This window comes from Alcaligenes sp. (assembly GCF_050255915.1).
Taxonomy (GTDB): domain Bacteria; phylum Pseudomonadota; class Gammaproteobacteria; order Burkholderiales; family Burkholderiaceae_B; genus Alcaligenes; species Alcaligenes aquatilis.
Genome location: NZ_JBFWIQ010000016.1, coordinates 1 through 56,773 on the forward strand (window position 1 = coordinate 1; position 56,773 = coordinate 56,773).

The 56,773-nt window shown below is 57.3% G+C and carries 51 protein-coding genes (1 of these 51 cut by a window edge); 28 read left to right on the plus strand and 23 right to left on the minus strand.

Annotated features, from left to right (window positions below; translation table 11 throughout):
- The first annotated feature begins 143 nt into the window (after nt 1-143).
- From trbF to AB7E06_RS16900, 4 genes are read left to right on the plus strand one after another with little or no spacing between them, the layout of a single operon-like run.
- A complete protein-coding gene (gene trbF, locus AB7E06_RS16885) occupies nt 144-848 on the plus strand; it encodes a conjugal transfer protein TrbF (RefSeq protein WP_395029278.1) in 705 nt (234 codons plus the stop codon).
- On the plus strand, nt 845-1,849 hold the full coding sequence (gene trbG / locus AB7E06_RS16890; RefSeq protein ID WP_395029279.1) for a P-type conjugative transfer protein TrbG: 1,005 nt from the start codon (nt 845-847) through the stop codon (nt 1,847-1,849). The genes trbF and trbG overlap by 4 nt, the downstream gene beginning before the upstream one ends.
- A gap of 2 nt (nt 1,850-1,851) precedes the next feature.
- A complete protein-coding gene (locus AB7E06_RS16895) occupies nt 1,852-3,129 on the plus strand; it encodes a TrbI/VirB10 family protein (protein ID WP_395029280.1) in 1,278 nt (425 codons plus the stop codon).
- Complete coding sequence (locus AB7E06_RS16900) at nt 3,126-3,350, plus strand: DUF2274 domain-containing protein (RefSeq protein ID WP_395029282.1); 225 nt, start codon at nt 3,126-3,128, stop codon at nt 3,348-3,350. The genes AB7E06_RS16895 and AB7E06_RS16900 overlap by 4 nt, the downstream gene beginning before the upstream one ends.
- Before the next feature lie 5 nt (nt 3,351-3,355).
- On the opposite strand, the gene AB7E06_RS16905 is transcribed toward AB7E06_RS16900, so the two are convergent.
- The 4 genes from AB7E06_RS16905 to AB7E06_RS16920 all read right to left on the minus strand — a co-directional run bounded on the left by AB7E06_RS16905 (nt 3,356) and on the right by AB7E06_RS16920 (nt 6,757).
- Nucleotides 3,356-3,805: a hypothetical protein gene (locus tag AB7E06_RS16905; protein WP_395029283.1), complete on the minus strand. Its 450-nt coding sequence runs from the start codon at nt 3,803-3,805 to the stop codon at nt 3,356-3,358.
- A 50-nt stretch (nt 3,806-3,855) separates the two neighbouring features.
- A complete protein-coding gene (locus AB7E06_RS16910) occupies nt 3,856-4,104 on the minus strand; it encodes a hypothetical protein (RefSeq protein ID WP_395029284.1) in 249 nt (82 codons plus the stop codon).
- A 616-nt stretch (nt 4,105-4,720) separates the two neighbouring features.
- A complete protein-coding gene (locus AB7E06_RS16915) occupies nt 4,721-6,082 on the minus strand; it encodes an ATP-binding protein (RefSeq protein WP_094196198.1) in 1,362 nt (453 codons plus the stop codon).
- 12 nt (nt 6,083-6,094) lie between these two features.
- Nucleotides 6,095-6,757, minus strand: coding sequence for a response regulator (locus tag AB7E06_RS16920; RefSeq protein WP_427957819.1), 663 nt, complete (start codon nt 6,755-6,757; stop codon nt 6,095-6,097).
- A 253-nt stretch (nt 6,758-7,010) separates the two neighbouring features.
- Between AB7E06_RS16920 and AB7E06_RS16925 the strand changes: the two genes are divergently transcribed.
- The 4 genes from AB7E06_RS16925 to AB7E06_RS16940 are packed head-to-tail and all read left to right on the plus strand — an operon-like array spanning nt 7,011 to nt 11,187.
- Complete coding sequence (locus AB7E06_RS16925; RefSeq protein ID WP_094196200.1) at nt 7,011-8,606, plus strand: cbb3-type cytochrome c oxidase subunit I; 1,596 nt, start codon at nt 7,011-7,013, stop codon at nt 8,604-8,606.
- The gene (locus AB7E06_RS16930; protein ID WP_094196201.1) at nt 8,603-9,253 is read left to right on the plus strand and encodes a cbb3-type cytochrome c oxidase subunit II; all 651 of its coding nucleotides are present in this window, start codon (nt 8,603-8,605) and stop codon (nt 9,251-9,253) included. Before AB7E06_RS16925 ends, AB7E06_RS16930 begins: the two co-directional genes overlap by 4 nt.
- 8 nt (nt 9,254-9,261) lie before the next feature.
- Entirely contained in the window at nt 9,262-10,077 is an 816-nt protein-coding gene (locus tag AB7E06_RS16935; protein ID WP_264672644.1) for a c-type cytochrome, read from the plus strand.
- A 21-nt stretch (nt 10,078-10,098) separates the two neighbouring features.
- The gene (locus AB7E06_RS16940; protein WP_249461797.1) at nt 10,099-11,187 is read left to right on the plus strand and encodes a c-type cytochrome; all 1,089 of its coding nucleotides are present in this window, start codon (nt 10,099-10,101) and stop codon (nt 11,185-11,187) included.
- A gap of 394 nt (nt 11,188-11,581) precedes the next feature.
- Here the strand turns inward: AB7E06_RS16940 and AB7E06_RS16945 are convergent, their stop codons facing one another.
- The 4 genes from AB7E06_RS16945 to AB7E06_RS16960 form a co-directional block, all read right to left on the minus strand.
- Nucleotides 11,582-12,250 carry a metallophosphoesterase gene (locus AB7E06_RS16945; protein WP_108727232.1) on the minus strand — a complete coding sequence of 223 codons (669 nt, stop codon included), beginning with the start codon at nt 12,248-12,250 and terminating at the stop codon, nt 11,582-11,584.
- A 145-nt stretch (nt 12,251-12,395) separates the two neighbouring features.
- The gene (locus AB7E06_RS16950) at nt 12,396-14,657 is read right to left on the minus strand and encodes a TonB-dependent siderophore receptor (RefSeq protein ID WP_427957868.1); all 2,262 of its coding nucleotides are present in this window, start codon (nt 14,655-14,657) and stop codon (nt 12,396-12,398) included.
- A gap of 258 nt (nt 14,658-14,915) precedes the next feature.
- Complete coding sequence (locus AB7E06_RS16955; protein WP_427957822.1) at nt 14,916-15,902, minus strand: FecR family protein; 987 nt, start codon at nt 15,900-15,902, stop codon at nt 14,916-14,918.
- Nucleotides 15,903-15,929: 27 nt separating this feature from the next.
- Entirely contained in the window at nt 15,930-16,436 is a 507-nt protein-coding gene (locus AB7E06_RS16960) for an RNA polymerase sigma factor (protein ID WP_230018663.1), read from the minus strand.
- 195 nt (nt 16,437-16,631) lie between these two features.
- On the opposite strand from AB7E06_RS16960, the gene AB7E06_RS16965 reads away from it, so the two are divergent.
- Nucleotides 16,632-17,765, plus strand: coding sequence for an aminotransferase class V-fold PLP-dependent enzyme (locus AB7E06_RS16965; protein ID WP_108727236.1), 1,134 nt, complete (start codon nt 16,632-16,634; stop codon nt 17,763-17,765).
- Nucleotides 17,766-18,047: 282 nt separating this feature from the next.
- On the opposite strand, the gene AB7E06_RS16970 is transcribed toward AB7E06_RS16965, so the two are convergent.
- From AB7E06_RS16970 to AB7E06_RS16980, 3 genes are read right to left on the minus strand one after another with little or no spacing between them, the layout of a single operon-like run.
- On the minus strand, nt 18,048-19,484 hold the full coding sequence (locus tag AB7E06_RS16970) for a TolC family protein (protein ID WP_346548792.1): 1,437 nt from the start codon (nt 19,482-19,484) through the stop codon (nt 18,048-18,050).
- Between the two features lie 49 nt (nt 19,485-19,533).
- Nucleotides 19,534-20,220, minus strand: coding sequence for a MarC family NAAT transporter (locus tag AB7E06_RS16975; protein ID WP_108727238.1), 687 nt, complete (start codon nt 20,218-20,220; stop codon nt 19,534-19,536).
- A 22-nt stretch (nt 20,221-20,242) separates the two neighbouring features.
- Nucleotides 20,243-21,715 (minus strand): amidohydrolase family protein, encoded by a 1,473-nt coding sequence (locus AB7E06_RS16980; RefSeq protein ID WP_427957826.1) that lies wholly within the window; start codon nt 21,713-21,715, stop codon nt 20,243-20,245.
- Between the two features lie 356 nt (nt 21,716-22,071).
- Between AB7E06_RS16980 and AB7E06_RS16985 the strand changes: the two genes are divergently transcribed.
- The 5 genes from AB7E06_RS16985 to AB7E06_RS17005 all read left to right on the plus strand — a co-directional run bounded on the left by AB7E06_RS16985 (nt 22,072) and on the right by AB7E06_RS17005 (nt 27,502).
- Nucleotides 22,072-22,326: a YtcA family lipoprotein gene (locus tag AB7E06_RS16985; RefSeq protein ID WP_249461813.1), complete on the plus strand. Its 255-nt coding sequence runs from the start codon at nt 22,072-22,074 to the stop codon at nt 22,324-22,326.
- A 7-nt stretch (nt 22,327-22,333) separates the two neighbouring features.
- A complete protein-coding gene (gene mdtN, locus AB7E06_RS16990; protein ID WP_094196213.1) occupies nt 22,334-23,383 on the plus strand; it encodes a multidrug transporter subunit MdtN in 1,050 nt (349 codons plus the stop codon).
- Nucleotides 23,370-25,121, plus strand: a complete 1,752-nt coding sequence (locus AB7E06_RS16995; protein WP_427957828.1) for an FUSC family protein — start codon at nt 23,370-23,372, stop codon at nt 25,119-25,121. Before mdtN ends, AB7E06_RS16995 begins: the two co-directional genes overlap by 14 nt.
- Nucleotides 25,122-25,438: 317 nt before the next feature.
- Nucleotides 25,439-26,818 (plus strand): NCS2 family permease, encoded by a 1,380-nt coding sequence (locus tag AB7E06_RS17000; protein ID WP_094196215.1) that lies wholly within the window; start codon nt 25,439-25,441, stop codon nt 26,816-26,818.
- A gap of 69 nt (nt 26,819-26,887) precedes the next feature.
- The gene (locus tag AB7E06_RS17005; RefSeq protein ID WP_108727241.1) at nt 26,888-27,502 is read left to right on the plus strand and encodes an HAD-IB family hydrolase; all 615 of its coding nucleotides are present in this window, start codon (nt 26,888-26,890) and stop codon (nt 27,500-27,502) included.
- 254 nt (nt 27,503-27,756) lie between these two features.
- Here the strand turns inward: AB7E06_RS17005 and AB7E06_RS17010 are convergent, their stop codons facing one another.
- The 4 genes from AB7E06_RS17010 to AB7E06_RS17025 form a co-directional block, all read right to left on the minus strand.
- Entirely contained in the window at nt 27,757-28,326 is a 570-nt protein-coding gene (locus AB7E06_RS17010) for an HdeD family acid-resistance protein (protein WP_264672650.1), read from the minus strand.
- A gap of 327 nt (nt 28,327-28,653) precedes the next feature.
- The gene (locus AB7E06_RS17015) at nt 28,654-29,133 is read right to left on the minus strand and encodes a copper chaperone PCu(A)C (RefSeq protein ID WP_094196218.1); all 480 of its coding nucleotides are present in this window, start codon (nt 29,131-29,133) and stop codon (nt 28,654-28,656) included.
- Nucleotides 29,134-29,153: 20 nt separating this feature from the next.
- Nucleotides 29,154-29,771: an SCO family protein gene (locus AB7E06_RS17020; protein WP_094196219.1), complete on the minus strand. Its 618-nt coding sequence runs from the start codon at nt 29,769-29,771 to the stop codon at nt 29,154-29,156.
- Nucleotides 29,772-29,827: 56 nt separating this feature from the next.
- Nucleotides 29,828-30,241, minus strand: a complete 414-nt coding sequence (locus AB7E06_RS17025) for a hypothetical protein (protein ID WP_159086108.1) — start codon at nt 30,239-30,241, stop codon at nt 29,828-29,830.
- A gap of 82 nt (nt 30,242-30,323) precedes the next feature.
- On the opposite strand from AB7E06_RS17025, the gene AB7E06_RS17030 reads away from it, so the two are divergent.
- Entirely contained in the window at nt 30,324-30,488 is a 165-nt protein-coding gene (locus tag AB7E06_RS17030) for a hypothetical protein (protein WP_159063903.1), read from the plus strand.
- Nucleotides 30,489-30,510: 22 nt separating this feature from the next.
- Here AB7E06_RS17030 and AB7E06_RS17035 read toward each other — a convergent pair whose 3' ends face one another.
- Entirely contained in the window at nt 30,511-32,217 is a 1,707-nt protein-coding gene (locus tag AB7E06_RS17035; protein ID WP_427957833.1) for an FMN-binding glutamate synthase family protein, read from the minus strand.
- A gap of 264 nt (nt 32,218-32,481) precedes the next feature.
- Between AB7E06_RS17035 and AB7E06_RS17040 the strand changes: the two genes are divergently transcribed.
- The 3 genes from AB7E06_RS17040 (at nt 32,482) to AB7E06_RS17050 (ending at nt 35,520) form a co-directional block, all read left to right on the plus strand.
- Entirely contained in the window at nt 32,482-34,401 is a 1,920-nt protein-coding gene (locus AB7E06_RS17040) for an FUSC family protein (RefSeq protein ID WP_427957835.1), read from the plus strand.
- Nucleotides 34,401-34,865, plus strand: a complete 465-nt coding sequence (locus AB7E06_RS17045; RefSeq protein ID WP_094196223.1) for a MarR family winged helix-turn-helix transcriptional regulator — start codon at nt 34,401-34,403, stop codon at nt 34,863-34,865. The genes AB7E06_RS17040 and AB7E06_RS17045 overlap by 1 nt, the downstream gene beginning before the upstream one ends.
- A gap of 124 nt (nt 34,866-34,989) precedes the next feature.
- Entirely contained in the window at nt 34,990-35,520 is a 531-nt protein-coding gene (locus tag AB7E06_RS17050; protein ID WP_094196224.1) for a CinA family protein, read from the plus strand.
- 38 nt (nt 35,521-35,558) lie between these two features.
- Here AB7E06_RS17050 and acnA read toward each other — a convergent pair whose 3' ends face one another.
- The gene (gene acnA, locus AB7E06_RS17055; RefSeq protein ID WP_094196225.1) at nt 35,559-38,213 is read right to left on the minus strand and encodes an aconitate hydratase AcnA; all 2,655 of its coding nucleotides are present in this window, start codon (nt 38,211-38,213) and stop codon (nt 35,559-35,561) included.
- Nucleotides 38,214-38,447: 234 nt separating this feature from the next.
- On the opposite strand from acnA, the gene AB7E06_RS17060 reads away from it, so the two are divergent.
- Nucleotides 38,448-39,455, plus strand: a complete 1,008-nt coding sequence (locus tag AB7E06_RS17060) for a GntR family transcriptional regulator (RefSeq protein WP_094196226.1) — start codon at nt 38,448-38,450, stop codon at nt 39,453-39,455.
- A 4-nt stretch (nt 39,456-39,459) separates the two neighbouring features.
- The gene (locus tag AB7E06_RS17065) at nt 39,460-40,620 is read left to right on the plus strand and encodes a 2-methylaconitate cis-trans isomerase PrpF family protein (RefSeq protein WP_094196227.1); all 1,161 of its coding nucleotides are present in this window, start codon (nt 39,460-39,462) and stop codon (nt 40,618-40,620) included.
- Here the strand turns inward: AB7E06_RS17065 and AB7E06_RS17070 are convergent.
- On the minus strand, nt 40,617-41,603 hold the full coding sequence (locus AB7E06_RS17070) for a helix-turn-helix domain-containing protein (protein ID WP_094196228.1): 987 nt from the start codon (nt 41,601-41,603) through the stop codon (nt 40,617-40,619). The two genes, AB7E06_RS17065 and AB7E06_RS17070, sit on opposite strands and share 4 nt — an antisense overlap.
- A gap of 305 nt (nt 41,604-41,908) precedes the next feature.
- On the opposite strand from AB7E06_RS17070, the gene AB7E06_RS17075 reads away from it, so the two are divergent.
- The 6 genes from AB7E06_RS17075 (at nt 41,909) to AB7E06_RS17100 (ending at nt 48,231) form a co-directional block, all read left to right on the plus strand.
- Nucleotides 41,909-43,090: an ABC transporter substrate-binding protein gene (locus tag AB7E06_RS17075; RefSeq protein WP_427957839.1), complete on the plus strand. Its 1,182-nt coding sequence runs from the start codon at nt 41,909-41,911 to the stop codon at nt 43,088-43,090.
- Nucleotides 43,091-43,128: 38 nt separating this feature from the next.
- Nucleotides 43,129-44,520, plus strand: coding sequence for an aromatic ring-hydroxylating dioxygenase subunit alpha (locus tag AB7E06_RS17080; protein ID WP_094196230.1), 1,392 nt, complete (start codon nt 43,129-43,131; stop codon nt 44,518-44,520).
- A gap of 32 nt (nt 44,521-44,552) precedes the next feature.
- On the plus strand, nt 44,553-45,089 hold the full coding sequence (locus AB7E06_RS17085; RefSeq protein WP_094196231.1) for an aromatic-ring-hydroxylating dioxygenase subunit beta: 537 nt from the start codon (nt 44,553-44,555) through the stop codon (nt 45,087-45,089).
- Nucleotides 45,089-45,697, plus strand: coding sequence for a cysteine hydrolase family protein (locus AB7E06_RS17090; protein WP_094196232.1), 609 nt, complete (start codon nt 45,089-45,091; stop codon nt 45,695-45,697). Before AB7E06_RS17085 ends, AB7E06_RS17090 begins: the two co-directional genes overlap by 1 nt.
- Before the next feature lie 9 nt (nt 45,698-45,706).
- Entirely contained in the window at nt 45,707-46,534 is an 828-nt protein-coding gene (locus tag AB7E06_RS17095; protein ID WP_042488955.1) for an SDR family oxidoreductase, read from the plus strand.
- Nucleotides 46,535-46,638: 104 nt separating this feature from the next.
- Nucleotides 46,639-48,231, plus strand: a complete 1,593-nt coding sequence (locus AB7E06_RS17100; protein ID WP_427957842.1) for a phytoene desaturase family protein — start codon at nt 46,639-46,641, stop codon at nt 48,229-48,231.
- A gap of 156 nt (nt 48,232-48,387) precedes the next feature.
- On the opposite strand, the gene AB7E06_RS17105 is transcribed toward AB7E06_RS17100, so the two are convergent.
- The 5 genes from AB7E06_RS17105 to AB7E06_RS17125 are packed head-to-tail and all read right to left on the minus strand — an operon-like array spanning nt 48,388 to nt 53,076.
- On the minus strand, nt 48,388-49,722 hold the full coding sequence (locus AB7E06_RS17105) for an aldehyde dehydrogenase family protein (protein ID WP_094196235.1): 1,335 nt from the start codon (nt 49,720-49,722) through the stop codon (nt 48,388-48,390).
- Nucleotides 49,723-49,754: 32 nt separating this feature from the next.
- On the minus strand, nt 49,755-50,492 hold the full coding sequence (locus tag AB7E06_RS17110; protein ID WP_094196236.1) for an SDR family oxidoreductase: 738 nt from the start codon (nt 50,490-50,492) through the stop codon (nt 49,755-49,757).
- Between the two features lie 12 nt (nt 50,493-50,504).
- On the minus strand, nt 50,505-52,079 hold the full coding sequence (locus AB7E06_RS17115) for a class I adenylate-forming enzyme family protein (protein ID WP_395029300.1): 1,575 nt from the start codon (nt 52,077-52,079) through the stop codon (nt 50,505-50,507).
- A 34-nt stretch (nt 52,080-52,113) separates the two neighbouring features.
- Nucleotides 52,114-52,560, minus strand: coding sequence for a carboxymuconolactone decarboxylase family protein (locus tag AB7E06_RS17120; RefSeq protein ID WP_108727249.1), 447 nt, complete (start codon nt 52,558-52,560; stop codon nt 52,114-52,116).
- 54 nt (nt 52,561-52,614) lie between these two features.
- Complete coding sequence (locus AB7E06_RS17125) at nt 52,615-53,076, minus strand: DoxX family protein (protein ID WP_395029301.1); 462 nt, start codon at nt 53,074-53,076, stop codon at nt 52,615-52,617.
- 535 nt (nt 53,077-53,611) lie between these two features.
- Here AB7E06_RS17125 and AB7E06_RS17130 point away from each other — a divergent pair.
- Both AB7E06_RS17130 and AB7E06_RS17135 read left to right on the plus strand, forming a co-directional pair.
- Complete coding sequence (locus tag AB7E06_RS17130; RefSeq protein WP_395029302.1) at nt 53,612-56,053, plus strand: DUF3772 domain-containing protein; 2,442 nt, start codon at nt 53,612-53,614, stop codon at nt 56,051-56,053.
- Nucleotides 56,054-56,096: 43 nt separating this feature from the next.
- Nucleotides 56,097-56,773, plus strand: partial view of a mechanosensitive ion channel family protein gene (locus AB7E06_RS17135; RefSeq protein WP_427957845.1) — the 5' portion only. It continues 1,723 nt past the right edge of the window; the window shows 677 of its 2,400 coding nt (coding positions 1-677); it begins with the start codon at nt 56,097-56,099; the stop codon falls past the right edge of the window.

Sequence of the window (56,773 nt, forward strand, 5' to 3'; positions counted from 1 at the left end):
GGGCCAAGCGGATGCACCGCCGCCAGCAGATCACCCATGCCGCGACCACCGCCGCCCACACGCTGCGCGGTGGCGACGGCGGCGGCTCGGGGCAAGGCCCGAGCCTGCGCGATTCCGATACCTGACCCTCAAGGAGAACACCCATGCGATTCAAACGCCCGCAGGTGCGCTATGCCGATACGCCGCAACCTGCAACCCCTTACCAGTCTGCCGCTCAGGTGTGGGACGACCGTATCGGCTCGGCCCGCGTCCAGGCCAAGAACTGGCGATTCATGGCTTTCGGCTGCCTCACGCTCGCGCTGCTGATGGCCGGCGGCCTGGTATGGCGCTCGGCGCAGTCCATCGTCACCCCCTATGTCATCGAGGTCGATCAGTCGGGGCAGGTGCGCGCCGTCGGCGAAGCCGCCACGCCGTACCGCCCCGCCGATGCGCAAATCGCGCAACACTTGGCGCGCTTCGTGACGCTGGTGCGCTCGCTGTCCATCGACCCCATCGTGGTGCGGCAGAACTGGCTGGATGCCTACGACTACACCATCGACCGCGGCGCGGCCGTGCTCAACGACTACGCCCGCACCAACGATCCGTTCGCCCGCATCGGCCGTGAGTCGGTGACGGTGCAGATCACCAGCGTCGTGCGCGCCAGCGACACGTCTTTCAACGTGCGATGGACGGAGCAGCGATTCGTCAACGGCGCACCCGCTGGCACCGAGCGGTGGAACGCTGTGCTTTCCACCGTCCTGCAAACCCCGCGCACTGAACAGCGCCTGCGCAAGAACCCGCTGGGTATCTACGTCAATGGCCTGTCGTGGAGCCGCGAACTGGATTCTTCCGAAGGAGCCAAGCTATGAATGCACTTTTCCGTAAATCCGTCTTGCTGTTGATCCTGCTGGCCTCAACTGTTCTGTTCTCGGGCTGCGCCTCACAGGGCAAGCCGCCGCCGTCCATCTCGCTTGATGAGCCAGTGCAGGCGCAGGCGTTGCCGGAGCCGCCCGCGCCGGCGGAAGTGATTGCCGTACCCGAACCGCTGGCACTCCCCGTGCAGTTGAAGCCGCTGCCCGAGGTGGACACCGCCCCGACCGTGCCGGAACCTGCCGACGAGAAGGTGCGTGTCTCGCGTGCGAACGCCGAGGCGCGCATCGCGCCCACGCGCGAGGGCTACGTCAATGCGATTCAGGTGTGGCCCTTCACGGATGGCGCGCTCTATCAGGTCTATGCCGCGCCGGGGCGCGTGACCGTGGTTTCCTTACAGCCGGGCGAGGAACTGGTGACGGTGGCCGCAGGCGATACCGTCCGGTGGATTGTGGGCGACACGTCCAGCGGTAGAGGCGATGCGCTACGCGTCAATGTGCTGGTGAAGCCCATCCGTTCGGGCCTCAAGACGAACTTGGTCATCACCACCAGCCGCAGGACGTATCTGCTGGAGCTGACTTCGACGGAAAAGGCATGGATGGCGTCGGTGTCCTGGGACTACCCGAAAGACCGGATGCTGGCCTTGCAGCGCCAGGCGCAGGCGGCCAACGCCGCCGCGCCGGTCGATACCGGCCTGTCGCTGGAGAAGATCCGCTTCCGCTACGCGGTCAGCGGCAGCAATCCGCCGTGGAAGCCGCTGCGCGCCTTCGATGACGGCGAGAAGGTCTATATCCAGTTCCCGCCGGGCATCGCGCAAGGCGAGCTGCCGCCGCTGTTCGTGATCGGCGCGCAGGGCGACAGGCAATTGGTGAACTACCGATTCCGCTCGCCGTACTACATCGTGGATCGGCTGTTCGGCGCAGCCGAACTGCGCCTGGGCGGTGATGGCGGCGACGTGGTGCGGATCGAACGCACGGATGGCGTGGCGCGGAGGAACTGACCATGAGCCAGGACGACACTCCCGACCTCGCCACGTCACAGGCGGGCAAAGTCACGCCCGAGGCGGTGGCGCTGCGCGCCCAGCCGCGCCCGGTCACGCGCCTGAACCGGCGCACGCTGGCCATCCTCGCAGGCACCCTGTCGGTCGCCGTGCTCGGCGCGCTGATGTGGTCGCTGCAACCGCAGCGACGCGGCGCAGGCGAGCAGACCGAGCTTTACAACGTCGATCGCGTCTCGAAGTCCGAAGGGCTGGATGCGCTGCCGGCGGACTACTCGAAGCTGCCGCCCCCTTTGCCGGCATCCGTGCCGGAGCTGGGGCCGCCGCTGCCTGGCGATCTTGGCCCCGCCATCATGAAGTCGCAGCAGCCGGTGACGGCCGCCTATGCGGCCCCCGGCCACGACCCCAACGATGCGCTGCGCAAGGAAGCCGAAGCGGCGGCGGCATCGTCGGTGTTCTTCCGCTCAGGGTCGCAGGCCGCGCCGGTGGCACAGACGCAGGTGGCCGCCGCGCCGGGCTTCGCCGCCAATACGGCCTTCGACCCGCTGGCGGCTGGCCCGGCCTCAACGGCCGCCCAGCCTGCCGACCCGACCGCCGTGCAGAACCGGCAAGACCAGAAAGAGGCGTTCCAGAAAGCCGGAACCACGGAAACCCGTAATTCCGGCAACCTGACGCTGCCGACCTCGCCGTATCAGGTCATGGCCGGAACCGTGGTCGCCGGGGCGCTGGTGACGGGCATCAAGTCGGACTTGCCGGGCGACGTGATCGCCACGGTGACGGAGCCAGTCTATGACACCGCCACGGGCAAGTTCCTGCTGATCCCGCAGGGGTCGCGCATCCTGGGCAAATACAACAGCCAGGTCAGCTACGGGCAGAGCCGCGTGCAGGTGGTGTGGAACCGGATCATCCTGCCCGACACGTCTTCGCTCACGCTCGACAATCTGGCCGGCACCGATCCGGCCGGCTATGCCGGCCTGGAAGACGATGTGGATTGGCATTGGGATCGCATCTTTGCCGGCGCGGCGCTGACCACGCTGTTGGGCATCGGTGCCGAGCTGGCCGCACCGGAGAACCGGCAGGACGGTGATCGCGTCATCATCGCCGGGCGCGACAGCGCGCAGGACAGCATCAATCAGGTCGGCCAGGAGATGACCCGGCGCAACCTCAGCATCCAGCCCACGCTGACGATCCGACCCGGAATGCCGGTGCGTATCGTGATTGGCCGCGATCTGGTGCTGCGACCCTACCAGCCACTTTTCTACAACAAGGGGACTTCCCGATGAACACGCCCAAGAAGTTACGGCTTGGCCCTCTACCGCGCCATGACTTGACAAAACTGACCTTTGCCTGCCCGGCGAGCCTGAAAGCCGACCTTGACCGCTACGCGCAGCTTCATTCGCAGACCTATGGTGAGGCGGTCGATGCGGTGACGCTGATCCCGCACATGCTGGAAGCCTTCATGGCGGGGGATAGGGGGTTCAGGAGCAAGCGCCCCCCGGCTTGATAGGCCTAGTCCGTCCGTTCCTGGGCCTTGAGCACATCATCAAGCGCAGCTTCTTCGTTGTCTTCATCGTTTTCGTAGCCGTAGATGTCGCCAAGCGAAGGGAGTTCGTCTTCGTCGTCCTCGACTTCATCTTGGGCGGAGTCTTCTTCGGCAGAAACTACTTCCGGCGCATGTGTGGTACGAGGTGTGGAGGCCGTTTCCAGGATAGCTGCAACCGCAGCAGCAGCCAGAGAATCTGCCGTTTGACGTTCAGCAAGAATGTCCATCTGCGAGTTGACGGCAGCCGTGTTGAGACGGTGCCATGCACCGACTTCGTCAGTCGTCACATGTACGTTGTGACGGGCAAGACTTTTCTGTGTAAGTGCATTGGCAACTTCAGGCGAATAATCCTCGCGTAGCTGATCGTACGCAGTGAATTGGCGGAGGATGTTGGCGGTTCCAGTAGGGTCGGACATGTTTTTTTCCCCATGCAGAAGCAAGAACAATGTGTGAACAGCGGCGGCGGTTACTGCAAAACGTCGAAGGTTTGCCGGTGTTCGATCAACCCTTGTGCTTGGAGGCCCTGGGCGATAAGACGAACTTCGGCAAGCTCTTGCTTGAGACTGTGAATTTCCGCCCTGAATCTCATCTCCTTGAGCCAAAGGCTGATAGTCGGCTCAGATACGTTGAGAACCTTGGCAATGTTCACTTGCTTGGCATTGAATTCATTCCACAGCACATACGCCAGCATCTTGGCTTTTTCACGGGGGTCCATTTTTAAACCTTTTAAAGATTTCGAAGGTGGCAGTGTATCTGAAACGTCTGATCCCGGCAACGGGAGGCTGTGACCCTCCCTGTTGTCGGCGATCCGTATTCTGGAGCGGGGTCGATGGAGTGGGCTATGATGACCGAAGAAGCCTGCCAGCCCTTGGCAATCTCCATCGCTACAACGCGACTCGGCTTGCTTTCTCTAGGCTCTCATGTGGCTCCCAGCCCACAACACCGCATTCCCTGCAAGCGGCACGGAACAGAGCTAACCTATTGCCCCATATATGGTTTCAGGCCTCACGTGATTTGCACGAATAGCTTGACACTGGCCCTTTTTTGTCGCCGGGCCGCCCCAAGGCAAAAGCTCCCCCTCGGGGGGCAGCAAGCCGAAGGCGCAGCGTGGGGGCTTTTTTTGTCGCTTGACTCGGTTTCAGCCGGTGTGTTCGATGATGTCTGACTAGGCTAGAACGGGCGTTGTGCCCGTAGACTGCTCGGCAATCAGCAATCAGCAATCAGCAATCAGCAATCAGCAATCAGCAATCAGCAATCAGCAATCAGCAATCAGCAATCAGCGTTTCGTGCTTCACAAGTAATAGGCCAGATGCTGGGGAGCAACAGCGACGTTAGTTATAGAGCGGCCTTGGCGCACCGATTGGCACGGTCAGACGCGCTTCCAGCCCTCCGCCTTGACGATTCAGCAGTTCCAGCGTGCCGCCATGCTGGGTAGCGATGGCGTTCACGATGGATAAGCCCAGCCCATACCCCGCCTGCTGCTGCGAACCGCGCCAAAAACGGTTCATGGCCATATCCCGCTCGCTGTCGCTCAAGCCGGGGCCATGATCCAGCACGCTGATACGCAAGTAACCCGGTTCTCCCGCTTCAATCCGCAGACTGATGGACTGCTGCGCTTTGGTGTAGCGCAAGGCATTGTCGATCAGGTTCTGTACGGCCACTGTCAGCAGGGATTTTTCAATTTGCACCGGGCCTGGTTTGCTGCGTATATCCAGCGTGATTTGGTCTATGGTGTCGCCGTAAATGGCTTTAAGCGCATGCAAGGCAGCATACACGGCCTCGTCCGCCTGGCTGCTTTCCTGACTGGCGCCCTGACCGTCCAGTCGAGCCAGCTCCAGCAGTCGCTGCAAAATGTTCTGTAGCTGCTGCACGCCTTGGTCGGCCTGACTCAAGGCCGTATCCAGCGTGTTGCGCTCTCCAGGGCGTTGGGCGGCCAGATGAGCAACTTGAATATGGGTTTTGATGCCTGTTAACGGGGTGCGTAGCTCGTGGGCGGCGCTGTCGGTAAAGCGGCGCTCGCGCATGATGGCGGCTTGTTGTCGCTCCAGCAGTTCTTCAATGGTTCGCAGCAAGGGTTGCAGCTCAATCGGGGCTTTGACTTTGGGTAGCGGGCTGTCGTCACCTGGGCGGCGGCGCGACAGCAAATCCCGAATCCGCTCCAGTGGGGCCAAGCCGTGACCGATACCAATCCATAACAGCAGCAGGCTGCCAAACAAGGCCACCACAAAGGGCAGACCGGCCGAGAGCATGATTTCCCGCACTAGCGATTCGCGTATCTCGATACTGTCGGCGGCGGCAATCTGGATATGGCCTTCACGCAATACAAAAGTGCGCCAGCGCTTGCCGCCATGCACGTGTGTACCAAAACCCAAAGCCACTTGCGACATGTCGGGGCTGCCTGCAGTACGGCTGACAGCCTGGATTTCCACTTCGCTGCGCACCACGCTGATCTCGCAGGCGACCCCGTCACGGGCAATGATGTCCAAAGGTTGCTGTGCCGATTGGGCCAGCTCCTGCAAATTCGGGAACTGGGCGACCAGTCCGGCCACCATGCGGGCCGATGCGGCCAGTCGGCTATCCAGCGCCTCTCGCAAAGAGTGACGCGCATCCATCAGCATCCAGGTGGCGACTGCGCTCCAGAGTACGGTCAGGGAAATGCCGATAATCAGCAGCAATCTAAGGCGTAAGCTCATGGCGTCCAATACCTAGCCGGCAGGCCCCAGTTTGTAGCCCAGGCCGCGCACGGTCTGGACAATATGGCTGCCCAGCTTGCGGCGCAAATGGTAGATATGCACATTGATGGCATTGCTTTCCAGATCCTGGTCATAGCCATAGATGCTGTTGCATAGCTGTTCGGCACTCAGGATGGTGTGGGGCTTATTGAGCAAGGCGCGCAGCAAGGACAGTTCGCGGCGCGCCAGGTTGACCGGCCTGCCATCCAGTGTGACGTGGCCGGTGGAGGCACAGAAACTGAGCCGTCCATATTCAATGCAATCGGTTTCATGGCCAGCGACTCGTCGTGTCAAGACATGCAGACGGGCCAGCAATTCGTCCAGGTCAAAAGGTTTGATGACGTAATCATCGCCCCCGCCCAGCAGTCCTTCGACCCGATGATGCAGGGCATCGCGGGCCGTCAGAATCAGAATGGGCAATTTGCGGCCTTGGTCGCGCCAGCGGCGCAGCAGCGTCAGCCCGTCCTGATCGGGCAAGCCCAGATCCAGAATACAGACATCAAAGTGCGAAGACAGCAAGGCGGTGTCGGCCAGGCTGGCTGTGTCCACGTGGTCCACGGTCAGTCCGTGCAGTCGCAGGCCCGCCACAATTCCGCTGGCGACAAGCGCATCATCTTCAACAAGTAAAACGTGCATTCTCTCCCCCTGTAGCGAATGCGGCTTGTGCAGGTAAAGCCTGATTTTTATTACATTTCGGCGTTCATGTTAGCAGTCTTGAAGGTAGGGGCGAGAGGAGAAATTCTCTTAATTTGGCCTTAATCCTGATCCTCTACTGTGAAGGAGATTGCATTGCATTTGTATCTCGGTACTTACTTTTTTAATAAAACCGGCTTGGGCAATGACGTTTCTTTAGGCTTAGCCGCATGACAGATATCGGGTATTAACTCACATGACTCCTATATTAGGAATATTACTGGCGACCAGTTTTGTCGCCTCTTTGGTGGCACTGGGCATTCTTGTCTGGGCCGTAGCAAACAAGCTGATTTTCGTTGGGAAGAACGAAGCCGAGACCATCTTCATGAAAGGTGAGCTTGGGCAGCCGGATGATAGTGCTTCCTTTGGGGGGGAGAACGAAGCACAGACGCATCGCTTTGACGTTTTACGCGCGGGTATTGACCGCAGTGGTCGGGGGCCGGTTCTGCTGCTGGTTACCGTCGGGATTACCTGGCTGCTGATCGGTTCGGTGTTTGGTGTGATGGCGTCGTTGAAACTGCATTGGCCCGACTGGTTGGCCGATGTGGCCCAAGTGACCTTTGGCCGTGCGCGGACCTTGCACCTGAACATCGTGGCCTATGGCTGGCTGTCGGTGACCGGGATTGGTGTGGCCCTGTGGCTGTTGCCGCGTATTTTTCATACGCCTTTGCGTCGCCCCAATATGGTGTATTTTGGCGCCGCGCTGTGGACCCTGGGCGTATTGGGTGGCACGATTGCCGTGGCCAATGGTTGGTCTGACGGGATCGAGTGGCTGGAATTTCCCTGGCAGATCGACATTTTGCTGGCGGTAGGGGGCTTTTTCCTGGCCTGGCCTGCGATTGAGACCGCAGCGAACCGCAAGTCGCGTCACATCTACGTGTCAGGCTGGTACTTCCTGGCCGGCATGGTCTGGTTTCCCTTTCTGTTTCTGGTGTCCAACATCCCTGGTCTGCATATCGGTGCCCAGCAGGCAACGGTGAACTGGTGGTTTGCTCACAACGTGTTGGGTCTGTGGTTGACGCCTATGGGTGTGGGCGCGGCTTACTACATCATCCCCAAAATCATCGGCAAACCCGTGTATTCCTACAACGTGTCCTTGCTGGGTTTCTGGAGTCTGGCGCTGTTCTATAGCCAGGTCGGTATTCACCACTTGATGGGCGGACCGGTGCCAACCTGGGCTGTTACCTTGTCCGTAGTACACAGCATCATGATGTTTGTGCCGGTGATTGCCGTGGCGATTAACCAGCACGTGACCGTTGCGCAGAACCTGTGGGCCTTCAAGCAATCCATGGCCCTGCGTTTCGTGTGGATTGGTGCGCTGATGTACACCTTGTCCTCCTTCCAGGGTTCGCTGGAAGCGATTCGCTCGGTGAATTCGGTCACGCACTTTACGCATTACACCGTCGGTCACGCCCACCTGGGTGCCTACGGCTTTGTGTCCATGGTGATGTTCGGCACGCTGTATTACATGATGCCGCACATTCTGGGACGTCGCTGGCCCTTTCCGGCCCTGATCAAAACCCATTTCTGGCTGGTGACCGCAGGCTTCACGATTTACGTGCTGGCCCTGAGCATTGCCGGTGTGGTGCAGGGCATGGGCTTGATGGACCCTGGTTCAAGCTTTGGCGAGATCACTCGCAAGATGGTTCCGTATCTGGAAGCCCGCTCCATTGGCGGCACCATGATGACCTTGGGCCACTTCATTTTTGCGGCTCACTTTGCCTTGCTCTTGTTGCGCAAAGACTCCGCTGTTAATGCGACTCCTACTCTTGCTCAGGCAGATGCGTCATGAATCGACTCTTACCTTTACTGATCGGGGCCATTGGCGTGTTGCTGTTGGCGACCTTGATGCTGGTGATTCTGCCAGCCTGGCAACTGCGTACCTCGGAACCACCCGAGCCGCTGAAACCTTATACCGCTCAGCAGTTGTTGGGACGTGAGGCGTACGTGGCCAACGGCTGTTTGTACTGCCACAGCCAGCAGCCACGCTCCACGGGTCAAACTTTGTTTGACACCTCACATGGCTGGGGCCGTGCGTCCACTCCGGGCGATTACTTCTACGACTCGCCTCACTTGCTGGGCACCATGCGTACTGGTCCGGACCTGTTCAACGTGGGGGCGCGCATGAAAAGCCGTGACTGGCATTTGACCCATTTGTATCAGCCACGTGCGATTTTTGACTGGAGCCTGATGCCGTCCTACCCCTATATGTTCGAGCTGAAAGATCAACTGGCTGAAGGTGACGTGGTCGTGCGTTTACCGGAATCCTTGCAGCCTGCGGGCAAACACGTGGTTGCCCGTAAGGAGGCCCTGGATTTGGTGGCGTATCTGTTGGCGCTGGATCGCACCTATGCGACCACGGCTCAGGAACTGGATAAACGCGATCGAGGCTACGATCGTCGCCCCGCTGAAGTCTCGACGGACTCGGGCGCTAAATAGGACAAGTCATGACAATGAAAAAAGTTTCTAGTTCGCCTCAGGTCGAGAACATCGACCCCACTTTCGAGCCCTGGGAGCCGCCTCGCCCCATTCCGATTTTTCTGCTGGCTGTGCTGTTTGCCTTGGCTTTGGCAGGTGTGGGCCTGTACCTGCACGATCTGGCGCCGCATGCTGCGCCCGATGAACCGACCGCCCCCCTTGTTGTTTCCAACACGGGCGGGACTGCCGTGGTACCCGCTATTGCCGCTTTGAAGGATGCCCCTGTGCTGGTGCATTCCGGGCAGGGCAGTGTGTGGAGTTGTGCTTCCTGCCACGGCGAGGCGGGTGAAGGTGCGGGCATCACGCCACGTTTGGCCGGTATGCCAGAAGCGTATCTGCTCAAGCAACTGGAGGATTTTGCCAACGGGACACGCCTGAACGAGTCCATGCAGTATGTGGCTCGTGGCTTGAAGCCGGACGATATGAAAGAGCTGGCTAGCTATTACGCCACACTGCCTGCACCTCTCATTAATGTGCCTAGTTCGGATGCGAACCTGGCCCGTGGCGAAGTCCTGTTTCATCAAGGGGACTGGAAGCAGAACGTGCCAGCCTGCATTAGTTGCCACGGTAGTCAGGGTGAAGGTGTGGGCGCTTCTTTCCCTCCTTTGGCCGCGCAACAAGCCGAGTATTTGTTCAGCCAGTTGTCGGCCTGGAAGGGCGGGCATCGCCACAACTCGCCGCAAAACCTGATGGACGATATTGCCTCGCGTTTGTCCTACGAGGACTTGTATGCGGTTTCCTACTATGCCGCCTCGCTGCCCGCCGATGGCAAGCAGGCGAAATAAGATCAGAACAGAGAGCTTTTCATGAAAGACACTCAACACAATGGTCGCAGCAAATCCGCTATGTCGGGTGGACGCAGGCTGGCCTGGGGGGCCGGCATTGGTGTGCTGCTTTTTGCAATTGGCTATGGCTTGAATGCCAAGGGCTGGCTGTCGTTTTCGCTGGGATCGCCCGATGAGGGAACCTCTCAACTGGGTGAGGCTACCTATAGTCGTGCGGCGATGGAAGCGGATCGCAAGACCCAAAGCAAGGATAAGTTAGCGGTGACCGCCGGGCTGCCGGTGGGGGCAGATGGGTATTACCTGCCCCCTGCAGAGAGCAGCATTCCGGATACCCCTTATGGTGAAGCGGTTCGTCGCGGTCGCACTATTTTTATGGAAACCTCCACGACCGTGTCGGATCACGTGGGCAACACCCTGGCCTGTGTGAACTGCCACCTGGATGCGGGACGCCGTGAGCACTCGGCACCCATGTGGGGCGCGTATATTCGTTACCCGGCGTATCGCTCCAAGACCAAGGCCATCAGTACCCTGGAAGATCGCATCATGGGCTGTTTCACGTATTCGATGAACGCCCAAGCTTCGCCTTCGGGTGTTGCGCCGCCCGCTGGCAGTGATGTGTATCGTGACCTGATGACTTATATGTACTGGATGTCCGATGGGGCGCCGACGGGGCAGAAGCTGCCGGGTGCTGGTTTTCCCAAACTTAAAAAGACCGAGCTGGGCTATGACGTCGCGCGGGGTAAAGAGGTTTACACCAACAACTGTGTGTTGTGTCACGCGGTGGACGGTCAGGGACAGAAGGATGCCGAAAGTGGTGTGGTGTTCCCGCCCTTGTGGGGGGCCAACTCCTACAACTGGGGAGCGGGGATGGCACGGATTGATACGGCTGCCGGTTTTATCAAGGCCAATATGCCTTTGGGTAAACCGTTCTCCTTGTCCGATCAGGATGCGTGGGACGTAGCGGCGTATATCAATAGTCATGAGCGTCCCAAGGATGCCCGTCAGAAGGGGACGGTTGAGCAAGCGCGTGCAGAGTTTCACGATGGCGAGGAAAGTTACTACGGCAAGGAAGTGAACGGCGTGATTTTGGGTGGAGGCGTGGAGAAGTAAGCCTTTGGCCTGTTGGCTGTTTGTCTGACGGTGAGACCGCCTCAGTTTCTTTTGGGAACTGAGGCGGTTTTGTTTTGGCTTCTTCTTCTTCTTCTTCTTCTTCTTCTTCTTCTTCTTCTTCTTCTTCTTCGGTTTCTTGGTTGCTGGGGGCCAGACTGTTTGTGTGTTGAGCTGGAGGTTTGCTGTGTATGGAGACAAAAAACGTAGAGGCTGCTTGTTTAGATAGTGCTTCGTGAAAACGCCAGTCTGGACCGAGGGGCCGTCCTCTGGGCTTGGCTCCTTGCCGGTGCGTAGCGCCGGCCAGTGCTCAGCCCCGACACCTCAGCAGGACCGAAACAGCGTTTCCCCAGAGACTAATCTTGCACTCACAATCCGTAATCGAAAACAAAAGCACCTACAAAGCCACCAAACGCTTCAAATCCAGCAAGGTGAAATGCCCATGATCCAGCCACCCGCCGGTATCAATGAAAAACACATTCCCCAATTGCCGCATCTTGTGCGTTGTCTGGTGTCCATGTACTAAGGCCCGGAGGCCATTGACCATGCCATCGTAGCCAGTCACATAGCGGTCCCTGGACCACATACAGACATGGCGGTCATGGGCATCAAAACTCTCGGTATGGATGTGTTGCCAATCATCGTAGGGAAAGTCGGCATGGACCATCCCCACCAAACCCAATGGCGTTTCAATTTCCATTGCTAAAGGCAGGGCTTGCAGACGCTGCGCAATAATGGATTGTTCGTCCGGAGTGCAATCATCCAGCCAGAGCCCGCCATGCACACGGTGATCAACCTCTTGAATAGCTTGCCCAACCGCGCGCCGCCAGGTCAGTTGTTCGTGATTGCCACAAATTGCATGAAACCAGGGCAGGTCCAACCACCCCAGAACATGGTGCGACTCCGGGCCGCGATCCACCAGATCTCCCACCGAAAAAAGCCGATCCTTGGACGGATCAAAGCGAATCCGCTTTAAAGAGGCGTGCAGCTTGGTGAAGCAACCGTGAATATCGCCAACCGCAATATCGCGTCCCAGGGTGTTCTGACTAAAGCGTGCTACCTGCATGATGATGAGACCCAGACTAGGTGAAACGTGCTCATCACGGTACTCAGAGTGGCAGACCGAGTCAAGAAAGACGCGGCCTGCCGCTGCTCTTAGTCAGAGCAAGTCGTGCTTGCCAGGCAAGACAGGCCCATGTCCAGCAACAGCCTTACCAATACAGATTCATGTTCAACATCACCTCGCGCTCCATGCCCCGGAACTGGCCGGTGTAGTACTTCTTGTTGAATACATTGTTGACGTTCAAGGCCACCCGATAGCGGGAGGTCTCATAGGCCACCGCCATATCTGCCAAGGTGAAAGAGGGGTTGTCGTTCAGACTGCCATCGGGCCGTACATCATTGGGCGACTTGCCCCGATACCGTACACCCGCCCCTACCATCAAACCCTGAATCTGCTGGGGCCGATAGTCCAACCACAGGCTGGCGGTCTGACGTGCGGTCTGTAATGTCTGCCGATCAATCTCCGCCGGACGCTCGCTTTTCGTGGTCCGTGGGTCCAGATAGGTATAGCCTGCCATCAGGTTTAGCTCAGACGTAATGGGCAGTTTGGCTTCCAGTTCAATCCCCGTGGATCGTACTTCGCCTGTCTGTACGCTAAAGCGCGGGAAGTTCGGATCGGGTGTGGTGACATTGGTCTGGCGCACATCAAACACCGCAGCGGTAATCAGGGCATCGGTACCCGGTGGCTGGTATTTCACACCGGCTTCGTACTGCTTGCCCTCGCGGGGCTTGAACGCCGTGCCATTTGCGGCTCGCCCTGTGGTCGGATCAAAGGCGGTGGAATAGCTAATGTACGGAGCTACACCATTGTCGAACAGATACAGCAAACCCGCACTGCCGGTGGTGGCGCGGTCCGTCATGCGAGGCTGCGTCGCACTGCTTTGTACAGTGCGAGCAGTGTCGTGGCGCAAGCTGACATTGGCGACCCACTTGTCCCATTTCAACTGGTTCAGCATGTAAATGCCGGTTTGCTTCAGATCGCGCTCGGAGTAATCCAGTTCGGGCGGCGCAATGGATAGCCCGTATACCGGGTCGAGCATATCCAGATCCGGCACGTTCCAGCCAAAGCCCAAACCGTCGTTTTCTTTGTAGCGCAGATAGTCCACGCCCAATTCCAATGTGTGCTCCAGTGGCCCCCAGTTAAAGTCCTTGCCGACCCGGCTGTCTACGGTGAAGGTACGACCTTTGGTTTCCTGGGCCAGGCTGGCTCGGGAGATGCTGCGCTGGTCTGCCAGAACAGCCATGGCGTAGATATGGCGGTAATCAATGTCGATTTCCGAATAGCGCAGGTTCTGACGCCAGCGCCAGCCGCTTTCGGTGTCATGCTCCAGAGCGTAGCCTATGGACTTGGTGTCGCGGTTGAAGTAGTCAAACGCCGGATCCCCGGCGGTGCGTTTGAGCGGCAGGTCGGTCACTTCGGGATAATAAAACAGATTGGGCCACCAGGACTTGGGGGTACCGCGTTCGCGCGAGTAAGAGCCTAAAAGCGTCAGGCTAGTACGGTCGGACAGTTTCCACAGCAGGGAGGGGGACACCGAGACACGATCGTCGCGTGAGTCTATGGTGCGTCCATGGCTTTTGCGCCCGGACAGGTTCAGGCGATACAGCAAGGACTGGCCGTCATTCAAGGTTCCACCGATATCCGCCGTCAATTGACGGCGCTGGTAGCTGCCATAGCCCAGGCCCAGACTGTTGACGTGTTCGGCTGTGGGGCGCTTGGACACCACATTGACCACACCGCCGGGGCGTCCTTGTCCATACAGCACCGAGGCCGGGCCTTTCAGCACTTCGATGCTGTCCAGGCTGTCCATGTCATCGTTCCAGGAACCATAGGTGCCCGCCGAGAGCTGCTTCAAACCGTCCTTGTAGTAGGCACTGCCGTCACTAAAGCCACGTATCACTGCGCCACTCATGCGTAGGTCCCCCGAGCCGGATACGTCAGTCTGAACGCCAGGGGTGTAAGCCAGGGCACGCTCAATACTTTGTGGGGCCAGAATCTTTAACTGCTTTTGCGTGACGATGGAGACCGAACGTGGGGTTTCGATCAAGGGCACGTCTAGCTTGCCACCACGGCTGCTCAGTGCGACGTAGCTGTCGGCAGTGTCTGTGGGGGCACGGCGTATCGTGACCGGCGTCAACTGAGTGACACCGGCTGACAAGGTGATCGTGTTGCCGTCTCGGGTGTAGTTGATGCCACTGCCGTCGAGCAACTGGCGCAAAGCTTGCTCAGGTGCCAGACGGCCCGATACGGCCGGGGCTTGACGGCCAGCAACCACATCCTGAGAGAAAAAGATCTGCAAAGCGGTCTGCTCGCCCAGTTTCAGTAGGGCATCGCCCAAAGGCTGGGCAGGGATTTGAAGAGAAACAGTGTGTTGGGCCTGCACAGCAAAAGGGGCTAGGCTAAAGGCCAGACTCACGCTTATGGTCAAGGCACTCAAGTTCGCCCGCAAAAGGGGCGAGTGGCGACGACGTGGGGTAAAGGGGCTCACGATCCTACGTTTTCCAATGAAAATATATCTCGCGCGATAGACGCGCTCAGCCTTTGGCCAAAGGGACTCAGGGGGCTGCCCTCCAGGGGATGGCCGCCTTCACCTACCTAGACGCACAAAGCACCCAAGTACCGGAATGAGAATCATGACTATTTTGTAACAGGCCCTGAGAGGCTTGTTTTAGCGTGCCACGATGCGCTGCACGCCTGAGGCGTCGCGGTGAATGTGGACTGGAGCAATAGCGGGTAGTGCTTTGAGCACTGTTTCGGGGTGATCGATATCGAAAATGCCGGAAACACGGTGCTGGCGCAGGGCAGGGGCGTCCAAAGTCAAAGGCTGGGGTAGGTAGCGAGCCATTTCTTGTACAAGCACTTCCAACGGTGTGTTCTTGAAAATGATCTTGCCGCGCTGCCAGGCTGTCAGGCTTTCCACGTCGGTAGTGAGTACGTGGCCTGGCTCTGCACCTTGGCGCAACAGCACTTGTTGCTGCGCACCCAAAAGGCGTTCTTGACGACGCCACCAAGGGCCGGACTGCACCTTGACCGAACCGGATTGAACACTGACTTGCAGGCTGTCTGCCAGCCGCCGCACATTGAAGCGGGTGCCGGTGACGGTTACGGTGCCCAAGTCGGTACGCACGATAAAGGGCAGCGTCTGGTCGTGCTGGACGGTAAAAAAAGCTTCGCCTTGGAGCAGTTCGATTTCCCGCTTGGATGCAGAGACACGGGCCTGGGCAATGGTGTCGGTATTCAAGTCCATGACAGAGCCATCAGGCAAGGTGATTTGTTGACGCTCACCTTTGGCGGTAAGCCATTGCATCGTTTCTTCTACCGGTCTGAACCAGCCTGATTGATGGATGGCACCAGCGGACAGGGCCAGCACGCCGAGTGCGCCCAAACCCAGTGTCAGGTAGCGGCGTTTGGGAGACGGGACAAGGCCAGGGGAATGGGGTAGCAAGCTGCGCAGGCGTTCATCCGGGACGGCTTGGGTGGCGCGCCACAGGTATTCCACCTCGCGGTAGCGACGCTTGTTGACTGGATCGGCATCCAGCCAAGCGTGAAATGCCTGGTGATCCTGTTCATTGGCTTGCCCCGATTGCAGTCGGGCGAACCAATGCGCGGCATCGCTGGGGTGATCCAGTTCGTCGGAAAAAGAGGGGCGGGTCATTGCGCGGGCTTTGTGTACGACATGGCGTCAGTCAGGTACGTAATGGTGCAGTCGTTCATGGATGTGACGCAAGGCACGAGTCATGTATTTTTCCACCATGCTGCGGGAAAGCGCCATGTCCTGGGCAATTTCAGTATGGGTCCAGCCCTCCAGGCGGTGTTTGATGTAGACCTCTCGGCATTTAGGGGGCAAGTCGGCCAGCGCGCTCACCAGAGCGTCGGCCAGTTGTTCAAATTGGGCGTGGCTGTCGGCTCCGGCCTGGCGGGGATGCTCGGTATCGCTCAGTTCGTCCAAGGGCAAAACAGTCAGGACGGTTTGGTGGCGATGGCGGCTGATCAGACGGTTGCTGGTGCCTCGTGCCAGATAGGCCCGTGGGTTGTCGATCAAGGCGGTGTTGTTTTCCAGCATGCCTACTACGGTGTCGTGCATGGCATCTTCCGCATCTTCCCGGCTCTCGGCCTTGCGCCGCCATAGGCCAAACAGCTCGCTATACGAGGCGAGCCAGGCTTTTCTGGGACGTGAAGGGTGAGACATGGAGCGACTTAGCAGAGCAGGCAGAAAAAAGAATAGTGAATAATAACAATAATTCTCATTCAGATTTTCTTATTCAAGCTGTCTGTGTACTTTCCTCTGACTGGCAGGGTCTTGGGGGCAAGCTGCCCGTACAGAGCGGCTTGGTCTAAAATCGGTCGATCTTGATATCTTCTCCCTTTGAATTCCGAGGTTTTCATGTCTCAAACCAGCACCCCCGTTGATCCGGACGGCCTGCTTGAATATTCGGTGGTCTACACCGACCGTGCCTTGAACCATATGTCCAAGACCTTCCAGGAAGTGATGCGCGAAATCTCTCGCACGCTCAAGCAGGTCTATCAGGCGCATTCGGCTATTGTGGTGCCGGGCAGTGGCTCGTTTGGTATGGAAGCGGTAGCCCGTCAGTTTGCAACGGACCGCAAGTGCTTGGTGATACGCAATGGCTGGTTCAGCTACCGCTGGACTCAGATTTTTGACATGGGTTCCATCCCTGCCAGCACCACGGTTCTGAAGGCCCGCCCGATTGAGCAAGGCAAGCAGGCTGCTTATGCGCCTGCTCCTATCGAAGAAGTGGTCGCTGCGATTCAGGCTGAAAAACCGGACTTGGTCTTTGCCCCGCATGTGGAAACCGCTTCCGGCATTATGTTGCCCGATGACTATATGCGTCAGGTGGCGGATGCCGTGCATGCGGTGGGTGGCCTGTTTGTGCTGGACTGTATTGCATCGGGCACCGTGTGGGTGGATATGAAGGAGGTGGGCGTGGACGTGCTGATCAGTGCTCCACAAAAAGGGTGGACCGGTTCGGCATGTTGCGGCTTGGTGATGCTAAGTGAGCGTGCTCGCCAGCACATTGAAACCACGACCAGCACCAGCTTTGCCTGCGATCTGCGCAAGTGGCTGCAGATCATGGAAACGTATGAGAATGGGGCGCATGCTTACCACGCGACCCTGCCAACCGATTCCTTGAAGGTGCTGCAAGAAGCGATGGCCGAGACAGAAGCCTTGGGTTTTGACTGGATCCGTAATCGTCAATTGGAGCTGGGCCGCAAGGTGCGTGCCTTGCTGAGCGAACATGGTTTCCGCAGCGTGGCCGCACCGGGCTTTGAAGCGCCGGGCGTGGTGGTGTGTTACACCACGGACGACGGGATTCATTCGGCTGCGAAGTTTGCCAAGGCGGGCTTGCAAGCCGCCTCGGGCGTGCCTTTGCAATGTGATGAGCCTGCTGATTTCAAGACCTTCCGAATTGGTCTGTTTGGCCTGGACAAGCTGAACAATCTGGAACGCTCGGTGGAGCGTTTGGCCAAGGCGCTGGACGCGATTGAAGAACAGTAAGTTGCCCTGGCAATCGCATCAATAAAAGGGAGCCCTGAGTGGCTCCCTTTTTTATGGTGGATGACTCGTCCTGAATTCCGTTGACACTTTTTCCCTCTATCGACGGAGCGTCAATTAGGATAAGGAATCCGGCCTGGCCAACGCGATTACAGCCTGGCTTTTACACTGCGTGTGATCGCATAAGTTGAACAAGGCGAGCTGATGCACTTGTAAGCGGGGGAGAGCGAAACAGGGCGAGAGGAATCTGGAGCTGTGATTGCGAGATTGCGTAGTCCGTCGTGCTCAGGGCTGTTTGGGAGCCTGATTGAGTTCCCCCATAGCAAAAGCCAGATTCACAGAGCCAAGCAAACCGGCTGTGTGGGCGGCAGTTTGGGCTTCTTGGGCTCCCAACAAGCCCGTGTGTGCTTCGGTCAGCAAGGTCATGCCGGTCAGACCTTCCTTATAGGACTCCAGCGCACCTTGGTAGGTGATCTGGGCCGCTTCGACCAGGCTGGTGGCGGCTTGGTGAGATTCCAGTGCCGCTCGCAGCGCATCGGCGGCGATGATCATTTGCTTGTAGGCGTCCTGCTCGGTTTTGGCGACGCGCTCGCGAGCAGTGTCAGCGCGTAGTTGGGCTTCACGTACCTGTTTGTTGCGTAGTCCGGCATCGTAGAGCGGAATACTGAGTGCCAGCACGGCGCCTCGGGAGGAGGATTGCGGGCTGACTTCGGGCAGGCTGCCTACGCTTAAGGAACCCATGCGTTTGGAGATAAAACCCATCAAGGCCAGCTTGGGCATGAAACTGGCTTCGGCGGAATCTATACCGGCCAGACTGGCCTGATGGGCCGCTTGCAGGGCCTGCACATCGGGCCGCTGGGCGATGGCTTTTTTCAGCGTGTCATTACCGGGGATGTCCAGTTCATCGGGCAGGGGACGGGCGGTACTGTCGGCCACGTTCAGCTCTGTGTCGGGGGACAGGCCAATCGCACCCAGCAAGGTTTGGTAAGACTGACGTGCCAGGGTGCTGGCGTTGACATGGTGCAGACGGGCTTGGGCTTTTAGTTGCCGTGCCTGAGCCACTTCAATCTGGGTACCCAGCCCATTGCGTTGTCGCTCCAGGGCGATGTCTTCAATCAGGGCGGCATTTTTCAGGCCCTGAGCCGAGATTTGTGCCCGCTGGCGGGCCGAGTTGTAGTTGAAGTAACTGATGGACACCTCGGCAATCACGGCTTGATGCACGCCACTGAAAGTAATGCGGCTGGCCATGGCCAGCTTGTCGGCGGCCTCTTGCAAGGCAGCGCGTTTGCCAAAGTCAAAGAGCAACCATTTCAAGGTCAGGGACGGGACGGCTCCGCTTAAATGCGTGTCGTAGTCCACATCGACCTCTCTGCCTAGAATATGTACGCTGCTGTCGCGGTCGCTGCGCATATAGCCGCCCACGACACTGGCAGAGATCAAGGGCAGGTAGGTGCTTTCTACCATGCCGGCGGCTTGGGCTGCTTGTTGAGCCTCACCCCAGGCAATGCGGGTGCTGGGGTTCAGGCGTTGGGCCAGGTCGATCAGTTCAGGCAGGCTGTATTCATGATTGGCCCGCACATGGGGAGCGGGCTGGCTTTGATCGGGGCCGCTGTACTCGGCCAATGTCAGGCGGGGTGGCTGCGGCGCATCCTGCTCGGGTAGGGACTGGGTCATGGACTTACGATCGGGCGCAGCGCAAGCGGCCAGCGTAAGGGCAGCCATGACTGCCAAGGTAAGACGCACTGCAGGAGCACAAGACATAGACATAAATTCAGGACGCGGCAGAATGAGTCAGCAGCGTAGCAGCATACTGCTGTCCGCCTTCCAGAACGAGCTGTACCGCCATGCAAACCAGCAAAAAACCCATGATGCGTGAGATGGCATCGACGCCATTATGTCCGATCACGCGCACGATGCTCAGCGAGGAGCGCAGGCAAATGAAGAAGATCAAGCCGATCAGCAGGGCCAGAATAAGGGGCGTTGCCACCAACACCCATTCAGCATAGTGTTCGCGCATGCCTGCCATTTTGGAGGAAGCACTAATGACCAGAGCCATGGTGCCGGGGCCCACGGTAGAGGGCAAGGTCAGTGGGACAAACGCGATATTGTCGTGGGCGGCCGTATTTTGATCCGCTGCTTTGGAGACGACCTCGCTGACAGACGGGGGGAACAGCATGCGAAAGCCGATATAGGCCACAATCAGCCCGCCTGCGATACGCATATCCACCATGGAGATGCCCAGGGCCGAGGTGATCCACAAACCTGCGTAATAGGTAATCAGCAAAGCAAGAATGACATACAACGTCGCTTGGCGCAGTTGCTGCTTCTTTTCTTGCGCGCTCAGGGTTTCGCCCAGAGACAGGTACATCACCATGGAGGTCAAGGGATTGGCCATGGGCAGCAAAAACGCCAGCCCCAGACCGATCAATTTGAACAACTGCATCAATTCGTTTGGCATGGACATTCCTAGAGGATGGGGGTCAGGCGGGTAGAGCGTTCTTGTATAGCTTGCCGTCCTTGATGATCAGCAGCAGGTTCTGCTCGGGCTGCTCCAGAAAGCTCAGGCTTTGCTCGGGTTCACCATCGATCAGCAGCAAGTCCGCCAAAGCACCGGGGCGGATTACGCCCAATTCGCCGTCATAGGCTTGTCGCAAGCCCGACAGTTGTAGCAGTCGGCCATTGTCGCCGGTGGCCATTTTCAGCACTTTGAGCGGATCGTAAAAACGGGTCAGCTTGGACAGCATGCGGCCCTGGTGGGGCAGGTGGGCGGGGGTGAACAGAATGTCGGTGCCCCAGGCGGTCTGGATCTGGTACTTGTCTGCCAGCTCGTAGGCACGCACGGTGCCCACGGCCACTTGTTGCTGCTTGGCTTTGCTGCGCGGGTCGTGCTGAACGTTGGCATCTTCATCAGCCAAAAAGGGTTGCAGGCTCCACCACACGCCTTCGCCTGCCATCATGCGAGCGGTTTCCTCGTCCGCAAGCTGGCCGTGTTCGATGGATTTCACGCCTGCCTTGATGGCACGTTGGATGCCACGGGCGCAATACACGTGCACCATCACGTAAGTCCCCCAGTCGCTAGCGGCGCCCACGGCGGCGCGCAGTTCTGCATCGCTAAATTGCAGCCCTTCCAGCGGATCGTACAAGGAGGTAACACCGCCCCCGGCCATCAGCTTGATCTGGCTGGCGCCGAGCATGAGTTGCTCACGAGCGCGGCGCAGAACTTGATCGGCTCCATCGGCAATGCAGGTGACACCGGCTCGTTCCGTGTGGCTTAGCTCGCCCTCGGCGCGTGGGACTTCGTAGCGCATCCGGAAGTCCGCGTGGCCGCCCGTTTGCGCAATCATGGCACCACTGGGATAGATGCGCGGGCCATGCAGCAAACCCATATCAATACCGCGCTTCAAAGAGAAGCTGGGGCCACCGGCATCACGAACCGTGGTAAAGCCGCGCAGCAAGGTGCGCTCGGCTTCTTTGCTGGCAATCAAATGCAGGTCGGCTGGATCAGCCATCATGGCCGTCATCTGGTCGACAGCGCACAACAAACTATGCCAGTGGGCATCGATCAGGCCGGGCATCAGGACTTTGTTCTGGCAGTCCATGACCGTGGCGTCGGCCGGAATCTTGGCAATGGGCATGACAGCGGTAATGCGACCCTGGTCAATCTGGACGGCCAGTCCTTTTTTCAGCTCAGTTGTTTCACCATCAAACAGGCGCAGATTGCTCAGAATCAGTTTGGGAGCCAGGGCGATGGGCTTTTGATCCAGTGCATTATCGGATTGAAAGGCCAGGTCTGCGGGAGCCGCGTTTGGTGCAAAACTGGCCGAGGCGCTTAAACGCGTGTGAATGAAGGGGATGGAAGGGTGCGCGCAAACGCAGGCTGGTACACCGTGGCGATAGGCCTGGCGTTGCTGGCGCAGGGCAGGGGACTGTCCCAGGTAAGAGTGAGTCTGCATGGCGTCCTGAAAAATCAAAAAAGCATGAAAGAAGGAGGGCGGACTTAAGACATATGCAATTCGACCAGGTCTAACAAGCGGACCCGTTCGCGAGCATTTTCATCGGATATTTGGTGTGTACGGGCTAAAGTGTAAACGGCCTTACCTCGTCCATAGCAACTCGGCATACATGATGGCTGTCATTGAGACCCTAGCAGAAAATGGTTGGTCACTATACGCGTAAAAATGCGAGGTACACAGGGATCTAATTGGGCAGGAATAAATGGAATGGGTTTGAAAGGGCTCAGGTACAATTCTTCGCAGCGATCAGGGCAGCCTATGCAGATCGTATTAAAAACAATCGGGAGATGCCACGCATGCGTGCGCTAATAGCCGCTCTGGCCGCCTTGCCCTTGCTGGGGGGATGTTCTCTTGCACCGTCGGTCTCTCTGGCGGGCTCTTACTTTCCTGCCTGGCTGGTGTGCGTGTTGGGCGCCTTGCTACTGACTTTACTGATTCGTTGGGTGCTGATTCGCGCAGGTGTGGATGATGCCCTGCCCATGCGTTTGCCTGTCTATGCCTGCCTGACGCTAGCCCTGACCTTTGCCGCACTTCTTCTTTTTTTCGAGTGACTGAGCCATGACCCAGGCACAGAAATCTTCTTCCCGTAAAGGCGCTGCCCGCCTGCTGAGTGTGCTGATTGTTGTCGCCGCCCTTGTCTTGGCCTGGTGGTATTGGCAGCGATCTGCCAACAACCCCTTGTCCGAAGATGCGGTGGTGGGTGCCGATGTCGTGCATATCTCCAGCTCCTTGCCAGGGCGAATTGAGCGCATGGTGGTGCGTGACGGCCAGTTCGTTCACCGCGATGAATTGCTCTTTACCGTGGACCCGGTGTTTTATCAGTTGCGTCTGGAGCAAGCCCAGGCTGAACTGGCGCTGGCTCAGGCGACGCTGGACATGAAACAGCGTGCCGTGCGTGCAGAAGGGCATAACGCTGTGATTGCGGATGATCAGATTACGCGTGCAAAAACCAATTTGGCGATGGCTGCTCAAAGCCAGCGCCGTTTGGCCAATCTGGCGGCCAAGGGCTATGTGTCCCAACAGCAATTGGATGAGGCCAATACCTTGTTGCGCGATGCGCAAGTCACCTTGAAACAGGCCACCGAGCAATCGGGTGCGGCTCAGGCGCTGGTCGGTAACACGCAAGCAGAAGAAGCGATGGTGCAGGCGCGTCAAGCAGGGCTGGCGATGGCCCAGCGGGATCTGGAGCATACCCAGGTGAAGGCACCCCACAATGGTCGTATCGTGGGTTTGCGTATCGGGTCGGGGGAGCATCTGCTGCCGGGCACGTCTGTCTTTACCTTGCTGGATACGGACTCCTGGTATGTGACGGGCATGTACCGGGAAACGGATCTGAAAGAGATCAAACCGGGCACGTGCGCCACCGTGTATGTGCTGTCTGATCCTTCGCGCAAGCTCTCGGGCAAGGTGGAGGAAATTGGTTGGGGCGTCAGCAGCCAGGAACAGATCAATCTACCGCGCAGTCTGCCGTATATTCAAAAATCCATGAACTGGGTGCGGGTAGCACAACGTTTTCCGGTGCGTATCCGTCTGGATGCCCCGCCCGAGGACTTGATGCGTATGGGGGCTTCGGCCACCACGATTATTCATCGCGATGGCAACTGCTAAGACCGGTTTGTCGGTGCTGGCTCGGCTGGTCTGGCAAGACTTGCAGCCCACCCCTGGCCGTCTGGCACAAAGCTGGCGAGTGGCCGTGCTGTGCGCCTTGATGGTGCTGCTGGCCATGAATTACGGCATTCCCGAATCTGCGGTCAGTTGTTTTGTCATCTTCTTTGTGATGAAGTCCGACGCTGGGGAAAGCTCGGTACTGGCGTTGGCCCTGGTGGTGCTGGTGTCTCTGGTGGTGCTGCTGCTGATACCACTGATCCAGGTCACGATTCAGTATCCGGCCTGGCGTTTGCTGGCCATGGTGCTGACGTCCTTTGTGCTGCTGTTTTTAGGGGTAGCCAGCAAGCTGGGCCCTTTGGGCGGCATTATCGCTTTGGTGATCGCCTTTGTGCTGACCTTGCTGGGCTATGTGCCTTTTGGCGAAATTGCGACCCGTGCGGTGCTGTATGCCTGGCTGATGACCTTCGCCCCCATGGGCTTGGTGCTGATCTTCAATCTGTGCTTTGGTTTGTATCCGCACAAGGTGTTGCGCCGTGAGCTGGCAGCGCGTTTGTGTTTGGCGGCTCAGGGTTTGACGGGGCAGGCAGACACGCAGGATTTGTGGGACGAGCTGGCCTTGGGCGTTAGCGCACAACAAAAACGACTGGGCTGGATACGGCTGTTTCATTTGCGGCCCACACACGAGCAGGCGGACCTGGATCAGGCCATTTTGAACAGTTATCGCGCCTTGCTGGCCGTGGCCGTTGTGCGCGATCAGCATCTGGATAATGAGCAGGCCACCGCTTTTGCCCAGATTTGCGAGCGCAGTGCACAGGATATTGAACAAGGCCGCTTGCCGCAGATGGATGATCTGCCCGAACTGCCGGCGTCCAGCTCCTTGGCGATACAAGACTTACGAGATGCTTTGCTGGCTTTGTCGGGGGCGGTGTCCATTGGCAAAGCGGACCCGGAGCATGGCTCTTTCATGGTGCCTGATGCCTTCACCAATCCCGTGTATCAGCACCATGCCTTGAAGGCAACAGCGGCCGCCGTGCTGTGTTATCTGATCTACAGCGCGGCAGACTGGCAGGGTATTCATACCGCCATGATTACCTGCTATGTGGCGGCCTTGGGTTCTACCGGGGAAACTGTGCACAAGCTGGCTTTGCGGATTGTGGGCTGTTTGCTGGGGGCGGCGCTGGGATTTATCACCATCCTGTTCGTGATGCCGCATTTGCTCGATATTGGCGGCCTGATGGTCGTCGTGTTCCTGGTTTCCTTGCTGGGAGCCTGGGTGTTTTATGGCCCAGAGCGTATTTCCTATGCCGGCATTCAAATTGCCTTTGCCTTTTATCTGGTGACTTTACAAGGCTTTGGCCCTAGCTTCGATCTGGATTCGGCTCGTGATCGTGTGATCGGTATTTTGCTGGGCAATGCGGTCATGTACGTGATGTTTACCCAAATCTGGCCTGTCAGTATTGCCGGTTCGGTGCGTCAGCGTTTGGCCAAGGCCTCTGATAGCTTGATGGGCTTGGCGGCGTTGTGGCAGGAGCGCCCGGCTCAGGCCGTGCAGCAGTCGGCCAGTGTGGCCCAGGAGCTGTCGGCGGCAAAATATGGATTGGCCTTGATGCAGTTGGAGCCGGCGCGTTTGCGGCCTGACGAGCAGCAGGCCCAGGACATGCAATCCCAATGGCAGACGCTGCGCCAGCAGTTCATCACTCAGGCCTATATGCCTGTGTCCAGCCACCCAAGCGATTGATAACCCTCATTACCTAGAGGTGATTTTCCTGTCTTTGACGGCTCGTAGAATGGGCCTCACTTCCCATTCTCGGGATTAAAAGAAGCGCCGCAAAGGCCTCGGTTCGGTCGGAGACACCCCCGTATACCTTTTTCTTCCTCGTCCATGTCTGCATTTTGTTGCGGGCAGGGCAGGACTCGTCTTTGCTCGGTACTTCCTTTGATTCAGTTTGTGTGAAGCCTCTCGCCCTTCTTGGGGCTGGGACTGTCCATTACTGATTCCTGATGACGGCAACGCACCGTTTCAGACATCACAATACTGATAAAGGAGCATGAAGTATGGCTGAGCAAGAATCCGCATTGCGACCCGGGCAGCAGGCCCTGGTCCCGCCACTTGCGGGTGGTTGGTTGCAAAAACATTTTGCTTATACAGAGCGCGGCAGCTCCTTGCGCCAGGAAGTTCTGGCAGGGCTGACCACGTTTCTGGCAATGGTGTATTCCGTCTTTGTGGTGCCGTCCATGCTGGGCAAGGCGGGCTTTGATACCTCGTCGGTTTTTGTGGCCGTGTGTCTGACCAGTGCCTTTGGTTCTTTGCTGATGGGGCTGTGGGCGAATCTGCCGATTGCCGTGGGCTGTGCCTTGTCTTTGACGGCATTTTTGGCCTTTGATCTGGTGCTGGGCCAGCAACTCAGTCCGGCTGTCGCCTTAGGGGCCGTGTTCCTGATGGGGCTGATCTTTACCCTGATTTCCGCCACCGGGATTCGCACCTGGATCCTGCGCAATTTGCCCTTGGGTATCGCGCATGGCACGGGTATCGGGATTGGCCTGTTCCTGCTGATGATCGCGTCCAATGAAGTGGGCTTGGTCACGCGTAATACCGGTGCAGGTTTGCCGGTTGCCTTGGGGGATGTTACGTCCATGCCGGTATGGCTGAGCGTGTTGGGTCTGGCCGCGATCTTTGGCCTGGAGCGCCGTCGTGTGACAGGCGGCATTTTGCTGGTGATTCTGGGGCTGTCGGCGGTGGGTCTGATCTTCGATCCCAATGTGCGCTTTACCGGCTTGTTTGCCATGCCTAGCCTGCTGGGCGAGCACTCCTTGATCGGTGCGATGGATATAGGCGGGGCGTTAAATGCCGTGGTTCTGCCCAGCGTTCTGGCCTTGGTGATGACGGCGGTGTTTGATGCCACTGGCACGATCCGGGCGGTGGCAGGCAATGCCGGGCAGTTGGACAAGGACGGCCAAATCATCAACGGCAGCCGCGCCTTGACGACAGACTCGCTAAGTTCTTTGGTGTCGGCCAGCCTGGGGGCGTCGCCTGCTGCCGCTTATATTGAGTCCGCAGCGGGGACGGCAGCAGGTGGCCGTACCGGTCTGACGGCCGTGGTGGTGGGCCTGGGTTTTCTGATGCTGATCTTCCTGTCGCCTTTGGCCGGTCTGGTTCCTTCCTACGCAACGGCGCCAGCCTTGATGTACGTGGGCTTGTTGATGCTGGGGGGCGTGCGTCATCTCAATACCGATGATACGGTCGATACCATGGCCGGTTTGGTGTGTGCCGTGTTTATCGTGCTGACCGTCAATATTGTCACGGGCATCATGCTGGGTTTTTGTACCTTGGTGCTGGGCCGCCTGTTCTCCGGCGAGCTGCGCCGCTTGAATGTAGGCACGGTTTTGATTGCACTGGCGTTGGCAGTTTTCTACCTGGGTGGCTGGGCTTTATAAGGCCGGACTTGGGAAGGGCGGGGGTTCCCCTTTACACTAGCCTGTTTTCCAAACACCAAAGGGGTATCTGTGCTGGTCGCATTTGATTTTGATGGCACGATTACAGATCGGGACAGCTTACAGGACTTTATACGCCGCATGCGGGGCTGGCCGGTCTGTATTCGTGCTTATCTAGCCTGCGTGCCCCGCGTGTTGGTGTGGGATCGCGGCCCGCAGCGTCGTCAGGCGATCAAGCATCGTTTTTTGCGTAGTGCCTTGGGTGGATTGAACCGGGAGCAGGTTCAGGCTTTGGCCGACACGTATGTGCGGGACTATGTGCCGCAGATTGTCCGTCCTGAAATGATGGAACGAATCCGTGCTCACCGAGAACGGGGCGATACGGTGCTACTGGTCAGTGCCTCGCCGTCTATTTATTTGCAAGCCTGGGCTAAGGCTCAGGGCATGGTGCAGGTGCTGGCAACAGAGCTGGCCTTCGATGAGCAAAAAGGCTGTGTGGGAATGGCCAGTGCTAATTGTTGGGGGCAGGAAAAAGTAAATCGTCTTCAGGCCTGGCTGGGGGATAAACCAGTTGCACTGGATATGGCGTATGGCGATAGCCCTGGCGATGCACAGATGCTGGCGCATACGCGTCAGCCTTGGCTGCGAGGACGAGATGCAGCTTTGCCGGAATTGGAGAGCCAATAATTGCGCTGGACGTTGGGTCAGAGAGTTGTGCTTCGAGTTTATTAGCGTTGGCCAATTTGGCAGCCGATGTTTTGCGGATGAGAAACAGCAAACAGGGTTCTAGCTGCAAGGGCTTTCCTACCTTTATGTGAAAATAATGCCCGACCAGACTGAGGCTGTGATCGGGCATTGTTTTGTGAGTTGTTATGTATTGCGCAGTGCTAACAAGGCGATCAAAACGGCAAGCAAACTTGCCTTTGAGTGTTGCTGTCAGATTACGTGTTGCTGCGTTTGATCGCCATGCCAAGCAAGAGGCTAGCCCAACCTTGGGTCAGCAAATCAATACCCAGGATCAAGCCCAGAATCCAGACACTATTGCCAGGCCAGCCTGCCGCAATGATCAAACCGGCTGCCAGCGTAATCAGGCCGGAAAAGGCCATCCAGCCGCCGCCAGCCTGGGCCCGGTTCTGGAACCAGATCCAGAGTCGGAACGCGCCGGAGGCGATCAGGAATGCGCCAAAAACCAGGGTCAGGACGGTAGCACCCACCAGAGGATTGCTAATGGCAATCAGACCGGCGAACAAGTACAAAATGCCGCTCAGGCTCCAGAACAGAAAGCCGCGCCAGCCTTTGGCGCTCCAGGCATGAGCCAGATGCAGCACGCCGCCTATGCTCATCAGGATACCGACATACACCACGCTGGCAACGGTGGCGCCAACCACGTAGATCAAGGCGATCAGACCCAAAATAATCAGGGCAATGCCCAGACCAATGAACCATCCTGGTTTCAAGGGCAGTTGACGTAGCAACTCAGAGCGATTGTTGTCATGTGGACTTAGAGCCATCTAGGTACTCCTTGCAAGGTTAAACCGACGCTACGGTTTTAACTGTACTCCAGACCTGGGCAGGGGCCTAGTGATACGCAATGAGACGGCTCCAGAAACACGAAGGCCCTACCGTTGCGGTAGGGCCTATATGCCGCTCTGGCGGCGGTGAACTACCATGATGGCAGTTTTGGGAAGCTGTGTTTCAGACAGCTTACTGACACTATGTCAGTGATTTCACTGTACGTCAGCGAATCAAAACCCGCCAATTATGGAAAACCCGCAAGTCTGAAACAAAGCCCTTCAAACCGTTAAGGTAGCTCGTGTTCAGGACTGCAGGCAGGTGGCTTAGTGGCCGTGCGCACCCTTGTGGCCCTGGTTGGCTTTGGTGTTCAAGGCACGGACCGGGGCGTTGATTTTCAGCTCCTCCTTCTGGCCAGCGGCATTCTGGATTTGCAAGGTGAGATCCACCGAGCTGCCTTCTTGAACCTGCTTGTCCAGACCCAGCAGCATGATGTGGTAACCACCAGGCTTGAGTTCGACAGCTTTGCCGGTGGGCAGGTCGATTTTCTCGACCTGACGCATACGCATAACGTCGTTTTCCATGGCCATTTCATGCACTTCTACTTGTTTGCTCAAGCTGCTGCTGGCACCCACCAACTGGGCGTTGTCAGTCGATTGCAGCACCATGAAGGCGCCAGTGGCTTGCTGGCCGGGAACCGTGGCGCGAACCCAGGGATCGGTCACGGTGACTTCGGCCTGGGCCAGGGTAGGCAGGCTCATCAAGGCGGCCAGGGAGAAAAGCGAGGAAGCAATAGTACGTTTCATGTTGGTAATCCTGTTGGGGTTCATTTGCTCAAAGCCAGTACCTGGCCGATATCAGCCACGGCTTCTTCAGCCGTTTGCGTATGACGCAGGGCGATCTGCAACTTGCCTTGTGTGTCATACACATAGGTCAAGGCACTGTGGTCCATGGTGTAGCTGGAGCCGGTAGGAACCTTTTGGTAAAAAACTTTGAAGTCGCTGGCGGTTTTGGCCAGTTCCTCTTCGGTGGGGCGCAAGGCCACAAAACTGGGGTCAAAAGCCTGCATGTAGGCACGCAGCAATTCGGGCGTGTCGCGCTCCGGGTCAATGGAGATAAACAAGACTTGCAGCTTGTCGCCATCCTCGCCCAACTGCTCCTTGATGTCGACGGCCCGGGTCAGTGCGGTCGGGCAGACGTCGGGACATTGGGTAAAACCAAAGAAGATCAGTACGATCTTGCCGCGATAGTCGGCCATGGTGCGACGTTGGCCTTCGGTATCGAGCAAGCTGAAATCCTTGGCAAAGTCGGCACTGCTCATGTCCACACCTTCCAGATTGCGAAAGGCAGGCTGCTTGGGGGCTTTGTCGCCGCAAGCGCTCAGGACCAAAGGAGTGGCCAGCATGGCAAGCAAGAGCTGGCGGCGTGAGAAGGAGGCGTTCATAGAAATATCCCGCTAATTGACAACATGGAGTGGCTGCGCCGGGCAGCCAGGGCTAGTCAGGAAACGGACGTAGCGGGAGGTCCGCGCGCACTCAGGGGCGGGCCCGTTAGGGGAAGAACGGGAGCCGCCGCCTGTTGGGCAGTGTCCCAGGTATGTCGTGGTGTTTGTGCCAGATCCCAGGCGGGGCTGGGCGTATCATTCAGGGCTTTTTGTGCTTGGGCCTGAGCAAATAAACAGGCGGCATGCAGCGTGTGCTGCTCGTCGTGTTCCGGTCCGGAGAATTGGCCGCTCCATTGCGCCAGGAAAGGGTCGCCCTGCACGCATAAACTGAGGGCGGCTGCATTGGCGGGGTCGGCACTGGGCATATAGCCATTGGGAATCAGGCCACGCAAGAGCAGGGCGCATATCGCCAATACCAGTAAAAACTGGCGGCGAGTACCTGAGAAGGGGAGTGCGCAGTGCCTGACCATGATCAGAGCATTCTAGTACAGATGGAAATTTGTTTGCCCAAATTCTGTGGCACAGTAGACGCCTATCATCAAGGAGCTTGATATGCGACAGATTTATGGGGTGCTGAGCGCCTTGGTCATGGTCTTGGGACTGGCAGCGTGTTCAACACCGGACCGTTCAGCCGACAGCAGCTGGAGTCGGCCTTCCGGTGTTCAAGTCTACGGGGAAGTCGATGCAGGGGTAGGGATGCAGCGGCAGTCTCGCTAGGGAAACAGCCGCCATACCGCGTTCAGACCAGGGTTTGGCCGGCGCTGTCGGCGGCATCCTGTTTTTTGATTGTGTCCTCGGGGTCAGCCTCATCATTCAAGTAGGACAAGGCTTTGCTCAGGCTGTAGGCCGGTTCGAAGGAGTCGGGATTGGCCATGGGCCAGCCTACGCGGAAAATCGTTTGACGGTAGTGGCCGCGCAGCAGTTCGCCTTTTTTCAGATCCGGGAACAGAGCCGACATCACACGCACTTCGCCGTTGCTGATACGACGGGCGATATGGTGAGGGCGTAGCTGGTTCGGATGTTCCAGGCCTGCCGCACCCAGCAATTCAGCCAGCGCTTTGAGGGTATTGCCGTGAAAGCTGGCCACGCGCAAGGACTTGTCATCCACCACCAGGGCCTTTTGACGTTGCGGGTCTTGCGTTGCCACGCCGGTTGGACATTTGTCGGTATGACAGGCCTGGGCCTGAATGCAGCCCACGGCAAACATGAAGCCGCGTGCGCTATTGCACCAATCTGCGCCCAAGGCCATGATGCGGGCCATATCAAAGGCACTGATGATCTTGCCCGAGGCGCCCAGGCGGATTTGCTCGCGCAGGCCAATACCGACCAAGGTGTTGTGGACCAGACGCAGAGCCTCGCGCAAAGGAGTACCAACGTGGTCAATGAACTCCACGGGGGAGGCACCGGTACCCCCTTCAGCACCATCGACCACAATAAAGTCCGGTGTAATGCCTGTTTTCAGCATCGCTTTGGCAATGGCAAACCATTCCCAGGGGTGCCCGATACAGAGTTTGAAGCCCACGGGCTTGCCGCCGGACAAAGTACGCAGCTTGGCGACGAACTCCAGCAATTCGACGGGGGAGTGAAAAGCGCTATGGCTGGCTGGCGAATTACAATCCACGCCCTCGGGTACACCGCGCGCCAGGGCAATCTCCGGTGAGACCTTGGTGCCGGGCAAGATGCCGCCGTGGCCGGGTTTGGCTCCCTGCGACAGCTTGATTTCAATCATCTTGACGTGATCCTGGTTGGCGCGCTCGGCAAAGCGTTCGGGCGAGAAGTTGCCTTGTTCATCCCGGCACCCAAAATAGCCCGAACCAATATTCCAGATCAGGTCGCCACCGTGGCGCAGGTGATAGGTACTGATGCCGCCTTCGCCCGTGTCATGCGCAAAATTGCCCATCTTGGCACCTTTGTTCAGGGCCAGAATGGCATTGGCCGACAGCGCCCCAAAACTCATGGCTGAAATATTCAGCACCGACAGCGAGTAAGGCTGGGTACAGTCCGGTCCGCCGACATCAATACGGAACTGCGCGTCCTTGATGTGTTTGGGCGTCATGGAGTGGTTCATCCACTCATATCCATTGTTATAGACCTCCTGGTGGGTACCAAAAGGCTGCTTGTCAATTTGCTGTTTGGCTCGCTGGTACACCAGGGAGCGGTCCGCACGTGAGAAGGGCAGTTGCTGCTCATCGCCCTCCAGAAAGTACTGGCGAATTTCTGGGCGAATGGCTTCAAAAATGAAGCGCAGATTGCCAATAACCGGATAGTTGCGACGAATGGCGTGACGAGTTTGCGTGATGTCCACCAAGCCCTGAATACACAGGGCCAGCCCTGGGATCGCCAGCCATAGCCAGCTTGCGCTTTTGAACAAGGAAAGCAGCAAGAACAAGGCGGTCAGGCCAATGATGATGTAGAAGGCGGTGTAGCGTGTCAGCCACTTTTGCATAATGACTCCTGCCAAGAAAACGGGGTGATAGGGCGGGATTTCGGGTACCCGCCTATCAGGATGCCAACATCATAGAACGGTCCCGTACGGTTTGACCATGTCTGCAGAGCGATAGTTTATGAAAACTGACAATGAACAATGAGGTGGCTGATAAATAGGGGTCAGGCGCGGGGTGTTTATCCCTTAAAGGCGGGTGTTAATTGAATAGGTAGGTAAGCTATCTATATAATCATGCTTTAGCGACTGTTCAGTTTCCCTTTTCTTATGTTTGCCTTTTCTCCCTGGATGCAGCTGGATCGGCCTGCGCTCTTGCATGGCCTGAATATGGCCATGGCTGCCTGGCTGTCCTTTGCGATTGCTGTTTTGTTGTCCGTTGATAACCCCTTTTGGGCTGCCATGCCGGTGTGGGTCTTGTCCCAAGCCTATCGGGGCCTGGTGTATGAGCGGGCCTTGTGGCGAATCTTGGGAACCTTGATAGGAGCAGGGCTGGGCTTGGCGTTTTTGCATTTGCCCAACGCCTATTTGCAATTGTTGGGTATGGCGCTGGTGGTGGGCGTGGCGTCGGCTTTGACCCACGTGTTGCGGGGTGCCTTGTCCTACTTGCCCATGTTGGCAGGCATCACCATTGGTGTGGTGGTCTTGCCGTCTGTGCTGGCACCGGATACGTCGCTGGACTTGGCCTTGTCGCGGGTGGAGTGCACCTTGATCGGGGTGCTGGTGACAACCTTGTTGTGTTCCCGGACGACACCGCGTAGTCAGCGCAAGACGTATTACCAGCGTGTGCGTGTTTTGGCAGCCGATGCCTTGCGTTTGGCGGCGCACGCCTTGGGGCCGTCTTATGCACAGCCGGATCAGGCCTTGCTCAGCCGGATCCGCCAGGAGATGGTGGACCTGGACGGCCAAGCCCGTATTTTGGCGGCTGGTTCCTGGGATGCGTATCGCCGCTTGCCTTATGTGGATGCGTTTTTGTATGCGGTGATCGAGTTGCTGGCTGCCAGTGAAATGATTGTGCGTCAAAGAGAAAGAGGGCGGTGCCCCGCCGCTGATTATGCATCGTCCTTGCTGGAGCAGGCGCAACGCCTGCAGGACGGTCAGCCTTTGAAGGTGCTGGCAAAGACGGCAGCCAGACAGGAGGGGCAAATCAGCCTGGCCCGTTTGCGCCGTGCCATGGGGCAAATCCAACGGGCAGAAGAAGGTTTGTTTGCCACTCAGGCGCCCGCCCGACGTGGTCGCCACCGCTTTCTGACCACGCCCGCTATTTCTGTAGATTGGCCCTTGGCAACTCGCACGGGACTGATCAGTGGCTTGGCGGCTTTTAGTGCCGGGGCAATTGCCTTTGCCTTGTCCAGCCCGGCGCTGGAATTGATGGCCATGGGGGTGTGTACCTTCTCCATCATTCTGGGCTCCATGCCGCGCCCGCAGTTAATGAGTCGCACCATGTTTACCGGGATTACTGTGGGTGTGGTGGTGGCCAGTTTGTATCGTTATCTGCTTCAGGGGCATTTGGTGACGGACTGGCAGGTGATTGCCTCGGTACTGCCCTTTGTGGTGATCGGCGGCTTGTTGCGTGCAAATCGTCCAACATCGGCTTGGGCGCTGGATGCGAATATGTGTTTTCAGTTGGCCAGCCAGGCGGGAATGGCAGCGGTGACTGGACCCATCATCCTGAAAGAATCCCTGCCTTTGCTGGCGGGTTCGGCGGTGGTGTGCAGCGCTTTTTTCCTTTTGCCGCGTCGTACGCATCCTCGTGGCCAAGCGCTGGTGCGGCGAGTCGTGCGTGAGCTGTATCCCTTGATACGTCGTTCCCGCCCCCGTTTGTTTCGTGTATGGCGTGGGCGAGTGGCCCGGCAATGGGTGCAGTTATTGCACTGGATGGGGGAACAGACTCCGCCGGGCCTGTTGTCACTGATCAATTTGGGGCGTGGCGTGATTGAACTCAAACGCCTGGCCAAGCGCGGGGCGCAGCAGCAGGCGTGTGTATCGCTGGTAGGTGAGCTGCTGGAAGGGTTTGAGCACCAGCCGCAGGAATTGGCCCAACAATTGCAGCGCATCAGCCAATCTTGCAGCGATACCGTTTTAGCGCAGGCGATATTGGACCTCGCCCAGTCCCTGCAAGGGGCCACAACGGTTTTGGTTTATGCTTACCCGCCTAATGCTATGCCGCGCGCTGTGGAGACCTCCTGATGAATCACCAACTTTATGAACGGTTCGGCTTGTCCATGATTGTGCTGGCGCGCCTTTACCGTCGTGAATTGGATCAGACCCTGGTGCGTTACGGTGTGTCCGAGGCCACTATTTTGCCTATCCGTTATCTGGCTCAGTTGGGCGAACCGATACGGCAAGGGCAACTGGCACGCATGATGCGGCTGGAGGGACCAACGCTGGTGCGTCTGATCGATCAGTTGGAGTCTGGCGGCCTGCTGGCGCGCCTGCCCGACGAGCAGGACAAGCGTGCACGCCTTTTGTGCCTGACCGATAAAGGGCGCGACTTTCACAAACGTTTGCTGGAATTGCTGCGCCAATCTCGTGCTCCCTTGTTTGAAGGGATCCCGGATGAGGATATAGAAGCGGCCTTGCGCTGCTTTGATCAACTGGCTAGCAATCTGGGGCTGGAAGCAACGGATATGTCCAGCCTGTTTGGGGACTGATCAAGTTTCTGGGCAGCGTAAGCGCATGTTCCCGATGGTGAGCAGAAAGCAGGGGCTGGTTTCCTGCTTTTTTACTTTATGGTTGAATAAACCGTCCTTGTTTCAGCAATAAGGAGGGTATGCCATGAACGATGTAGATCTTGCTCGCTTGGTTAAAACCATGACCGAGGCCCGGCTGACGCTGGCAACCGCAGAATCCTGCACAGCAGGTCTGATTGCGTCCACGCTGGCTGACCAAGCGGGGGCGGCAACCGTACTGGATTGTGCTTTTGTGACTTATTCGCCGCAGGCCAAGTATCGATGCCTGGGCGTCGATCAGCGGGTGCTGGCAGAAAACAATCTGTGCAGTGAGGCAGTGGCACGGGCTATGGCCAAAGGAGCGGCGGAATTGACTCCGGCCAATGTGATCATTGCCAATACGGGGGTGGCGGACGATATTGCAGAGCCGCAGATTCCGGCCGGGACGCAATGTTTTGCCTGGCTGTTCAAGCCGCAGGATAAATATGATCCTTTGGTCGTCTATACCGAAACCATTGTGTTTGATGGGACGCGGGATGAAATCCGTCAGCAAAGTGCGCATCACGCCTTGCTGCGCATCGAGCATTGGTTGCGTCTGGCCAAACAAGAACGCCAGGGTGTGACCCCTGGCGTTTGATGTGGCGGACTAGCTGGATGAGCTAAGCCTGCACAGGCTTAGTTCTCCAGGTACTTGCGCCAGACGCGTGGCAGGATACCGCCGTGGCGCCAGTACTCCATGTCCTCGACCGTATCCAGGCGCACAATCACCGGCACGGATTGCGTGCTGCCATCCAGACGGTGGATGATCAGCTCGGCTTGTGAACGTACCCCCAGGTTTTCTTCCAGGCCTTTCACATCAAAGGTTTCGGTGCCATCCAGACCCAGGGTGTCGGCATTGGTGCCGTCCTGGAACTGCAGAGGCAGCACACCCATACCGACCAGGTTGGTGCGGTGGATACGCTCAAAGCCTTCTGCGACCACGGCCTTCACACCCAGCAAAGCGGGGCCCTTGGCGGCGGAGTCGCGCGAGGAGCCGCAACCGTAGTTCTTGCCGGCAATCACCAGCAGGGGAACCTGACGCTCTTGATAGGCCTGGGCCGCTTCAAAAATACGCATCACTTCGCCTTCAGGCATCACCTTGGTGACACCGCCTTCCACGCCGGGAACAATCTTGTTGCGCAGACGGATGTTGGCGAAGGTCGCACGTTTGACCACTTCGTGGTTGGCACGACGCGTGGTGTAGTTGTTGAAGTCTTTTTGCTCCACCCCCTTGGACAGCAGGAAGTCAGCGGCAGGCGTACCCAGGCTGATCGAACCTGATGGCGAGATGTGGTCGGTGGTGATGGAGTCACCCAAAATCGCCAGCGGACGCATGCCGCGCAGGTTGGCCACGGGGGCGGGCTCGCGTTGCAGGCCGTCAAAGTAAGGCGGTTTGCGGATGTAGGTACTGTCGGCTTCCCATGGGTAGTGGCCGCCATTGCTTTCGCGGGCCAGGGCGTCCCAAGGTTCGCCGCCGTCGTACAGCTCGGCATAGCGTTCGATGAACAGGTCGCGGTCGTAAGCGCCGTGGATAGCTTCTTGCACTTCGGCCGATTTGGGCCAGATGTCGCTTAGGTAGACGTCTTTACCGTCCTGATCCTTGCCCAGCGAGTCGCGGGTCAGGTCCACATTCAGGTTGCCGGCCAGGGCGTAGGCCACGACCAGAGCGGGCGATGCCAGGTAAGCAGCACGCACGTTGGCGTGAATACGGCCTTCAAAGTTGCGGTTGCCCGACAGCACGGCGGTGGCGATCAGCTTTTCCGACTCAATTGCGTTGACGATATTGGCAGGCAGCGGGCCCGAACCACCGTTACACGTGGTGCAGCCAAAACCAGCAATGTTAAAGCCCAGCACATCCAGGTCATCTTGCAGTTGGGCGCGTTCCAGCACGTCGGCAGTGACCTGGCTACCGGGCACCAGCGAAGTCTTGACCCAAGGCTTGCTGCGCAGACCACGAGCCACGGCGTTACGGGCCAGCAAACCGGCGGCCATCATATTGGCGGGGTTGGCCGTATTGGTACAGGAGGTAATAGCGGCAATGACCACATCGCCATCATTCAGAACAAAGTCCTCGCCTTCCACGGGCACCGCACGTTGCGGGTCGTAAGGACGGCCAGCAATTTTCTGGTGATGGGCGGGGAAGGACTGGGCCGCAGTATCCAGATCCAGGTGATCTTCGGGATTGCTGGGGCCAGCCAGACTGGGTTTGATGCTGCTCAGATCCAGTTTCAGTACGGTGTCGTAAACAGGAGCGGGAGCAGCCGGATCGCGCCACAGCTTTTGAACCTTGCTGTATTGCTCAACCAGATCAATCTGTTCTTGTGGACGGCCCGTCATGTGCATGTAGTGCAGGGCAGCGTCGTCAATCGGGAAGAATACGGCGGTGGCGCCGTATTCAGGGGCCATATTGGCGATCATGCCGCGGTCGCCCAGGGACAGCTCGTCCACGCTGGGGCCAAAGAACTCCACAAACTTGCCCACCACGCCCAGTTCGCGCAGTTTCTGGGTAATGACCAGCACCAGGTCGGTAGGTAGCACGCCGTCATTCATCTTGCCGGTCAGCTCGATACCCACTACGGCAGGCAGGGCGATGGCAACGGGCAGACCCACCATCACGGCTTCGGCTTCAATACCCCCAACACCCCAGCCCAGAATGCCCAGGCCGTTCACCATAGGCGTGTGGCTGTCGGTGCCCACACAGCTATCTGGGTAGACCAGATCCACGTCCTTGCCTTCCTCGGTCCAGACAACCTGGCCAATATGCTCGATGTGCAATTGGTGCATGATGCCTTTGCCGGGCGGCACGACTTTGACGCCATCAAAGTTGCTGGAACACCAGCGCAGGAAGGCAAAGCGCTCGCCATTACGTTGGTATTCGCGCGCCAGGTTGATGTCGGCCGCCTTGGGGTTGGCCCAACTGTCCACTTGCAGGGAGTGGTCAATAATGACGTCGATAGGCACCTGTGGCCGAACGCGGCTGGCGTCGCCACCGGCGGCCTCAACGCCTTCGCGTAAAGCTGCCATATCCAGCAACATCACCAAACCCAGAATGTCCTGACCAAATACGCGGGCAGGGTAGAAGGTGATGCCGTCGCCCACCTTGCGCTGGAGCAGGGAATCAATCTCCTGATCCACGTCGGCGTGACGCACGGCCTTTTGACGACAGAGGTTTTCCAGTAGAACGCGCAGCGAATACGGCAGCTTTTCAATACCGGGTATGTCGGCGATAGGAACGTAACGTACGGAACGTCCGTTCAGGGACAGCGTTTCTAGGGCAAGAGACTGAGACATGGCAAACGATTCATCCGTAATGAGAAGGTTGGAGGGGGCCGACCTGAGGGCCCTCTGACTACGTCATCGCTGTGTGAATCCGTGTGGACTCGCGCGATGTCAGCGGGCTTTCGACAAGAATAATCCCAACAAAATTATGCGTCTGGAGCCTTTGTAAAACAATCAAATTGTATTTTGTTTGTATATAATACAATAAAACGATCCAGGATCGCTTCGATTTTTAGGAATGTCGGCATGAAAAGCCAATCCAATTCTTTGCATGTCACTTTGGCGCATCGCCTGCTGGATTACGTGCGGGCCGGGCATTTGCAGGCCGGGCATCATTTGACGGAACAATCTCTGGCCGAGGCGCTGGGTGCTTCGCGCTCGCCCATACGCGGGGCGCTGGCCTATCTGGCGGAAAAAGGGATTGTGGGCGCACAGCCACCTCGGCGTGGCTTGTACCTGTTGAAAGGGGCAGACCAGCTCGGTGTGATCGAAGAAGAGCTGGGCACCAGCCAGGATGACCAGATCTATTTGCAACTGGCCCGCGACAAGCTCTCGGGCATCTGGGGGGATACCTTGTCGGAAAACGACGCCATGCGCCGTTACGGTCTGACGCGCGAACGTGTGCGCCGTATTCTGGCTCGTGCTGCTAATGAGGGCTGGATAGAGCAACGTGCCAGCAAAGGCTGGTCTTTCCTGCCCATGATTGACGGCCCCCAGGCCTGCGAAGAAAGCTATACCTTGCGTCAGATGCTGGAACCCGCCGCCATGTTGCTGCCCGGTTTTGCCATTGACTCCACCGTTTTGCGCCGTGTGCGGCTGCAACAGCAAGCCTTGGCCGACGGGGGCTGGCGTCACGCCGGGCATGCTGAGATGTATCAGGCCAATGCCACCTTCCATGAGGCTTTGGCCTCCTTGTCCGGCAATCGCTTTATCGCCCAGACGGTGACGCGTCAAAACCAGTTGCGGCGCTTGCTGGAATATCAGGAAACGCTGGATCGGGAACGTATTCGTCGTCAATGCCTGGAGCATCTGGCGATTCTGGATTTGCTGGAAAAGGGCGAACGCGCTCAGGCCTCCGCCTTGCTGGCCCGCCATCTGGGCAATGCCAGCGAGGAAAAAGTGCAGCAACTGGAACGACAACAGCAGCGCACGACCCGATCAGACTCTTTTAGTGAACCGATTGTCTCTCACGCCGAACCCATGCAGGAGACGGCGCAATTTTCTTTAATGGCGCAAGCCAAGAACCAGGAATAACGTGATGAAGCAAAAATCCCTTCCCGCCGTGTTCATGCGTGGTGGCACCAGCAAAGCCTTGATGCTCAATATTGCAGACCTGCCTGCCGAGCGCGACGACTGGACGCCTCTGTTTTCCGCCGCCATGGGTACGCCGGACCCTTACGGACGCCAACTGGACGGTATGGGCGGCGGCGTCTCCTCCCTGTCCAAGGTGTGTATTATCGGCCCGTCCAGCCATCCGGACGCCGATGTGGACTACACCTTTGCGCAAGTGGCGATCAAGGAAGAGAAGGTGGATTACCGTGGCAACTGCGGCAATATGAGCTCGGCAGTTGGCCCCTACGCTGTTGAGCAAGGGATGGTCAAGGTTCAGGACGGTGAAGCGTGTGTGCGCATTCTCAATACCAATACCAACAAGATCATCCACGCCCATTTCACGGTGGAAGAGGGTCAGCCCCGTTACGACGGCGATCTGTCCATTCCCGGCGTAGGCGGCACAGGTTCGCCTATCCGTCTGGACTTTGTAGAACCAGGCGGTGCTTCTACCGGTTCCTTGCTGCCTAGTGGTGAATTGACCGAATGGCTGGATGTCCCTGGCGTAGGCCGTATCGAGGTGTCGCTGGTGGACGCGGCCAATGCGGCGGTGTTTGTACGTGCTGCGGATGTGGGCCTGACCGGTCTTGAACTGCCTGATTGGCTGGAATCGCACCCTGAAGTGCTGGAGCGTTTGGACGCGATTCGTGTACAGGCTTCGGTACGCATGGGTATTGCTCCGGATGTGGACGCTGCGCGTCAGATTCGCATCGTGCCCTTTGTCTGCATCGTGTCGCCCGCCCAGGACAACCCCACCTTGTCCGGCGACGTGGTTCCCGCCCAAGAGATTGATCTGGTTGCCCGCGTGATTTCCAACGGCCAGCCGCACCGCGCCTTGCCACTGACCATCTCCTTGTGTACCGCTGTGGCGGCTCGTTTGACGGGTAGTCTGCCCTCGCAATGCCTGTCCGACTCGGTTGCCCCGCAAGGCCCGCTGCGTCTGGGCATGCCCTCTGGCGTACTGACAGTTGGTGCGGAAGTGGAAAAGAAAGACGGCCAGTGGTATGCCAAGGCTGGTTCCTTCTACCGTACGGCGCGCCGTCTGTTTGATGGCCGTGTCTGGGTTCCCGGCAAGGCCCTGAAGGACTAATCCACGATACGCAAGTCCTGCGAGGGCGAACGCCCGAAGCGGGACTTGTAGTCGGCACAGAAGCGGCCAAAATGGTTAAACCCACAGCGCAAGGCAATCTCGCTGACCTGGGTGCCCGGCACCGCGTGGCGGATGGCCTGTTGGGCCGCTTCCAAACGAATCTGCTTTAAGAACTGCATGGGGCTTAGCCCCCGTTCCGTACGGAACGCCAAGGTCAGGCTGCGTACACTGGCACAGGCAGCGGTGGCGATTTGCTCTAGCGTCAGGGCCTCGTCCAGGCTGGCCCGCATGAAATCCTCGGCTCTTTGTACCCGGCGCGAACTGGCCGGGCGCACGCTTTGCTGCAATTGCTGGCTGTAGTTACCCGGCTGGGTATGGAACAGATGCAGCAGAAGATTGTCCTCGGCCTGACGCGACCACTGATCCATTTCCGGCGGCAAATGCCCGCCATAGGCCAGCAAGCTGCCAATCTGGTGCTGCCAGGCACAGCCGTGTGGCGAGTCCAGAGACATGCCCGCCGCAAACTCAATGGGCCGATCCAGGCTCAAGCCCAAGGTCTGCCGGGCCACTTCTTCCAGCCTGTGGCGTGGGATCTTCACTAAAAACTGCTCACAGCCCTGTTCCCAATCCAGTTCAACCTGGAGGGAAGGGGAGATCACGCTGGCAATGTTAGGGTTGGCCTGGACGTACTCCCGACCAACCCGAATACAGGATCGTCCCTGTATGGGGACTTGAAACAGCAAAAAGTCTTCCAGAATGCCGGGCGATACCTGCACCGCCGCGCCATATTTCAGCAAGACAAAGGAAAAACTGTGGCTGCTGGCGTAGCGCAGGGACGCGTCGACTGGGCCGTCATTCCAGGTCAGACGGTGTTCGGTTAGAAAACCGGCGGTCTCGCTGCGTGTCTGGTCCGGGCAGCGCGATTCAAAGCGCGGCGCACTGTGTTGCAAGGGGGCCAGCCCTGACATAAACCACGCTTGCATGATGTGTGTCTCCAAATTTTTGCCGGTTAGGGATAAGGCTTGCCGAATCTGGATAGCCGCCTGTTCTGAGCCGGTCTAATGTATTTCAAACCTAAAACAGTAATCCTGTCCCGGCACCTTAGCAGATTGGGATACGACTGGGAATTGCTGTATTCACGTAGTCCCTTGGGGCCGTTCTCTGCGGCCTGCAGGACAAGCGCCGCACAAACCACAGGCGTCAGTGATACACAGCTTCCGTCGTAGTGGGGGTGATCCCAGGCAGACCTGAAGTCCAGTTTTTTGACAGACAGAGGACGGAGACAAACATGAAAAAACAAGTAGCGTTTTGTATGAGCACGCTGGCCTTGGCCCTGGCCTGTAGCCCGGCGTCCAGTCAGGAAGTATTCAAGGTGGGGCTATTGACCACCTTGTCCGGCCCTGGTGCGGCTATTGGCCAGGAAATCCGTGATGGTTTCGAGCTGGGCCTGAACCACTCGGGCGGCAAGTTCGGTGGTGTGGATGTGACCTTGGCGGTGCTGGACGATCAGCAAAAACCGATGGAAGGCCGTCAAGCAGTGGACCGTCTGGTCAAGCGCGACAAGGTCGATGTCATTACCGGCATTGCTTTTTCCAACGTGCTGCTGCCCGTGATGCCCACGATTATGGGCAGCGACACCGTCTATATTTCCGCCAACACGGGCCCGGCTGAGTATGCGGGTGAGCATTGCAACCCCAATTTCTTTAGCGTGTCCTGGCAGAACGAGGATATCCCTGCCGCCATGGGCAAGTACGTGACCGATCAGGCGCACAAGAAAGTCTATTTGATCGCCCCCAATTATCCCGGTGGACGTGAGTCCATTGAAGGCTTCAAGCGCCTGTTCAAGGGAGAGATTGCCGACGAAGTTTATGTGAAGGTTGGCCAGATGGATTACGCCGCCGAATTGGCCCAGATGCGGGCTTCGGGTGCGGATGCGGTGTTTTTCTTCCTGCCCGGCGGTATGGGCGTGTCCTTTATCAAGCAGTTGATCAACTCGGGTCTGTCTACGCAGATGGCCGTATATACCCCTGGTTTCTCGGCTGACCAGGACACGATTGGTGCTATTGGCGAGTCCATGAAGGGCATGGCCAACGCCGCCCAATGGTCGCCGGATTTGGATAACCCTGCTAACAAGCGTTTCGTGGCGGAGTTTGAAAAGACCTATGGTCGCCTGCCGTCCATGTATGCCTCCCAGGGCTATGACGTCGCCTTGTTGCTCGATGGCGCATTGAAGGCCGACCCCAAGGCCGCCACCGACCGCGAGGCCTTGCGCAAAGCCTTGCGCAGCGCACCGTTCGAGTCCGTGCGCGGGGCTTTTGCCTTTAACAACAACCAGTATCCGGTGCAGACCTACTACATGCGCGAAGTGGCCCCGAATGACAAAGGTCAGATGAGCAACAAGATTGTGTCCACCGTATTCGAGCAGTTCCAGGATCATTTTGCACCGCAGTGCAAGATGGAAAAGTCATAAAGAGGGTGCGTCAAGCATCCGGCAGCAAGGAGGTAATGATGAGCTATAGCAACGAACAGTTGTCCGCATTGGTGCGGGGAGACAGCGTACATAAATCGGTCTATACCGACCCTGAAATCTTCCGTCTGGAGATGGAACGCATTTATGGCCGTGCCTGGATCTACATCGGCCACGACAGCCAGGTGCCTAAACCGGGCGACTACCACACTACCTTGTTGGGTGGTCAGGACGTCATCATGGTGCGCGGCAGCGACAAGAAGGTGTACGTGCTGTACAACCGTTGTCCACATAAGGGCGCGAAAGTGGTGGCCGATGGCTGTGGCAATGCCGGCAAGTTCTTCCGCTGCCCTTACCACGCCTGGACCTTCAAGCTGGACGGCCAGCATCTGGCCGCGCCCATGAAAAACGGCCTGGAAAACACCTGCTTTGATCCCAAGCACCCGGACTTCTCCATGCGCCGTGTGGCTCGTGTGGAAAGCTATCGTGGCTTTGTGTTCGCCTGTCAAAGCGCCCACGGCCCGGATCTGAAAGAGTTTTTAGGCCCCATCATCACCTCCATCGACAATCTGTGCGATCGCTCGCCTGTGGGTGAAGTGGAAGTGGCCGGTGGCAGCTTCAAGGTCTGGCAGCCTTCCAACTGGAAAGTGTTTTACGAAAACCTGCACGACACCATGCACGCGAATGTCACGCATGAGTCGTCCTACGTGGCTGCCCGCGAACAGGCCGAGGATTACGGTTCCATGCCGTTGGAACTGCATATCATGGACGGAAATGGTGAGCCTTACGGTTTCTGGGAAAAGCTGGATCTGTACGCGTTTGATAATGGCCACGGCTACATGGAAGGCATTTTCAATCCAGGGGCCATCGAAACCGACCCGGTCACCAAGGCGCACTACGAAACCCTGAAAGAAGCCTATGGTGAAGAAAAAGCCCTGAACATTCTGGGCGAGAACCGTCATAACAGCATTATTTACGGCAGTGGCTCGCCACACACTGTGTTCCAGCAGTTCCGTGTGATTCGTCCGGTAGCGGTGGACCGCACCCACGTGGAGATCCAGTTGTTCCGCCTGAAAGGCGCTCCGGACGATATCTATAAGCGTGGCCTGATGTACGCCAATCTGATCAACTCGCCCTCGTCCAATGTGATGCCGGACGATATCGAAGTCTATGGCCGTTGCCAGGAAGGCAATAAGACCCATGGCGGCGAATGGATCAGCATGCACCGCTACGACGGCACCGATAAGCCTATCGAAGGCGGCATGGTGGCCACCAACGGCACCAGTGAATTGCCCATGCGCAACCAGTTCCGCGCCTGGAAACACTTCATGACCACCACTATTTATGATGCGCCTGCGCAGTCGCAAGACAGTGGTAAAGCCACGGTGCGCTCGGCCTCTGGTGAGCCTATTGCCCCCGCAACACAGGCTTAAGCGGGCTGCTGTCCGAGCCAAGGAGAATTCTTATGTTGTTTGATATTGATTTTGACGTCAGCGTGGATCAGGTCACGCCTGTGAATCTGAGTCTGGAAGCCATTCGCGAAGTAGAGCAGTTCATCTATCACGAAGCTCGTCTACTGGACGAACGTCGCTGGCAAGCATGGCTGGATCTGTGGACGGAGGAAGGCATGTATTGGATTCCTCACAGCTACGATCAGGAAAGCCCGTACGAGCACATTTCCCTGTGCTGGGAAAACAAGCTGCTGCGCGAGCTGCGTATTCGTCGTCTGGAGAACCACCGCAATTGGTCCCAGCAGCCGATTACCCAGTCCTGCCGCGTGCTGGGCAATCTGATGATCGACGGCACCGATCCGGAAGGTTACCTGGTGGTGCGCTCCAGTTTTCACTCCATGGAGTGGCGCGGTAAAGATCCGGTCTACCGTGTGGGTAGTCTGATTCACAAGCTGCAAGCCCAGGAAGGCGGTGGCTGGAAACTGCGCATGAAGCAGGTGAATCTGGTGGATCGTGACGCGGTTCACGGCGCCATTCAGGTATACATCTAATGTCGGCAGCCCATCACACCGCCTTGCTGGCCCTGCATTATCAGAACGACGTCCTGCACGCTGATGGTCTGATCCGTGTGGGGGTAGAGGCCAACAGCCCCCAGCGTCAGGCTCTGATCGAGGCCGCAGGCCGTTTGCTGGCGCAGGCCCGCGCACAGGGCGTGCCTATTGTGCATGTGCGGGTGGGCTATCGGCCTGACTATGCCGATCTGCTGTGCAATGCACCGATTCTGCACAATGTGAAACGCATCGGTGCTATGCAGACCGGCAGTTGGGGAGCCCAGTTCTTTGACGGGCTGGCTCCCTTGCCCAACGAGTTTGAAGTCCATCACACGCGCATCAACGCTTTCTTTGGCTCCGCGTTGGAGCCGGTGGTGCGTCGTCTGGGGGTGGAGCGTCTGGTGATTGCCGGTGTGGCCACCCATTCCGTGGTGGAAAGCACGGTGCGCCATGCCGTAGACATGGGCTATGAGGTGGCGGTGGTGGCCAGCGCCTGTGGCGCTCCACCAGCTACGCATGAAGCCTCGCTGGCCAGCATGAGTCTGATTGCTCAAATTGATCGGGACGAAGATTGGGCAGCCGTCTTTGGCGCGCCACAAGCACAGTAGGAGAAGCACATGCAGCAGGACATGAAGGTGAATTTACAGGGTAAGGTCGCCATCGTGACCGGGTCCACGCAAGGGCTGGGGGCGGATATCGCCCTGGCCTTGTGCGCCGCCGGTGCGTGGGTGCTGATTGTGGGGCGCAGTCAGGAGGAGGGTCAGCGTACCGAAGCGCGCTTGCAGGCCGTGGGCAAGGCCCAGTTCATGGCTGCCAATATTTGTGATGATGCGCAGCTGGATGCCTGCGTGCAGGCCGCATTGGCACAAACTGGACGCATCGACATTGTGGTGAACAATGCCTGTTCCTATGGGGACGAGGGACTGGCTTCCAGCCGGGAGCTGTGGCATCAGACGCTGGATGTGAATCTGATCTCCAGCGCGATTCTGGCCCAGAAAGCCACGCCACATATGGGGCAGGGTGGTGTCATCATCAATATGGGTAGTACGGGTGGCAAATTCGGCGTGGCCGGACGTGCGCTGTATCCGGCTTCCAAAGCGGCCATCCTGCAGTTCACCAAAAGCTTGGCCGTGGAATTGGCTCCATCGGGGATTCGTGTGCTGACGGTATCGCCCGCCTGGACCTGGTCGCCGTCGGTCGAACGCATGAGTGGTGGTTCGCGTGAACTGGCCAATCAGGTGGGGGCGCAGGTGCATCCTCTGGGCCGAGTCGGTTCCGGCGAAGAAGTGGCCCAAGTGGTCTTGTTTGCCGTGTCGGGCGCCGCCTCCTGGATGACAGGGATTGATCTGCCCGTTGATGGTGGCTTTTCCGTGCTCGGGCCCGAGCAGGGCAAGTCGCCCCGTCACTGGTTTGAACGCTGGCAGGCGCAGTCGTCTGGCTCATAAATAGAAAAGTGCGGTAAAAGAGGTCCAGGGCTTGTTGACACCTGTTTCTTGCTGCGTGTTCACAAGCCCTGACCCCGTTCAGGGCAATTTAAAAAAGGTGTGGGATGACAGACTCAACAAATAAAAAATCGTATTCCGTCATTGTGGTGGGCAGTGGCATCAATTCCCTGGTATGCGCGGCGTTGCTGGCGCAAAAGGGCAAGCAAGTCCTGGTACTGGAACGTAACGACCGTGCGGGTGGGTGTATCCGTACCGAGGAGTTGTTTCCCGGTTTTACTCATGAACTGCTGTCGTCGTGGTACCCCTTGTTCACCTCCGGTGCTGCCTATGCCCGCCTAAAGGATGATCTGGCCGCCCAGGGCGTGGAGTTTCTGGAAAACGGCTATACCACTGGCGTGGTGGGTAGCGATGGCAAGGGGATGGCCTTGCGCCATGATGTGGGCGATTCGATTCAGCGTATCAATGCTTTGCAAGCAGGCGATGGCGATGCCTTCGGCGCCATGTGCAGTCAGTTGTTCGAGCGCGATGCCGGCCTGACCTTTGGCTTGCTGGGTACCGAGCCTTACAGCCGTGGTTTGTTGGGTCTGCTGTTCTCGCAATGGCGCAAGCGCCGCATGGACGGCATGGTTCAGTACGGACGTGAGTCCTTGGAGTCCTTCCGCCGCTGGGCTGACCGTGAACTGAAAGATGACCGTGTGCGTGGCATGATGGCTCCCTGGGTCTTGCACTCGGGCCTGGGCCCTGACGATGCCTGCTCGGCCCTGATCGGCAAGCTGACCTTTGCCGCCGTGGTGGCCGGTGGTATGCCGGTGGTGAAAGGCGGTGGTCAGAATCTGGTGCGTGCGCTATGCGCCATTATTGAAAAGGCCGGTGGCCGTATTCAATTGAATACCGAAGTGGAAGAAATTGTGCTGGAAGGACAAAAAGCCCGTGGCGTACGTGCCGGTGGCCAGGTCTACGAAGCCAGCCATGTGGTGTGCAACGTCACTCCGCCACAGCTTTATGGTCGCCTGTTACCGGGCGCACCCACTCAAGTACGCGAGCAAGCCAATGCCTACCGTTTTGGCCGTGGCGACATGCAAATTCATCTGGCGCTGGACAGCATGCCGAACTGGAGCGATCCAGAGCTGCTGAAAGTGCCTTTGCTGCACCTGTCCGACAGCCTGGAGGACGTCAGCATGAGCGTGGCCCAGGCCAATAATGGCTTGATCCCCGCCAAGTTCACCGTGGCGATTGGCCAACCATGCTCTTTGGACCCCAGCCGTGCGCCGGAAGGCAAATGGATACTGTGGATGCAGATGCAGGATATGCCGTCCAAGCTGCGTGGCGATGCGGCTGGCAAAATCGATGTGCCTGCCGACGGCAAATGGACTGAAGACGTCAGCAAGGCCGTGGCCGAGCGCATCATCGACCAATTGGAAGGCGTCATGCCCGGTTTGCGTCAACAAATCGTGGGCCAGAAAGTGCTCTCGCCGGCTGATCTGGAATCCATCAACTGCAACCTGGTGGGCGGCGACCCGTATTCGGGCATCTGCTCGCCCGACCAGTTCTTCTGGATGCGCCCCTTTGCCGCCAGTAACGGTGCACGCTCCCACGCAACCCCGTACAAAAACGTCTACCAGATCGGTGCGTCCACCCACCCAGGTCCAGGCTTGGCAGGGGCGTCCGGATTCATGGTGGCGGAGCAGATTCGTTAGGGAAGCGCGTTTCGGGAAACGTGACAGGCCAGATAGACCGCGTGAGGTCTGTCTGGCCTGTTTTCATGGGGCGGGCATGGCTGTCCAGGCCTCGTATCCTTCCCGAAAGGCTATCGCCGGATCAGCAAGGAAGCGGGCCTGCTGCAGCCCTGGGGCTTATTTTTTGAACGTCAGGCGCTTGATGTTGACCAGATGCCGCCAATGCACGGGCTCGGTAGAAATATTGCCTCCCCAGGAACCCGACCCTTGCATGAATGAGAGCGGGATATCCGAACTGATGCCCAACATGCCTTGGGTAGCGGGCATATTGACCAGAATGCGTCCGGCGGGCAGGGTGCTGGCAAACTGATGAATCTCGTCCTGATCTTTGCTGTGGATGACGGCCGAGTGTCCGGCTCCTTCCTGCCACAGCAATTGTGCCGCCAGACTGATTCCCTGGCCGGCCTCAGATTTGTACAGCGTCACAATCGGAGCCATTTTTTCCCGGCTCAAGAAGGCGTGCTGCTCGGGATCGGCGGCAATCAGAATCAGCTTGATCGGTGTGGGGCTGTCTACATCCATTTGCTTGGCTAAGGTCATGGCGTCAACACCAATCAGTGTGCGGTGCAGTCGACCTGTGCTGTCGTCAAAAAGGGCATCAATATGCTGTTTTTCCGATATCAACAGCGCCCCTTTCTGTTTCAAAATCTCGACAAATTCCTCGTACACGCGCTCATCAATAATGATGTTGCTTTCAGAGCCGCACACAATGCCGTTGTCATAGGTTTTGCCTTGCAAAATATCGTCGGCTGCCTGTGACAGGTCTGCGCTGGCACTGACATAGACCGGGACATTGCCTGGACCGACTCCGATGGCTGGAGTGCCGGAGCTATAGGCCGTTTTCACCAGGTCTCCGCCACCGGTTGCCAGAATCAAGGAGACCTGGTCCGACTGCATGATGAGCTGGGTCGTCTCACGCGAAGGCGTCTGCACGGCTTGAATCAGCGTTTCAGGCAGGTGGTGCTTTTTTAGAATCGCTTGAACCGTGGCCACCACCTGCGCTCCCAGTTGATCCGATTTGCGGGGATAGCTCAGAATCAGAGCGTTCCGGGTCTTGAGGCTGAGCAGGGTTTTGAACAGCGAATTTGGTACCGGATTGGTCAGCGGAACAATGGCGAAAATGACGCCTACCGGACTGGCGTATTCAATAAAGGTTTTGCTGCCATGCAGGCGGCCATAGGTTTTTTCACCGTAGAGTTCCCGGTAAACCCGGTCGGTGACCAAGCCAAGTTTGTGTATCTTGTCAGGCAGGTTACCGATGCGCGTGGCGTCCAGTTCGGTTTGGGCCCAGTACTCCAGTTTTTGTTCAAATGCCTGGGCAATGTCGGTAATCAACGCATCAATTTGCTCGTCGCTGGCTTGTTCGAGTGCGGGTTGCGCCTGAACGGCGTTCTGGACGGTGACCAGGGCGCTGTCTGCAAGGCTGTGTTCTGGTGAGGCTAGGGTGTCCATAGGGCTCTCCTTCGGTATCGTAATGAAAAACGCTACCAGTTGATGGTGGATTTTTTATAGAAAAACTGACCGTTGATGTCCGCTTTGTTGGCCTCTGAGGCAAGCCAGATCGGTGTTTGGGCACCATCGACGGCCGTGTTGGGCGCCTTGGAGGAGTCAATGTGGGGATCCAGACTGGTCTGGCACCAGCCAGGGCTGCAGGAGCAGATGCTGATGTCAGTGTCCCGAAAGTGTTTGGCATAAATCAGCGTGACCATATTCAATGCCGCTTTGGAAATACGGTAGCCAGGGGCTAGTACAGCGTCGAATCGGGATTGTGGGTCCGAGGCCTGGGTCATGGCTCCCAGGTCACTGGACATATTGATAACGCGTGCATCGGCCGATTTGGCCAGCAGCGGCATGAATTCCTGGATAAGAAAGTAGGGGCCGGTGGTATTGGTCGACAAGGTAGAGGAAAAGTCTTCAAACGAAACCTTGTCAGGGGTGAAAATGGAGTCGATCATAATGCCGGCGTTATTGATCAGCACGTCCAGCTTTTCCTCGTGTTGGGCCAATTGCGTACGTGCACGGACAATGGACTGCGGATCTGTAATGTCCAGTTCAATGAAGCGGGCCTGTATGCCTTCCTGACTCAGTTTCTGGGCCGCTTCCTGGCCCTTTTGACTATTGCGGGCCGTGATGTACACCTTATGGCCTTGATGGCCCAGGCCCTTGGCGGTTTCATAGCCAATCCCTCTGCTGGCTCCGGTTATCAGGCATGTTTTTTGCATGGTGTTTCCTTATTAGTGTGCCAATTCACGTAGCTGTCTTTTCAGTTTCTTGCCCGTTACGCCGATGAACTCGTTAGCAGACTGCAGTTCAATCGTGGACAGGGCCGGCCAGTTTTTTTGACGCATGAGTTGATTGACTCGTTCGGTGATTTCATCCTTTGACGCTGCGCAGGAATCAAGCAGTTCGATATAGGCGACCAACTCATTGTTATCGGTCATGATGACCGTGGCCTCGAAGACTTCATTGATTTCCGCCATAATCGCTTCTTCGATTTGGCAACTATAAATTTCCACGTTATTAAACGAGAGTGAATCGTTGGTTCTATCTACGTGATAGAAATTCCGCTTTTCATCGAAATAGACCAGATCGCCCGTCAGCCAATAGCCGTCAATCTTGTTCATTTCAGTCAGGGAGTGATTGTTCCAATATCCCTGCGTGACCGATTTGGATTTCACCGCCAGTCGGCCTACGCTGTTTTCCTGCAGGTACTGTCCTTGCTCATTGAAAACAGCCACGTCAACCCAGGGAAATGGTTTTCCAATGCAACGCTTGTAATTGTCGGACTGGGGAGAGTGGACGTTTCTGAAAATGGCAAAGGCAAATTCCGACGAACCCAGATTGTCGACAAAAAACGAGCCTGGAACCGTTTGCCCGTCCCGCTCGTGATGGCCCAGGGAGATCAGTTTCCTGATGTGTTTTTCATGGCTGGCATCGCCGGTTGCAATCCAGTAGCTGACGGATTGGAAGTCGGATTTGTCCAGTGTGTGGCGGCACAGGTCCACATAGACTTTCGGAAAAGCAATCACGACATTGGGACGGGTTTCCCGCACTGCCCGGATAATGGTTGCGGGATCTTTCTTGCTGAGGATAGTGACGTGTGCTCCACGGGTGAAAGAGAGCATCAGCAGTGAAATCGAGGCCCCGTGAGAGTGGGGCAAGATGGACAGGATATGGTCCCCTTTCTGTTTCTTGACCTGCGACCTGACGCCATGAAACATGGACTCATGCGTGAAAATGACTGCCTTGGGAATGCCGGTGGTCCCCGATGTGTGTCCAATCATGATCACGTCTTGTGGTTCATGCGAATAGAAAGGTCGTGATGGGGCTTGTTGTCGTGTTTTTAGCGCGTCAATCGTGTGTACGGGCAAGCTGTAGTTCGCTTGTGCGAACACCTTTGTGATCTCCGCTTCTTTTTCGGGTGTGATGACAAGGTGGTTGGGGCGCACGCTGTGCAGGAACTTGAGCAAAATATCAGTGTTCAGCTCGCCATTGATCAGTGCCGGAATGGCCCCAATGCTGTTCAAGGCCAAGAAATGCAAGAAGTAGTCGATGCTGTCCTGAAAATACAGGCTGACCACTTCCTTGGGTTTGACACCTGTTTGTTCGTAGGATGAAGCAATCCGTCTGGCCGTTTCAATGATTTCCTGAATAGAGAAATCCTGCTTTCTGCACGCTTCATTGTCGATCAGGGACAGAATCTTTTTATCACTACCCTGATAGAACTTCTCATGGATTTTGTGGATGAAATTGCCTGCTCCAAGATGCTCGTCATTGAGCAGTTCATCCAGATGCAGCTCGTCGATCATACGTCACCCTCTTGTATGGAAAATGGTCTGTTTGTTAGCGGCTGATTTCGTAGTTCATGCTGATGGCCAACCGGTTCCAGACGTTGACCAAACCGATCAGATACGTCAGATCAACGATTTCCTTGTCATTGAAGTGAGCCTTGAGTTCATGCAGTTGCGTCTGCTTGTCTTCCAGATTCTGGATAAAGGTCACTTGCTCAGCCCAGCGCAGCGCGGCCTGCTCTTGCTCGGTGAACAGGGGGGCTTCTTTCCACGCATTTAAAAGCAGCAGTTTTCGTTCGGAAATGCCCAGGCTCAGCGCATGTTTGCTATGGACATCAATGCAAAATGCGCAGCCGTTCAGTTGCGAGATCCTGACCTTGACCAGCTCAATCAGTTCTTTGTTCAGTGTGGTCTCGCTGTAGATCTGGGCGTCGTACTTGACGATGGTCTTGTAGATGTTGGGGGACAAATTAGATGGGTTAAGTCGAGTCTCAGACACGGGATCTCCTGTCAGTGGGAAAAGGGGTGGGGCGTTCTTGTGAGTACGCCGGTTTTAGCCTTGGGTTTTGCTATCGTTTTGGCCGGTTCGGCATTTTTCGAGTTGCCATAACAGAAAGGCGCTGGCCGAGCAGACCAGGACGTTGAAATTGATCATGAGCTTTGTGCTTAGAAAAAAACTCATGCTCAGAGCAAAAATCAAAAACAGCACACCGCTGATCAGAGCGGCCAGTGCGCTTTTGTAGTTAAGCAGTAAGGCAATGCCTAGCAGTAATTCCAAAAGAGTGACGAACCAGCTCAGTGCGGGAATGGCGCTTGAAAAAAGCCACGGCGTCAGCACCGCTACATCTTGATGGAATCGGTTCATTCCACCCCATGTGATATCGAAATTATTCAGTGCCCCCCAAAGCCCAAAGCGGTCTGCCACCGCAGATAAAAGTGTGAGGGCAAGTGACAGCCTGAGAAAAATCATGATGAATGTCATGTTGGTTTCTTTGCTGTGTTCGGTAGAGGGCACAATTATTCCTTTCTTTGTGTTTCAAAAAAACGATTTCAAGTCACCTGATTATTTATCGGCTAATTATTTTCATTGTTATTTTTTTGTTAATTATTCGTCACCTGATTGTTTGTTTTATTTGCTTTTTTGTTTTTTATAGCCGTCTTATAGTTAAAGCATGCTGCAAGAATAACTTAATTTTTAATCAAAAAAATGATTATGAATAATGCTTTTTGTTTTATGGGGTTTTTATTGTTTTTTAATTTCCTTTGATTATTCTTTTAGATTTTTCTCTTTTTTGTGCCTGCTTGTAAGGGTTTTTTTTAAGCCTGGGTTCGTGTGTTGATTGGCTTGCTGCCTGGGCGACCCGAAATTGACCGTGGCTGACTGGGTAGGGCATGCAGCGCAAGGCGCTCTGAGCCGGTTGGGGTAGGGGGATTTTTCGCCTGTCCCTTTTGTTTTGTGCCAAGAGAGTGATTCTTTCGGTATTCTGTGCATGTTTCTGCTGCCCTGACATTGTCATGAGGGGCCTGATTGTTTAGCCGGAGTTTTCTTGATGCACGCCTTTCGCCGTTCGCGCCTGTGTGCTTTTTTGTCCTTGTGGCTGCTGGTGCTTGCGCTGAGCATCGTGACGGTTTCCACTGCGGCTGAGACGGTGGCCTGGACGCCTGCCCAAGCCAGTGAATCTTTGAATGAATTGCGGGACACGCTGCAAACGGTGCAGGAGCGTTTGCAGAAAAATGACGGTTTAGGTGATTCGGATCTGGTGGCCCTGCGCAATCAGTTGTTGCTGGCGCAAGAGCAGGCGCAGGATATGAGCATGCGCCTGGAACCCGAGTTAGTGAGTGTCACGGCGCGTTTGAGTCAGTTGGGGCCGGTAGATGATCCGGCCGGTGAGTCCGAGGACATTGCTCGTCAGCGTGCACAGTTGCAGCAAGCGGTGACCGAGCTGGACGGCATGATCAAGCTGGCCCGTTTGATTGGAGTGGAAACCACGCAAGGTCTGGATCAGGTGTCCAAGCAGCGCCGGGTGATTTTTCAGGCGGAGCTGGGGCGACAGTCGCAATCGGTTTTGACGCCGCGCTTCTGGCGCAATGTCTCGCGTGATTTGCCCGGTGACCTGGCTCGGGTAGAGCGCATGCGCAAAGATCTGGCCCAACGGGTGACGGACTTGCCTGTTTATGTGCCGTGGTTGGCGGCAGCATTAGCCGTCGTACTGCTGGGCCTGTCGGTCTGGGCGGTGCGGGGATTAGAGCGCTTTACCATCAGCCACACCAAGCCTTCGCGTTTACGACGCTCTTTTTATGCCACCGCGTTGATCGTGCTCTATAGCCTGACCCCCGGTTTGCTGGCTTCGGTGGCGGCAGGGCTGTTTTATTGGAACGGTAATCTGACTGCGAATCTGGCCAGCTTTGTGTCCAAATCCGTGTTTGCCTTGTACCTGGGTGGTTTTGTGACGGGAATGGGGCGTGTGCTCTTGTCAGCACAACGTCCTAGTTGGCGTTTGCCTCCTATTCCCAGCAAGGTCGCCTTGAAGTTGGCCTGGCTGCCGCTGGCGCTGGGCATCATGGTGGCCTTGACCTGGATGTCGCAGCAATTGCTGGGACTGATCAACGCCACGCTAAGCACGACGTTATTGGTCAACAGCTTTAACACGTTGACCCTGAGCATTTTTATCGCCATCGCCGCCTGGAATTTAAGTCAGGGGCGGGACAAGACGCCGGCGCCTGACGCGGGTGACGACCCGCAAAAAACGGCCCCCGTACAGCACGGGACGACCTGGTTGCGGGCTATTCCCATCACCCTGGGGGTGGTGATTGTGCTGGGCATGATCGCCTTTTTGCTCGGTTATATCGCGCTGAGCAGCTTGATTGTGCAGGAGATGTTGTGGCTAAGTCTGGTGATTTGCACCTGTTATGTGCTGGTCGCGCTGATTGCCGATATCGGCCAAAGCCTGTTGCTGCAGTTCAAGGAAAAGCGGGCTGCTAATGAATGGACCAGTTCACAATTGCGCGGCAGCAGCCAGATTGTGATTGTATTGTCCGGGGCGCTGCGTCTGTGCTTGATTATCACGGCCATTACGCTGGTCTTGCTGCCCTTTGGGGAAGATCCCACGCAGTGGTTGCAGCGTCGTCTTGGTTTTTTGGTCACGGGTTTTTCTCTAGGACAGGTGCAGCTCAAACCTAGCTCTGTGTTGCTGGCGGTGCTGATTCTGGTGCTGGGTATTGTGTTCGTGAAAACCTTGCAACGCTGGGTTGCCAACCAGCTTTTGCCCGCAACGCGTATTGATCCCGGTATGCGCGTGTCTACCGCCAATCTGTTTAGCTACGTGGGCTATTTCATTGTGGTGGCCACGGCAATTTCGTCTTTGGGAGTTGGCCTGGAGCGCATGGCCTGGGTGATTTCCGCCTTGTCCGTGGGTATCGGTTTTGGTTTGCAGGCGGTGGTGCAGAACTTCGTGTCGGGTTTGATCCTGCTGGCCGAGCGTCCCATCAAAATCGGCGATTGGGTCAGCCTGAACGGGGTGGAGGGCAATGTTCGCAAGATCAATGCTCGTGCCACAGAAATCGAGATGTTTGATCGCTCCACCCTGATTGTGCCGAACTCCGAATTCATCACCAAAACCGTGCGCAATGTGACCTTGAGCAATCCTTTGGGGGTGGTGAAAGTCAAGATCAATATGCCTATCGACACGGACGCTAAACGGGTGCGTTCTATCATGCTGGATGTGATGCAGAACTATAGCGATGTATTGGCCGACCCCGCTCCGGATGTGACACTCGATGGCTTTGATGCCAATGGTTTGCAGTTCACCGCCACCTGCTATGTCTCGTCACCTCGTATTGGCAGCCGGGTACGTAGCGTCTTGATGTTCGATATTCTGGATGAGTTGCGAAAAGAAGGGCTGGCGCTGCACCATACGCAAACCATGACGGTCTTGCCAACGACGCCGGCGGCCAGCCAGACAGAAAACAATAATCCCTTGTTGAATGATTAAATCCAGATAACAACAACAGGCAGGGTCCAGGGAGACGGAAACCATGAAGCTGCTACGACTAGGTGTACAGGTCTTGCTCTTGTGCCTGAGCCTGATGGGGGCCTGGGCAAGCGCACAGGCACAAGCCTTGTCCGAGGTCGAGCAAGAGCGTCAAATGATGCGCGATCTGCAGCGGACTCAGGACGAAATCCGCCTGATGCAGTACCGTCTGGACGACAACAAGATCTCGATACAACCGGAGCGTGCTTACGAGCAAGATCAGAAACTGTTGCAGGCGCTGGAGCTGTCTGGCCGGACGGTGCAGTCCTTGGAGCGCCGCAGCCGCCTGTTGCGAGCCCGTTTGCAAGAGTTGGGCGAGGACGCGGGGGATGAGGCGGATCAAGTTACGCTTCATAACGAGCGAATGCAGTTACGACGGGCTGATGCGGCCTTGCGCGCTGATTTGCGCGTAGCGCGCCTGGTACAGCTGGAAGCGCAGCAGACCCGCCAACTATTGCGAGAGGCGACCGAGCGTTACGAGCACGCCAAGCGCTGGCAACGCGATTCCTCCCTGATGTTGCTGGAAAGCCTGCCCGAGTTGGGCCAGGCCTGGCCTGCAGACCGCCAGAAACTGTCCGACTTTGCTCAGCAATGGCGTGAAACGTGGAGCAACAGCAGTTGGCGGCAAAGCAGTGCTTCATTGTGGATGGCGGCCGCTGTTGTGTTGTTGATGCTGGTATT

Bases quoted from the DNA above. Each gene is read 5' to 3' on its own strand.
- acnA (WP_094196225.1), bottom strand. From the start codon at position 38,213: ATGTCTCAGTCTCTTGCCCTAGAAACGCTGTCCCTGAACGGACGTTCC.
- AB7E06_RS16900 (WP_395029282.1), top strand. From the start codon at position 3,126: ATGAACACGCCCAAGAAGTTACGGCTTGGCCCTCTACCGCGCCATGAC.
- AB7E06_RS17065 (WP_094196227.1), top strand. From the start codon at position 39,460: ATGAAGCAAAAATCCCTTCCCGCCGTGTTCATGCGTGGTGGCACCAGC.
- AB7E06_RS17015 (WP_094196218.1), bottom strand. From the start codon at position 29,133: ATGAAACGTACTATTGCTTCCTCGCTTTTCTCCCTGGCCGCCTTGATG.
- AB7E06_RS17025 (WP_159086108.1), bottom strand. From the start codon at position 30,241: ATGGTCAGGCACTGCGCACTCCCCTTCTCAGGTACTCGCCGCCAGTTT.
- AB7E06_RS17075 (WP_427957839.1), top strand. From the start codon at position 41,909: ATGAAAAAACAAGTAGCGTTTTGTATGAGCACGCTGGCCTTGGCCCTG.
- AB7E06_RS16905 (WP_395029283.1), bottom strand. From the start codon at position 3,805: ATGTCCGACCCTACTGGAACCGCCAACATCCTCCGCCAATTCACTGCG.
- AB7E06_RS17070 (WP_094196228.1), bottom strand. From the start codon at position 41,603: ATGCAAGCGTGGTTTATGTCAGGGCTGGCCCCCTTGCAACACAGTGCG.
- AB7E06_RS17105 (WP_094196235.1), bottom strand. From the start codon at position 49,722: ATGGACACCCTAGCCTCACCAGAACACAGCCTTGCAGACAGCGCCCTG.
- mdtN (WP_094196213.1), top strand. From the start codon at position 22,334: ATGACCCAGGCACAGAAATCTTCTTCCCGTAAAGGCGCTGCCCGCCTG.
- AB7E06_RS17050 (WP_094196224.1), top strand. From the start codon at position 34,990: ATGAACGATGTAGATCTTGCTCGCTTGGTTAAAACCATGACCGAGGCC.
- AB7E06_RS16940 (WP_249461797.1), top strand. From the start codon at position 10,099: ATGAAAGACACTCAACACAATGGTCGCAGCAAATCCGCTATGTCGGGT.
- AB7E06_RS17020 (WP_094196219.1), bottom strand. From the start codon at position 29,771: ATGAACGCCTCCTTCTCACGCCGCCAGCTCTTGCTTGCCATGCTGGCC.
- AB7E06_RS16975 (WP_108727238.1), bottom strand. From the start codon at position 20,220: ATGCCAAACGAATTGATGCAGTTGTTCAAATTGATCGGTCTGGGGCTG.
- AB7E06_RS17090 (WP_094196232.1), top strand. From the start codon at position 45,089: ATGTCGGCAGCCCATCACACCGCCTTGCTGGCCCTGCATTATCAGAAC.
- AB7E06_RS16935 (WP_264672644.1), top strand. From the start codon at position 9,262: ATGACAATGAAAAAAGTTTCTAGTTCGCCTCAGGTCGAGAACATCGAC.
- AB7E06_RS16980 (WP_427957826.1), bottom strand. From the start codon at position 21,715: ATGCAGACTCACTCTTACCTGGGACAGTCCCCTGCCCTGCGCCAGCAA.
- AB7E06_RS17115 (WP_395029300.1), bottom strand. From the start codon at position 52,079: ATGATCGACGAGCTGCATCTGGATGAACTGCTCAATGACGAGCATCTT.
- AB7E06_RS17030 (WP_159063903.1), top strand. From the start codon at position 30,324: ATGCGACAGATTTATGGGGTGCTGAGCGCCTTGGTCATGGTCTTGGGA.
- AB7E06_RS16930 (WP_094196201.1), top strand. From the start codon at position 8,603: ATGAATCGACTCTTACCTTTACTGATCGGGGCCATTGGCGTGTTGCTG.
- AB7E06_RS16915 (WP_094196198.1), bottom strand. From the start codon at position 6,082: ATGAGCTTACGCCTTAGATTGCTGCTGATTATCGGCATTTCCCTGACC.
- AB7E06_RS17060 (WP_094196226.1), top strand. From the start codon at position 38,448: ATGAAAAGCCAATCCAATTCTTTGCATGTCACTTTGGCGCATCGCCTG.
- AB7E06_RS16920 (WP_427957819.1), bottom strand. From the start codon at position 6,757: ATGCACGTTTTACTTGTTGAAGATGATGCGCTTGTCGCCAGCGGAATT.
- AB7E06_RS16910 (WP_395029284.1), bottom strand. From the start codon at position 4,104: ATGGACCCCCGTGAAAAAGCCAAGATGCTGGCGTATGTGCTGTGGAAT.
- AB7E06_RS17010 (WP_264672650.1), bottom strand. From the start codon at position 28,326: ATGGCTCTAAGTCCACATGACAACAATCGCTCTGAGTTGCTACGTCAA.
- AB7E06_RS16945 (WP_108727232.1), bottom strand. From the start codon at position 12,250: ATGCAGGTAGCACGCTTTAGTCAGAACACCCTGGGACGCGATATTGCG.
- AB7E06_RS16955 (WP_427957822.1), bottom strand. From the start codon at position 15,902: ATGACCCGCCCCTCTTTTTCCGACGAACTGGATCACCCCAGCGATGCC.
- trbG (WP_395029279.1), top strand. From the start codon at position 845: ATGAATGCACTTTTCCGTAAATCCGTCTTGCTGTTGATCCTGCTGGCC.
- AB7E06_RS17000 (WP_094196215.1), top strand. From the start codon at position 25,439: ATGGCTGAGCAAGAATCCGCATTGCGACCCGGGCAGCAGGCCCTGGTC.
- AB7E06_RS17095 (WP_042488955.1), top strand. From the start codon at position 45,707: ATGCAGCAGGACATGAAGGTGAATTTACAGGGTAAGGTCGCCATCGTG.
- AB7E06_RS16970 (WP_346548792.1), bottom strand. From the start codon at position 19,484: ATGGCTGCCCTTACGCTGGCCGCTTGCGCTGCGCCCGATCGTAAGTCC.
- trbF (WP_395029278.1), top strand. From the start codon at position 144: ATGCGATTCAAACGCCCGCAGGTGCGCTATGCCGATACGCCGCAACCT.
- AB7E06_RS17040 (WP_427957835.1), top strand. From the start codon at position 32,482: ATGTTTGCCTTTTCTCCCTGGATGCAGCTGGATCGGCCTGCGCTCTTG.
- AB7E06_RS17100 (WP_427957842.1), top strand. From the start codon at position 46,639: ATGACAGACTCAACAAATAAAAAATCGTATTCCGTCATTGTGGTGGGC.
- AB7E06_RS17035 (WP_427957833.1), bottom strand. From the start codon at position 32,217: ATGCAAAAGTGGCTGACACGCTACACCGCCTTCTACATCATCATTGGC.
- AB7E06_RS16995 (WP_427957828.1), top strand. From the start codon at position 23,370: ATGGCAACTGCTAAGACCGGTTTGTCGGTGCTGGCTCGGCTGGTCTGG.
- AB7E06_RS16960 (WP_230018663.1), bottom strand. From the start codon at position 16,436: ATGTCTCACCCTTCACGTCCCAGAAAAGCCTGGCTCGCCTCGTATAGC.
- AB7E06_RS17080 (WP_094196230.1), top strand. From the start codon at position 43,129: ATGAGCTATAGCAACGAACAGTTGTCCGCATTGGTGCGGGGAGACAGC.
- AB7E06_RS17085 (WP_094196231.1), top strand. From the start codon at position 44,553: ATGTTGTTTGATATTGATTTTGACGTCAGCGTGGATCAGGTCACGCCT.
- AB7E06_RS16985 (WP_249461813.1), top strand. From the start codon at position 22,072: ATGCGTGCGCTAATAGCCGCTCTGGCCGCCTTGCCCTTGCTGGGGGGA.
- AB7E06_RS16925 (WP_094196200.1), top strand. From the start codon at position 7,011: ATGACTCCTATATTAGGAATATTACTGGCGACCAGTTTTGTCGCCTCT.
- AB7E06_RS16895 (WP_395029280.1), top strand. From the start codon at position 1,852: ATGAGCCAGGACGACACTCCCGACCTCGCCACGTCACAGGCGGGCAAA.
- AB7E06_RS17130 (WP_395029302.1), top strand. From the start codon at position 53,612: ATGCACGCCTTTCGCCGTTCGCGCCTGTGTGCTTTTTTGTCCTTGTGG.
- AB7E06_RS16965 (WP_108727236.1), top strand. From the start codon at position 16,632: ATGTCTCAAACCAGCACCCCCGTTGATCCGGACGGCCTGCTTGAATAT.
- AB7E06_RS17045 (WP_094196223.1), top strand. From the start codon at position 34,401: ATGAATCACCAACTTTATGAACGGTTCGGCTTGTCCATGATTGTGCTG.
- AB7E06_RS17110 (WP_094196236.1), bottom strand. From the start codon at position 50,492: ATGCAAAAAACATGCCTGATAACCGGAGCCAGCAGAGGGATTGGCTAT.